We start from the raw sequence: 57671 nt of genomic DNA on the forward strand, positions 1-57671 counted from the left end.
CCGCGAGCGTACGGACGTCAGCCAGGACATCTCGCGGTCGAGCCAGCCGCTCATCACCCTGCGGCCCCGGTCGCGAAGCTGGCGCACGAGCGTGAGCTGCTCGCCGACGTCGGGCACGACCTTCTTGGCGGCGTCGGTCGGCGTGGAGGCGCGCACGTCGGCGACCAGGTCGAGCAGCGGGCTGTCCTGCTCGTGGCCGATCGCGCTCACCACCGGTGTACGGCAGGCGGCCACCGCTCGCACGAGCGTCTCGTCGGAGAAGGGCAGCAGGTCCTCAAGGGAGCCGCCGCCGCGGGCGACGACGATGACGTCGACCGAGGAGTCGGCGTCGAGCTTGCGCAGCGCCTCCGTCACCTCGGTCACCGCGTACGGGCCCTGGACGGCCACTTCCTCGACCTTGAACCGGACGGCCGGCCAGCGGCGCCGGGAGTTCTCCAGCACGTCGCGCTCGGCCGCCGAGTCGCGGCCGCAGATGAGCCCGATCGTGCCCGGCAGGAACGGCAGCCGCCGCTTCCTGTCGGCGTTGAACAGCCCTTCGGCGGCCAGCAACTGCCTGAGCCGCTCCAGCCTGACCAGCATCTCGCCCACGCCCACCGGGCGCATCTCCAGCGCGGTGAACGCGAACGAGCCTCGGTTGACCCAGAAGTCGGGCTTGACGTGCAGGACCACCCTGGCGCCGTTCGACGGGCGGGGCACCGTCGCCTCGTAGACGCCGCGTGGGGCGGTGACCCTGGCCGACACGTTGGCGACCGGGTCGCGCAGGGTCAGGAACACCGTGCCGCCACGCGCGCTCAGGTCGGTGATCTCTCCTTCGACCCAGACCGTGCCGAGTCTGCCGATCCAGCCGCCCACCATCTGCAGGACCGTGCGGATCGGCAGGGGAGACTCAGGCGTGGTCTTCGAGGTCATGGCGGAAGACTACGCGGTGGGGGTGACCTATTCGCCGGCCTGCAGCTTGGCGAGACGGTTCTCGAACATCTTGATGACGTCGGGACGTGCGGTCGTCGCCTGCTCGTACGCGAGGAAGTCGCCGATCTGCTCGGCCGTCTTGCCGCGCATCCTGGCGCGCAGGGAGGCGACGGTCAGGCTGGGCCAGCCGGGCAGCGGCTCGGCCAGGTTCACGCCGGCGGGGGCCACGGCCGGCTCGGACGCGGCGGCCGGCTCGGGCGCGACCGCGGGGTCGAGGGCCGCGGCGGGCTCGGCGGTGGCGGCGGCGGGCTCCGGCGCGGTGGCGGGCTCGGCGGGCTTCGTGGCCTTGGACGCCCTGGTGGTCTTCGCGGTCTTGGCGGCGGGCTTGGGCCCAGTCTCCGGCCCGGTCTCCGGCCCGGTCTTCGGCTCGGCCTTGGGCTTCCTGGCGGCCTTCGGCTTGGCGGCGGGCTCCTCCACGGCGGGCTCTTCCACAGCCTTGGGGGCGGCGGGAGCGACCTGCGCCTCCTCGGCGGCCTGCGGCTCGGCGGGGGCGGCCTCGGGCTCGGCGATGGTGTCGGTGGCGGCCTTGCTCTCGGTGGCGGTCTCGGCGGCGACCTCGGGCTCGGCGGCCTTGGGCTCGGCGGCCTTGGGGGCGGTCTCAGGCTCGGCAGCCTTGGCGGCCGGCTCCGGCGCGGGCTCCGGGGCGGGCTCCGACTTGGCGGGCGTGAAGATGACGGGGTCGGGCTTGGTCTTGGCCACGCCGTTCGGCTCGGCGGGCTTCGACCGCGGCGCGAAGATGACCGGCTCCTTGCGCGCCGGCTTCTCCTCCGCCTTGTCCTCGGCGGTCTCGGAGGGAGCGGCGGGAGCGGCGGCGACCTGCTCGGCGGCGGTGGGACGGGAGTCGTACTCCTCCTCGCGCTCCTCCTTGCCGCCGAGCCCCTTGATGGAGTTCTTCACCCGGTCGACGACGAGCAGGGCCTGCCCGGCGGCGCTGAGCGTGGTCTGGACGACGAGCAGCGGCAGGTCCTTCGCCTTCTCCTTGAGCTCGTCCTTGTTGGTGACGGTTCTTGCGATGTTGCGTATCACGTCGCTGAGGGACATGAACGTCTCCCTGGGAGGTCAGTATGGGACGGCTAGTCTGGCAAACCGTGGGCAACCACGCACGCGCGGGCCAGATGGCCGCTCCACGTAGCATAAGAAGTATGGAGCCCCAGACCCCCTCTTCCCGCCGAGTCCTCGTGGCCAAGCCGCGGGGCTACTGTGCCGGAGTCGATCGAGCCGTGGTTGCGGTCGAGAAGGCCCTGGAGCAGTACGGCGCCCCCATCTACGTCCGTAAGCAGATCGTCCACAACACGCACGTCGTGAAGACGCTCGAGGCCAGGGGCGCCATTTTCGTCGACGAGACCGAGGAGGTGCCGGAGGGGGAGATCGTGGTCTTCTCCGCCCACGGTGTCTCGCCTGCGGTGCACGAGGAGGCCAGGCAGCGCGGCCTGCGTACCATCGACGCCACCTGCCCGCTGGTGACGAAGGTACACAACGAGGCCAAGAGATTCGCGGCGAACGACTACGACATCCTGCTGATCGGGCACGAGGGCCACGAGGAGGTGGAGGGCACCTCCGGTGAGGCGCCCGACCACATCCAGCTCGTCGACGGGCTCGACTCGGTCGACAAGGTGCAGGTGAAGGACCCGAGCAAGCTGGTGTGGCTGTCGCAGACCACGCTGTCGGTCGACGAGACGACCGAGACCGTGGCCCGGCTCAAGGAGCGCTTCCCGACGCTGATCGACCCGCCGAGCGACGACATCTGCTACGCCACACAAAACCGGCAGACGGCGGTCAAGGAGATCGCGGCCGAGTCGCAGCTCGTCATCGTCGTCGGGTCCGAGAACTCCTCCAATTCCAAGCGCCTGGTCGAGGTGGCGAAGGACTACGGCGCGCAGGCGTCGTACCTCGTGGACAACGCCGACTTCATCCGCGACGAGTGGTTCGAGGGCGTCACCACGGTCGGCGTCACCAGCGGCGCCTCGGTGCCGGAGGAGCTGGTGGAGGAGGTGCTGGCGAAGCTGGCCGCGCACGGGTTCGGCGACGTGACGGAGGTCGAGCCGGTGCAGGAGAGCATGCGCTTCGCCCTGCCCCACGAGCTGCGCAAGGACCTGCGCGCGTCCTGATCCTGCGCGCGCCTCCTGAAAATCAGTCCTCGCCGCGCGGGGTCCCGTACACCTTGGGCTCGAAGTACCCTTCGGGCTCCGGCACGAACGGCTGGCGCGGGCGCGACACCTCCGCGCCCGCCTTCAGCTCCTCGCGCAGCTCCCGTACGTTGTCGCGCAGCCCGCGCCGCCACGCGACGCCCAGCACCAGCGCCGAGCCCGCGAACAGCCACGGCGCCCCGCGCGTCATCGACGTGTAGAGGCCGAGCGCGAGCGACTGCACGATCGACACCGAGCCGAACGCCCGCCCGAGCTCCACGAACAGCGTCGCGCAGAAGAACACCAGCGGCGGCGTCACGACCAGCGACAGCAGCTCGCGCCGGTTGACCAGCACCACCCCGAGCACGCTGGCCAGCACGAACGCGGCCCCGACGATCTGCTCCACGCCGAACACGGCCGCCAGCACGTAGCCCGCCAGGGTGGCGACCAGGGCGAGCGCGATGGCGCCGCGCGCCGTCAGCCTGACCGCCGAGCGCCTGCCCTTCTCACCCACCACTGCCCCACCCCCATTTACTGCGACCCGCCTGCCAACTTACCGTTCGCGTGGGTTATCAGAGATGAGGTTTCGAGCAGTTCGGGGGAGGCCAGCGGCCTGGGCAGCCCTTCGAGCATGTCGGGCGCGTCGAGGTCGCCGTCGACGACGCCGAGATCGTGCAGCTTGCGCGCCGTGACCAGCACGCGGCTTTCGAGCGATCCGACCGACTTGTTGTACGCCTCCACGGCCCGGGTCAGCGCCTTGCCCAGCGATTCGACGTTCCTGCCGAGGGACGACAGCCGCTCGTACAGCTCCTTGCCCAGCTCGAACACGGCCCGCGCGTTCTCGCTGAGCGCGGCCTGCTGCCAGGCGTAGTGCGCGGTGCGCAGCATCGTGATGAGGGTGGTGGGGGTGGCGATGTGCACGCGCCGCGTCATGGCGTACTCCAGCAGCCCGGGGTCGCGTTCGAGCGCGGGCGCGAGGAACGCCTCCCCGGGGATGAACAGCACCACGAACTCGGGCGACGGGTTGAACCCCTGCCAGTACGACTTGGCCGCCAGGCGGTCGATGTGCTCGCGTACGTGCCGGGCGTGCGCGTCGAGGCGGACGGTCGCCAGCGACTCGTCGGACGCCTCCGCGGCCTCCAGGTAGGCCGCCAGCGAGACTTTGGAGTCGACCACGATGTTCTTGCCGCCGGCGAGCCTGACGACCATGTCGGGCCGCATGGAGCCCTCGGTGACCTGCTCGTCGAAGTCGCAGTAGCGCTGCATGCCGGCGATCTCGGCGACCCTGCGCAGCTGCAGCTCGCCCCACCGGCCGCGCGCCTCGGGCCGCTGCAGGGCCCGCACGAGGGCGGTGGTCTGGGCGCGCAGCTGCTCGTGGCTCTGGCGGACGAACTCCATCTGCTGGGCCAGCTCCGCCCGCGCCGCCCGCTGCCCCGACTCGGTGTCGCGCAGCTGCGACTCGACCCGGGCCAGCGCGTCCTTCAGCGGCTCGACCAGGTGCTCGACGGCCTGCTTGCGCTGCTCCAGGTCGCCGGCGGCCTCCGCGCGGCTGGCCGCGAGCCGGGTCTCGGCCAGCTCCAGGAAGCGGATGTTGTTGACGTCGAGCGCCCGCGTGGACAGCGCCTGGAACCGCTCGGCCAGCTGCTCCTCGACGTAGACCAGCTTCTCGGCGGCGGACCTGGCCCGCGCGTCGGCCTCGGCCACGCGCACCGCCGCCCGCGTCCTGGCCACCAGGAACCCCACGAGCAGGCCGACGGCGAGACCGATGAGAAGCGACACCACGTCCACTCCAACGATGATCGCAGGATGCCGGGCGCGATTCTTCCCGACACGCTTGGGCGTTCCGCTTGTGCGCCATGTCACCAGTCACGCACAGTACGGGGATGGATACGGTACCGAAGCTCGCCGCCGCGGGTCTGGCCGTGACGGCGGCCCTGGTCGCGCTGGCCGGCGCGGTCATCGCGGGCTCGGGGAAGGCGACGCAGCCCCGCCCGGTGCTGCGCTGGACGCCCGGCGCGTGCGTCACCGGCGAGCTGGCCCTGACCGCGTGCAACGGCGGCGACTCCGAGGTGCTGGCCCTGGCCTCCGACCCGCCGGGGCCCGGCGAGTGCCCGGCCGACACCGACGCCGTCCTGCGGGTCGGGGCGGGCCGCACGGCGTGCGTGCGCAACTTCCTGGAGCCGCATCCGGGCGATCCCGGCCGTGGCGGTGGCGTGCTGCGGCCGGGCGACTGCGTCACGCTCGACGGCCGCGAGCGGGCCTGCTCGCGCCCCGGATGGTACGGCAGGGCGCTCGCCCTCGCCGCCGAGCCGGCCGGCTGCCCCGACGGCACCCTCGACACCCTCGACGGCGAGTCCCAGGTCGTCTGCCTCGGACGCGGCGGCCAGGTGCTCGACCGCGGCTCGTGCGTGGCCGAGCCCGCCACCGACGTGATCGCCCGCTCCGCCGTCACGCGCGTGCCCTGCGACTCCCCGCACGCGTGGGCGAGGGTCCTGTCGTTCGAGGTCGCGCCCGCCCGCTGCCCGCCGAGCTCGCGCCGCTACCTGCGCGCCGACGAGGGCTACCGTCCCGTGACCTGTCTGGACGTGCTCAGCAAGTAAACTCGCTGTCCGTGAGTCTCAGCATTGGCATCGTCGGCCTGCCCAACGTCGGTAAGTCCACGCTCTTCAACGCGCTGACCAAGACCGGCAACGCGCTCGCGGCGAACTACCCGTTCGCCACCATCGAGCCCAACGTGGGCATCGTCGGCGTGCCCGACGACCGGCTGCCCGTGCTGGCCGAGATCTTCGGCTCGGCCCGCATCCTGCCCGCCAAGGTCGAGTTCGTCGACATCGCGGGCCTGGTCAAGGGCGCCTCGGAGGGGCAGGGGAGGGGCAACCAGTTCCTCGCCAACATCCGCGACACCGACGCGATCTGCCAGGTCATCCGCGTCTTCAGCGACCCCGACGTGACGCACGTCGACGGTGAGATCTCGCCGAAGCGCGACATCGAGACGATCAACACCGAGCTGATCATGGCCGACCTGCAGACGGTCGAGAAGGCCGTACCGCGCCTGCAGAAGGAGGCGCGCAACAACAAGGACAAGAAGGCCGCCCTGGAGGCCGCCGAGGCCGCCCTGGCCGTCCTGGAGACCGGCAAGACCATCTTCGAGAGCGGCCTCGACCGCGACGAGCTGCGCGAGCTGCACCTGCTGACGGCCAAGCCGTTCCTGTACGTGTTCAACCTCGACGCCGACGAGCTGACCGACACCGCGCTCAGGGAGCAGCTCTCGACGCTGGTGGCCCCGGCCGAGGCCGTGTTCCTCGACGCCAAGATCGAGTCGGAGCTGGTGGAGCTCGACGAGGAGGAGGCGCTGGAGCTGCTGCAGTCGGTGGGCCAGGAGGAGTCGGGCCTGCGCCAGCTCGCCCGGGTCGGCTTCGAGACGCTGGGCCTGCAGACGTACCTGACGGCCGGGCCGAAGGAGACCAGGGCCTGGACGATCCGCAAGGGCGCCACCGCGCCCGAGGCGGCCGGCGTCATCCACACCGACTTCCAGCGCGGCTTCATCAAGGCCGAGGTCGTCTCCTTCGACGACCTGGTGGAGGCCGGCTCGATCGCCAACGCCCGCTCGGCGGGCAAGGCGCGCATCGAGGGCAAGGACTACGTGATGCGTGACGGCGACGTCGTGGAGTTCCGCTTCAACGTCTGACCGCGCCTCAGGGCGGCTGCCGGGGGGCGACGCGGGAGCCCGCCGTTCGTCCAATCACGTAGCGCGAGTCTTCGCTACGGTAGGTTACCGACGGCGGACGGCGGCGAAGCCCGCTGAGACGTCTGACTCCCCGGGAGTGACTGAACGTTTGCTGCCGGGACAGCTGATGCGTCAACCACTTTGGGCCCCCGCGCGTCGAATCGTCACGGCGTTCACGCTGACTCGGGAGGCCCTCATGTTCCGTCGCATCATCAGGAAGCGGCGCTCGTCGCCCACGCTCGCGGGCATCAGCCTTGAGGAGGAGCTGGCCCTGATCAGGGTCGAGCTCATGTACGGCCTGCGGGTCAACCGCGAGGCGTACCTCCGCAGGAAGGTGGACGAGCGCATCGAGATGGCGACGCGCATGCGTGAGCGCGAGCCCGCCGAGATGCTGGCCGACCTCCGCGGCTCGCTGGAGCGATCGGTGCGGCCGACCGTCGTCGACCTCCACAGCAGGCGCCCGGCGCGCCCGACCCAGGATCCCGAGCCGGCCTGACGAACCTCCGATGATTCGACCCGTGCCGATCCCATGCCGATTCCGCAGGTCGAGACAGGTCCATGCCTGTTTTGGACAGGAATCCGTGGCTGCCGAGCTATGCGATTTTAGGCGTCTGGCCTGGTCAAAAGCCGATTGCAACGGGGACTGATAGGAATCGGCACTGTGGCCTGTCATGCGGGCCCGGTTTGCCGGTGGGGAGGGTCATGCCGCAGCATGGGCGTGGCTTTCTCGGAACAATGGCGGAGACCGGATAGGGTGACTACTTCACCGCGGATGATGGGGATCGGCAACGGACGACACCGCGCCAGCCGGGGGGATCGGCGCGAGCGGAGGCGTGATGGCTCGTAGGTCTACCGTCCAGCACGATCCTCGGATCGCTGACGGGCCCGGGCTTTCCGCAACCCTTGACACGGCTGACTTCGAGGCGCCGCCGCCCCGCCGGCCGCGGCGCGGCGGCTGGTCGGGTGGCGGCGGCCGGTGGCTGGTGTGGACCGGCCGCGTCATTCTCTGGGCGCTTATTGTGGTTATCGTGGTGAATGGGATTCGTGCCCCATTTGAGCGGTTTACGCAGCAAGAGCCTGCTTCGTCCAATGTCGCCGCCCAGGCCGACAAGGGATTCCCCACGGACCGGGGCATGGCTTTCGCCGCCCAGTTCGCGGGGGTCTATCTGAATTTCAGTCCAGAAGACGCGGCCAGCAGGTCCAACAAGCTCGCGGCGTTCCTGGCCGAGGGCATGGACCCGCAGATGGGCTGGGACGGCTACGGCAAGCTGGCCGCCGTCGCCATCCAGCCGTACGACATCGAGCCCAGCGACGCCCACAACGCCGTGGTCAGCGTGGCGTTCCAGTCAGGCCCGCGCCGGATGCTGCTGTCGGTGCCGATCTACTACTCCGGCGACGACGCCGGCCGCCGCTTCGTCGTGGCGGGCCGCCCGGCGATCCTGCCCGCCCCGGCCCCGGCCGACCTCCCCCAGGTGGCCGCGCCCGAGACCGACGACGCGGCCGCCGCCGAGCTCAAGCCCCAGCTCGAAGGGTTCTTCAAGGAGTACGCGTCCGGAGACGCCAACGCGCTGCAACGCTACGTCGCCGCCGGCAAGAGCCTGCCCAGCTTCGGCGGCGCCTTCACCTTCTCGCAGCTCAAAGAGATCGTGGTGCCTGTGGGGGGTGCCACCAGAGAGATCCAGGCGGTCGTGGTGTGGGCCGTGAACAACGGCGACGCACCGGCCACTCCCAACGCCACCGACCCGGCTGCGGTCGGCGGCACGCTGGAGCAGGTCTACCGCCTGACCGTGGAAAAGCAGGGCGACAAGTGGTTCGTCGCCGACATCCGCGGTGGCGGCCGCGTCGCCGGATAGAGGCACGGCCGCGCCGCCGCAAGGTACCCCCCGGGAGGACAAGAAGTGACCTTGAAGACCGTAGTGCTCACCTTGATCGAGATGTCGCCGACACCGACCCCGGTGTCGACCGGCATCGACACCGGAGGGCTCGCCAACTTCCTGCGCGCCTTCTTCGCCCCCTTGTTCCTCGTTGTCGTCTCCGTGGTCGCGCTCTTCTTCCTCTTCACCCGCGAGATCACGCGTTTCGTGCAGTTTCTGATATTGGCCGTGGCCATCGGAGTGATCTTCTACGTTCCCAACATCATCGAGGTGACAGCGCGGGCCATCGCGGGCGCACTGGGCATCAAATAAGGGTTGAGACCGCTTCGCGGTGGTCATGAACGAGCGGGTGGAGAGGAGGACCGTGTGGACCTGCCCACGTATACGAACATCTGGCGGATAGAGAAGCGGCTGTACAAGCTGTACGACCTACGGCTCCCGATGCCGCTGCCCATCGTCTGGATCGGCGTGTTCGTCGGGGTGTTCGTCCCGTGGTCGCTCCTGCTGGTCCTGGTGGGCGTGCCGGTGCAGATGCCCTGGCACGTGCTGTTCCTGGTGCCGCCGGGCATCGTGACGTGGTTGTCCACCCGTCCCGTCATCGAGGGCAAGCGACTCACCGAGCTGCTGGAGTCCCAGCTTCGCTACCTGGGCCAGCCCAAGGCGTGGTACCGCCTGGCGCCCAGCTCCGAGCCCGAGACCGTCACGTTCTCCGGGCGCGTGTGGCGCACCGGGCCCGCCCGCGCCAAGACCAAGACCAAGACGCACCGCAAGGCCCGCCAGCCGCAGCGCAAGCGCGACAGCCAGCGGCTCACCGGGCCCCGCCAGGTCCGCCCCGCGGTCGCCGCCGCCGCAGCCGCCGCCGCCCAGGCCCCCGTCGCCGAGCCGCCGTCCCGCACCGGCTGGGGCACCCGCTGCGGCACCGCCCCCGCCCTCAAGGGCCGGGTACGCCAAGGCGCCCCCGCACCGTCGACGTGGCTAGAGGAAGGGGGTGCCGGGCGGCCGGTGTCCCTTCTGGACGAAGCGGTCGGCACCGCCCACGGATCGTCCGGCACGCAGTACGTCGAGGCGGATCTCGTCGAGCGGGACGACCGCGTCGCGGAGGCCCCCGATGAGAGCGCCGTTGACACAAGCGAAACGGCTGCCGAGGACACAGGCGTCGGAGACACGGTCACCGGGCAGGAGCCCGACGCGGACCCCTTGGGCGCTCATGAGGAGCTGAGCGCGGAGACGGTGGCCGCGCGCGAGGCCGGCGTGCCCATCACGACCGCGGAGAGCCGCAAGCCCGCGGCCGGCAAGCCCATCGACACCGAGGCGCTGCGCCGGCTGCGCCGCCTCGCGGCCAGCGCCGACGCCCCACCAGAAACCGCCGCCGAGCCTGAGGCGCGCAGAAGGCCGGGGCGGGGCGAGGACGAGGTCGCCAGGGACCAGCACAGAAAGGGCCAGCCACCCCGGCTGCCCCAGACGGGCCTGGTGCTTCCGGGGGCGTCGCAACGCGTCTGGCCCCCACTCAACCCGAACGCCAAGCCGCTGCCCCGACCCGCCACGCGGGGGGCGGCAGAGCAACGCGAACCCACCGCCGAGACGCCGTCGCGCCCGGCTCCGGACGACGTGGCGCACGACCAGTCGCAGGCCGCCGCACCGGAGGCGCCCGCCGAGGCCCTGACCATCCCCGAAGCGATCGGCGAGGCCCAGGAGCCGGAACCGGCCACGGAAGACAGCAGCGCCGCACCAGCGGCGGACGCCGACGTAGCGCCGACGACCGCCGAGCCCGAGGCTGGGCCGTCTGCCGTGGTCGAGCGTGAGGGGGCTCACGAGGCCACGCGCCCGGCTGACGAGCGTGAGGCGGCGAGCGTCCAGAGCGCGGAGGCGCCCGCCGATGACGTGCCCCAGGAGCGGCGTGAGGCGGCGAGCCTTCGCGACGTCGGCAGGCCCGATGCCCGGGTAACCCGCGAGGCGCGCGGGCCGGCGCCGGAGCGGGCCGGTGCCACATCGATGCGTGCCGGCACGGAACCCGGACCGACCGATGCGGAACCCGAAGCGACCGCTGTGGCGTCTGCGCCGACCGGAGTAGCGGCCGGGCGGGCCGATGTGGCGCCCGAACCGAATGGCGTGGCGGCCGGGCGGGCCGATGCGGCGCCCGAACCGAATGCCGTGGCGGCCGGGCGGGCCGATGCGGCGCCCGAACCGAATGCCGTGGCGGCCGAGCGGGCCGATGCGCCGCCCGAGCGGGCAGACGTGGCGCACGAGCCGACCAACACAGGGCATGAGCCGGCCAGCACCGCGCACGAGCCGACCGGCGCGGGGCGGGGTGGGCAGGCCGGGGATGTGGTTGCGCCCGTGCCGGGGCCCAGGCCCGGTGAGGGGAAGGTGCGCAGGGTCGAGTCCGTCGTGGGGCGGGATTCCGGCGGGTGGCGGAGGATCGCGCAGGTCGTCGTGGGGGGCGGCGGGGTGCGGACCGACGGGTCGGAGGTCGACGAGGCGCGGGCCAGGGGCGTGTTCAGCGGCGGCCGGCGGGTCGTCGTGCTGGGGTGTACCGGCGGGGCCGGGCAGACGACGACGGCGCTGATGCTGGGGCACACCCTCGCCCAGGTGCGTGACGACAGGATCGTGGCCGTCGACGCCAACACCGGCGGCGGCTCGCTGACCAGCAAGATCCAGCCGGAGACCCCCGAGACCCTGACGTCGTTGCTGTCGGGGCTCGACCGGGTCAGCGGCTATCTCACGATGCGGGGTTACACCACGCGGACCGCCTCCGGCCTGGAGGTGGTCAGCGCGGACACCGACGCGGGCGCGGAGCAGCGGCTCGCGGATCGGTCCTTCTTCTCCGACCACCGGCTCGGCGAATCCATGCGCCTGCTCGACCGCCACTACAAGCTGGCCGTCATCGACCCGGCCGCCGCCCTGGCGGCCCGGTTGTTGCCGTACGCGGACCAGCTCGTCCTGGTGGTTCCGGCGAGCGAGGAGGCGCCGGAGGCGGTGGCGATGACGTACGAGTGGCTCGACGGGCACGGCTGCGCGGAGCTGCGCAGGCGGGCGGTGATGGTGGTCAACGGCGTGAGCAGGCGTTCGATGACCGACGTCGAGCAGGCGGAGTCGGTGGCCAGAGGCCGGTGCCGGGCCATCGTCAGGGTCCCCTGGGAGGACGATCTGGCGCCTGGCGGCGCCGAGGTGGTCGATCCCGGGCAGTTGCGCGCGGCCGGGCGGCGGGCCTATCTGGCCCTCGCCGGGGTCGTGGTCGCGGGCTTCGCGGCGCAGACCGTACGGACGAGCGAAGAGGAGTTGGCGAGTGACCCCCCGGGCACGAGAATCGGTGAGCGTTAAGTGAACAAGCGAGCAGGTCTGGCCCGTTCGTGCGCCGAGGGGGCGGCATGAGCAGGGCGTCCCGAGCGCACCAGCGCCTCGCGGTCCGCTACTTCGACGACCGCATCCTGCTCACGGACACCTGCGCATGGGCGTATTTCCGGCTCCCGACGGTCAGCTACGAGTTCGTCACGCCGGAGGAGCGCGAGGCGCTGGCCACCAACATCACGATCGCGCTGGCGGCGATCAGGATGCCCGACGCGGAGGTCCACCTGAGGGTGGCGCACCGCACGTATCCGGCCGCGGAGTGGGCGATGGCGCTGAACGCCACGTCCGACGAGGGGCCCGGCTGGCGCGACTACCTGGAGGAGATGTACCGGCACGTCTGGGCGAAGGACTTCTGGACGAAGGAGGTCTACCTGGGCGTGCGGCTCGGCCCGCGCGGCAAGCAGCTCGGCAGCGGCGTGTTGTCGCAGCTCTTCGGCTTCTACCAGAAGACGGAGCGGGTGCTCGGCATGGAGGACGACCACGTGCCCGACAGCGAGATCGGACGGTGGACGGAGCAGGCCGAGCGGCTCGGCCGGGCGCTCGCGTCGAGCGCCTTGTACGCCCGTCACGCCACCTCCGTCGAGGTGGCGTGGTTGTTCCAGCACGCGGCGGCCGGGGCGGTGGGTGATCCGCCGCCGTCGGCGAGCCCGCGCCGGCGCTGGGGCAGGGGCGAGATCGAGTCGCTGGTGGAGGGGGAGATCCACAACGGCAGGTCGTTGCTGCGGATCGTGCAGCCGCAGGGCGACTCGTACGTGGCGTACCTGTCGTTCGCGAGGTTCCCCGACCTGATGCCGTTCCCCGACGGTGAGCCGTGGATGCACTTCGCGGACCAGTTGCCGTTCCCGGTGGAGATCTCCTCGCGGATGCGGCTGATCCCGCCGGTGAAGGCGTCCAAGGACGTGGCGCGCAAGCTCGCGCACGCCCGCGACATGGACCACCACATCCGGGAGGCGGGCGCGGAGGCGCCGCTGGCGCTGGCGGAGCAGATCGACGCGGCCCGCATGCTGGAGCACGGCATCACGAAGGAGCGGCTGCCTTTCGTGTACGGCTGGCACCGCCTGATCGTCTCGGCCCCGACCGAGGACATCTGCGTGCAGCGGGTGGAGGCGGTGGTGGAGCACTACCGCGACATGGGCATCGACGTGGTGAACTCGACCGGCGACCAGTTCTCGCTGTTCTGCGAGTCGTTGCCGGGCGAGAAGGTGCGCCTGAACGCCTACGCCCAGCGGCAGCCGTTGCGCACGATCGCGGGCGGCATGGCGACGGCCACGGTCGATCTGGGTGATCGGCTGGGTGAGGGCAGCGAGGGCTGGCTGGGCCCGTACATCGGGGAGACGGTCGGCAGGGCGCGCAGCATCGTGCACTTCGACCCGCTGGTGGCGGCGACCCGCAACCGGCCGACGGCCATCGCGATCACCGGGGAGCCGGGCGGCGGCAAGACCACGCTCGCGCTGCTGATGATCTACCAGATGGCGTTGCGCGGCGTGACGGTGGCGGTGATCGACCCGAAGGGCGACGCGGAGTCGCTGGTACGGCTGCTGGAGAAGCGGGGCCGCAAGGCGCGGGTGATCCCGCTGGGCTCGGCGGCGCCGGGGCTGCTCGACCCGTTCTCGTTCGGCGACGACATCGCGGCGAAGAAGACGATGGCGACGGAGACGCTGCGGCTGCTGCTGCCCCGCATGTCGGAGGAGCGCGAGTCGGCGATGATCCAGGCGGTGGCGGCGGTCTCGAACGGCGAGGACCCGTCGCTGGGCAAGGTCGTGGACTTCCTGGAGCAGGCCGACGACCCGGCGTCGAAGAACCTGGGCGCGGTGCTGCGCTCGATGTCGGAGATGCACCTGGCCCGGCTGTGCTTCGACCCGTCGGGAGGTGATCAGATCGACACCGAGGGCTGGACGACCGTGTTCACGCTGGGCGGCCTGACGCTGCCCGACGTGGCCACGAGCAGGGAGGACTACTCCTACGAGCAGCGGCTGTCGGTGGCGCTGCTCTACCTGGTCTCCCAGTTCGCGCGCAGGCTGATGAACGGCCTCGACCGGCGCGCACCCAAGGCGATCTTCCTGGACGAGGCGTGGGCGATCACCTCCACGCCCGAGGGCGCCAAGCTGGTGCCCGAGGTGAGCCGGATGGGCCGCTCCCGCAACACCGCTCTCGTGCTGGTCTCGCAGAACGCGGGAGACCTGCTCAACGAACAGGTGACCAACTGCCTGTCGTCCGTCTTCGCGTTCAGGTCCACGGAACGGGTGGAAGTGGACCACGTCATGTCCCTGCTCGGGGTGGAGCCGTCGGAAGAGCACAAGGCCGTGCTGCGCTCGCTGGGAAACGGCGAATGCGTATTCCGCGATCTGGATGGCAGGGCGGGCCGGATCGGAGTAGACCTGATCTCCGAGGAGCTGCTCCGCTGGCTCGACACGAATCCAACGCACGACAAACCCGATGGCACCGGGCATGATCTTCAAGGGGGCGTGGGCAGGGCGCAGGAGGTACGGTCATGAAGGTCCGGCTATCCCGACGGCTGGCGCTGGTTCTCGCGCTGATCGGCGTTGTCCTGGTGGTGCCGCTGGTCCTGGGCGCCACCTCCACCCCCGCCGCGGCGGCTCCCTGCGACCTGTCGGGCCCGCTCTACCCTGAGCCGGTCGGCAGCGGCGTCGACGGCCTCATCCAGCCGCCGGTCGTCGAGAGCGGCCCGCAGCCGGCGACCACGAACTACGACCAGTTCGGCATGAGCGGCCAGTTCTGGCACACGCACGAGCTGAGCTGCTCCGACTACGTGGCCGTGCTCGGCAACATGTGGGCCAACGGCATCTTCACCGCGGCCAAGGCGGTCGACCGGCTGACGATCACCACGTACCAGGCGGCGGCGACGGAAGGGCCGCTGCAGTCCATCAAGGACGTGGTCGACGACATCGTCACGAACCTGTCCAACGCCATGTACTGGCCGTACCTGCGCCCGATCGTCATCCTCGGCGCCATCTGGCTGGCCTGGTACGGCCTGATCCGCAAGCGCGCCACCACCACCGCCGAAGGCGTGATCTGGATGGTGCTGGCGGTCACGGTGGCGGTGTGGTTCTTCAGCCGTCCCGGCGACTTCACCGGCCTGGGCAAGGTCGTCACCGACAAGACCGGCGAGGTGGTCAACTCCGCGTTCTCCGGCCTGCCGGGCGCGGGCGGCGCGTCCTGCCTGCCGCCGCCTGGCAACGCCAACCCGCAGGTCAAGGCGGGCGGGTACGCCCAGAGCGGCACGCCGGGCGTGGACCAGAACGCCGACGCGCTGTGGTCGACGCTGGTCTGCAAGCCGTGGCTGGTGGGCCTGTTCGGCACCGCCGACCCGCAGCAGCCCGTCGTGCGCGACTGGGGCCGCAAGGTGCTGGAGATGCAGTCGATCCCGCAGCCCGTGGCCGGCCAGCCGGCCCCCGACGTGGGGGCGAGGCAGTCGGAGTACGCCTCGCTCGCCGACAAGCTGAGGAACGATCCCCGCTACGCCACCTTCTCCGGCCGTGACTGGTCGAACCGGCTCGGCGTCGCCGTCGGGGCGTTCATCGCGGCCATCGTGGCGGGCCTGCTCATCTTCCTCGTGGCGGTCTCGCTGCTGGTGCTGAAGGTGGGCTTCCTGCTGCTGCTCATCCTGGGGCCGATCTTCCTGCTCATCGGCGTGCATCCCGGCAGCGGCCGGATCATCGCCATGCGCTGGGTGGAGATGCTGGTCGGCACGCTGCTGCGGCAGGCGGTGCTGACGATCGTGCTCAGCGTCCTCGTGTACGGGTACGCGCTGATCATCTCGACGGCCATGCCGTGGGGCATGCAGGTGCTGTTCATGGCGTTGCTGACGATCGCGGTGTTCTTCTACCGCCGGCCGTTCCAGCACCTGTTCGCCTCGATGAGCGGCCACACGGTCACCACCCGCATGCTGGGCGAGGCCGCGAGCTCGTCCGTGCTCGAACGCTCGGCGGGCGCGCTGCCGCCGGTCGCCTCGGCCAGGATCGGCCGGTGGGGGCTGCGCAAGGCCGAGCCGCTCATCAGGGCGGCCGCGGCGGGCAACCCGGTGGGCGCGGCGACCACGGCGGCGGCCGGGCAGCTGCGGGCGCGCGGCGAGGAAGGGGAGGGCGTCTCGGCGGGCACCCGGATCCCGGCCACGGCCGCGCCGCTCGACACCGACCAGCAGGGCGGCAAGGCGGCCGGGCGCGCCACGCTCGAACCTCGCAGGGGCACCGCGCCGCCGCTCAACCTGGGCGGCACCCCGGCCCGCACGCGCGGCGGGGCGGCGGGCGGCCCCAGAGCCGCCTCCTCCGGCACGGGCGGCCTGGCCTCGGGCGGCTCCGGCTCGGGCGGCGGTTCGGCTTCCGGCGGCTCGGGTGGCGGCTCCGCCTCGGCGGGCGGCTGGTTCGGCGGGGCGTCCGGCGGCGGCTGGGCGCGCCGCGGCGGCTCCGGCGGCTCGGCGGGCGGCTCGCGGAGCACGGGAGCGCGCACCTCGCGCTTCGGCGGCTCCACGAGCTCGGGCGGCTCACGTTCCGGCGGGTCGGGAGGCTCACGTACGGGCGGGACGCGCTCGCGCGGCGGCTCGGGCGGCGGGCTGTTCGGCGGCGGCTCGGGCTCCGGCGGCTCCGGCGGCCTCTTCGGCGGCGGGAACGGATCGCGCAGGTCAGAAAGCTCGAACGGCTCTCGTGGCGGCATTTTCGGCGGCGGCAACGGGAGCTCCAGGTCTGGCGGTGCGTCGTCCGGCCCCCGGATCTTCGGCTCGGATGAGCCGTCGTCCCGCACCTCCGAGGCGCCTCCGCTCTGGCTGCGCAGCAGCCGCGACGGTGGCGGCTCCGGAGGTGACAGCCCCGACGTGCCCTTCTGGCTCAAGCCGAACAACTCGGACAAGGACTGAACATGGCGCAGCCGGGTGACAGGCGAGGGGTGGCCTTCGCCGCCCTCGTCGTGGTCATCGCAGCGGTCGGCATCTACCTGACGATGTGGCCCGACTCGTCCGAGCAGGCCGCGCCGGAGCCGGCGGCGAGCGTCGCCACCAGCTCCGCCGTGGCGTCGAGCACGCCGCTGGCGACCGCGAGCGCGGCGCCGTTCGACATCTACTCGTACCTGCCGATGAAGAAGGAGCAGCTGGCCGCGGCGGCGGACCTCGCCGAGCGGTTCACCGCCGCGTACGGCACCTTCCGCTACGACGAGGATCCGGCGGCGTACGCGCAGCGGCTGAAGGTCTTCACCACGCCCGAGCTGGCCGGCACCCTCACCAGGACGGTCACCTCGGCGGGCTTCGTCGAGCAGAACCGGAGCGACCAGACCGTCTCGACGGCCACGGCCCACCTGAAGGAGATCAGGCAGGTCGAGAAGTCCTCCATCGTGTTCGTGGTGGCCGCGAACCGGCAGGTCACCGCCAAGAGCGGCAACAAGCTGGCCACGGAGGAGTACGCGGTCACCGTGAGCCAGCTCGGCGCCGACTGGCGCATCTACGACATCCTGCCGTCCGACGAGGGCCAGGAGGGTGACCAGTGAAGCTCTCCAAAGCCCGGCTCGCGCTGATCATCGGCGCGGCGGGCCTGCTGCTCCTGGTGGCGGTCGTCGTGTCGCCGCTGCTGCTGATGTCGATGCCGTCGTTCCTGTCCGGCGGGGGCACGAGCGTCGACTGTGACGACCAGACGCAGGTGGAGGAGGTCTCCGACTCGGCCGCCTCCGACATCCCCACCGAGTACCTGGAGCTGTACAAGGAGTACGGCAAGAAGATCGGCGTCCAGTGGAACATCCTGGCCGCCGTCGGCAAGCGCGAGACCGACCACGGCCGCTCCACCCTGCCCGGCGTTCAGAGCGGCACCAACGCGGCCGGCGCGGCCGGGCCGATGCAGTTCCTCATCTCCACGTGGGGCGGCAAGGCCAGGATCGCGACGTCGTCCACGGTCAACGGGTACGCCTCCGACGGCGACGGCGACGGCGTGGCCGACATCTACAACCCGGCCGACGCCATCCTCGGCGCCGCCAAGATGCTCAAGCGCAACGGCGCCCCCGAGAACGTCCGGCAGGCGCTGTTCGTCTACAACCGGGCCTGGTGGTACGTCGACCAGGTCGAGGAGATCGCCAGGAGGTACGCCAAGTCCGGCGACGTCAAGGTGCCGCCGCAGGCGTCGGAGGAGTGCGACGAGCCGCTGGTCGAGGCCGCGCCGAGCGACCTCGTGGCCAAGATCCTGCAGTTCGCGCTGGCGCAGCGCGGCAAGCCGTACCTGTGGGGCGGCACGGGGCCGGACGCGTTCGACTGCTCGGGCGTCATCTACGCGGCCTACAAGGCCGCGGGGCTGAAGATCCCGCGCACCACGTTCACGCAGTGGCCGTTCGGGGTGAAGGTGTTAGAGGGTGAGGAACAGCCGGGGGACCTGGTGTTCTTCAACGCCGGGCCGGGCACCTCGCCCGACAGCCCCGGCCACGTGGGGCTCGTCGTCTCGAAGGGCAAGATGCTGGAGGCCAGGTGCCGGCTGTGCGGGCCCATCAAGGTCACCAGCTACCAGGCCCGGGGCAACCGCGTGGGCTTCACCCGTCCCCTGCAGAACCCCGACGTCCTCGAACAGATCAAGAAGCTGCAGAATCCAACCCTATGAGCGTTGTGGTCGTTGCCGCGGTGATCGTCGCCGACGGCGGGCGGGTGCTGGCCGCCCAGCGTGCCCAGCCCGCCGCGCTGGCCGGCGGCTGGGAGTTCCCCGGCGGGAAGGTGGACCCGGGGGAGAGCGAGGCGGCGGCGCTCGTCCGGGAGTGCCGGGAGGAGCTCGGTGTCGAGGTCTCCGTCGGCGCGCGCGTCGGCGGTGACTGGCCGCTCGCCGAGGGGTACGTCATGCGCGTCTGGCTCTGCACCCTGGCGTCCGGCGAGCCCGAGGCGCGCGAGCATCTGGCGCTGCGCTGGCTCGGGCCAGGGGAGTACTACGACGTCGAATGGCTGGGCGCCGACCTGCCCATCATGAAGACCGTGGAGAATCTGCTCCTCCGTGATTAGGACATCCCTCTCTGTGACACAATGATTACTGTGCGTAATTTGTCGCGGCGGGGGAGTGGGGAGCCATGCGGAGGAGCTGGGTCGTCGCGGGGGTGCTGATCCTGGCGGCGGTGCCCTCCGTGCCCGTGGCGGCGGCCGGGGTGTCGCTGGTGCTGGAACGGGTGAACGGGGCCGAAGGGATCGGCAAGTGGGTCAGGACCGGGGACACGCAGCGGTTCCGGGTCCGGCTCAACGGGATGGCGCGGGGGGCGCGGGTCGCGGTCGCGGCCAGCCCCGTCGAGGCGCTGCAGGAGGTGTCCTGCCTCCCGGCCTCCACCCCTGCGGCTTCCCCAGTCGGTACGACCCCCGTCACCGGCGCGGCGCCGACGGGCGGAGCGACCTCCGACCTCGGCATGGCGGGGACGCTGACCATGCGGGCACTGGCCGTCGTCGGCCGGCCGGCGACCAAAGGGGCGCCGCCGCCCGGGACGCGGATGTGCGCACTGGGCAAGGTCTCCGGCGAGCGCGCCGTGGACGTCACCCTCAGGACGCCCGCGGGGGCGCGCGAAGTGGTGCTCGCGGCGGTGGCCCGGGTGCGTGACGTCGAGAGCGGCGGGCTGACCACCATGAGCCGCACCGCCGCCGTTCGGGACGGGGAGGTGGTCACGGGCGAGACGACGACCATCCCGGCCCCGGCCCCGGGTGCGGCCTTGTCGCAAGCCGCGCCCGCACATGTGCCCGCCCACGCGCACGCCCGGCCCGCGCGCACGGAGGCGGCGCCTGGACGGGCGCAAGCGGTGCCCCTGCCTGCTGGGGCCGTGCCCGGACGCGCGCAGGCGGCACCAGTACGCACGCCGGCCGCGCCAGTACGCACGCCGGCCGCGCCGGTGCGCACGGCGGCCGCGCCCGCGCACATCGCACCCGGACGCGCGGGAGCCGCGCAGCCGCACGCCGGGCAGTCGCACGCCGGGCAGTCGCACGCCGCGCCGGTGCAGGCCGGAGCCGGGCGGCCGCAAGCCGCGCCCGCGCGCACGCAGGGTGCCCTGGTGCGCGCCGGAAGGGCGACCCCACGGGCGCAGGTGGGGCCGCACCGCCGCTCGCCGGGTCCTGGCGCCGCAGGCCCTAGCGGCGTGAGGGGCGGGCTGTGGACACTGCCGCAGGTTGCGCCGCGACGCACCCAAGCCGCGTCGCAACGCGCCCGAGCCGTGCCGCGGCGCGCCCACGCGGCGGCTGCGCCGGTGCCGGTGCCCGGGGTCGGTGGGGGGCTCGTCATTCCGAGCGCGATCCCCAGCGTGGTGCCGAGCGCGGCGGCGCAGGGGGCCGCTACGGGCGGGACGTTGAATGCGGTCCCAGGCACTTCCACGAGCGCCGCCCCACAAACGAGCGGTGCCGTGCCGCAGGTCACCCCTGGTGTGCCGCAGGTGGCCGAGGGGCAGGCGCAGGTGCCCGGCGCGGGAGCGCCGCTGCCTGTCGCCACCGGAAGCTCCCCAGGTCAGGCCGGGGCGGTTGACTCGTTCCAGGCGGAGGGTGGCGGTGGGAAGGCGCCGTTGCCGTGGGGGATGGCGGTGTCCATGAGGCCCGTTGAGCGGGTGCGATGGGCCAGCCCGATCGACGGTCCGGGGGCGTTGCCCATGGTGGTCGTGGGTATCGGAGTACTGATGGCGGCCCTTTCGGCCGTTGTCACGGTACAACGCGGACGTAACCGGAGAAAGGTGTTGTAATTCCGTCTTTACTGTTACTTTTACCCGGCTAGTATTCCCTTGACCATGGTTACGGGACCACGCGGAGGGCACCGGTGGCACGCACACGGGCGACGGCCGTGTCCGCGATCGTCTTAGCGCTCGGGCTCACGGCTGTCGGAGCGACGCCGTTCATCGTGCAGAGCGCGAGCGCCTCCGTGTTACTCGACCCCGTCGAGCCGTGCGACCCCGACGTGACGCTGTGCGGCGACGTCACCCCTGAGACCACCATCACGGTGACCGTCACCGACGGCTCGCCGACCCCGACCACGCCGGACGAGGCGCCGGAGACGACGGTCACCAAGACGGTCACGGCGAGCCCGCCGAAGGCCAGCAAGACCCCCAAGGCGCCGAAGCCCAGCAAGACGACGTCCGCCCCCGCGCCGACGCCGACGCTCACGCAGACGCCGCCGCCACAGAACCCGCAGCCGCTGCCCACGCAGAGCGTCGAGGTGCCGCCGGTGACCTCCACGACGCCCACGCCGGAGCAGTCGGTCGAGATGCCGGCCATCGCGCCGTCCGACACGCCGACGACGAACACGCTGCCGAGCGAGACGCAGGTCGCCTCCAGCGAGGAGGTGCCGCTGGAGCTGCGCAGGGCGGCGCCGGAGTTCGACCAGACCGAGCTGACGCGCAAGCTCAGCATCCCGGCGCTGGTGCTGGTGCTGCTGGCGCTGTTCGCGGTGCTGATCTTCGAGGGCAGGCTGCGCCGGATGGCGCACGCGGCGGCGGTACGCAAGGCGGGCCCGCAGGCGATGACCACCCCTATGACGAGCCCGATGCCGGGGCCCGACCCCTACGCGGCCGGTGGTGGTTACCCGGCGGGGCCTGGTTACGCGGCCACCGCGGGGGGCTTCCCGGCGCCGGCGCCGTCCTATCCGGGCGGCACCGCGTACGCGCCGATCATCAGCTTCGTGCCGGTGCAGACCTATCCGAGCGGCCCGCCCCAGTACGGCTACCAGGAGCCGCACCCGTACCCGCCGCAGGGCTACACGCAGGAGCCTCCTCCTGCGGAGCCCGAGCCGGTGGTGCTGCACCCCGACGAGTTCGACTCCTACAGCGAGCCGCCGAAGCCGCGCGAGCGCGACCTGTTCGAGCCGCTGGTGCCGCCCGCTGCGGTGCCGCAGGACATCCCGCCGGGCGGCGCGGCCCCGTTCGACGGAGGTGTGGACCAGCCTCTCGGCCCGGCATCGGCGGCCGAGGCGGGCGACTCGGAGCCGTGGGGGCAGGAGCGGCCGGGCTCGCTGTTCCAGCCGGCCCGCGACCGGACGCCGGGCGACACCTACGAGCCGCCACCTGGCCGGACGCCGGGCGACACCTACGAGCAGCCCTCCAGCCGGGCACCGGGCGACGACTACGAGCCCCCGCCGTACCGGCCCTCGGACGACCGTGAACCGCCGTCCGGCCGGGTGCCGGGCGACGACTACGAGCCGCCGCCCTACCTGGCCCCCGACGCGGACGTGACGGCCGTGCAGCCGCTGCCGCCGCCGTCCGCGCCGCAGGAGCCGACGAAGGAGATGCCGGACGAGACGCGCAGGCGGTTCGGCCGGCGGAAGAAGAAGTAGCGACCAACGAAAAAGCGGGGGCCGGTGAGAGAACCGGCCCCCGCTTTCGCGTGCTACTTGCGCCTGAAGATCTTGTTGCCCAGCCACACCAGCGGGTCGTACTTGCGGTCCACCACGCGCTCCTTCATGGGGATCAGCGCGTTATCGGTGATCTTGATGTGCTCGGGGCAGACCTCGGTGCAGCACTTGGTGATGTTGCAGTAGCCGAGCCCGTGCTCCTCCTGGGCCGCCTCCTGCCGGTCGGCCACGTCGTACGGGTGCATGTCCAGCTCGGCGATCCGCATGAGGAAGCGGGGACCGGAGAAGTTGGTCTTGTTCTCCTCGTGGTCGCGGATCACGTGGCAGACGTTGTTGCACATGAAGCACTCGATGCACTTGCGGAACTCCTGCGAGCGCTCCACGTCGATCTGCTGCATGCGGTACTCGCCCGGCTGGACCCCGCTCGGCGGCGTGAAGGAGGGGACCTCGCGGGCCTTCTGGTAGTTGTAGGAGACGTCGGTGACGAGGTCCTTGATGACGGGGAAGGTCCGCATCGGCGTGACCGTGATGGTCTCGTCCTCGGAGAAGGTGGACATCCGGGTCATGCAGCCGAGCCGCGGCTTGCCGTTGATCTCCATGCTGCACGAGCCGCACTTGCCGGCCTTGCAGTTCCAGCGCACCGCGAGGTCGGGGGCCTGGGTGGCCTGGAGGCGGTGGATGATGTCGAGGACGACCTCGCCCTCGTTCACCTCCACCGTGAAGTCCTCGAGCCTGCCCTCGCCGCCCTCACCGCGCCAGACCTTGAACTTTGCCTTGTAGCTCATGACTTCGCTATCCCGTCGAACTCGGCCATCTCTTCGTCGGTGAGGTACTTCTTCAGCTCGTCCCGGTCGAACAGGGTGATGAGGTCGTCGCGCATGGGCGGCTGCACCCTCTCCTCGACCTTGACGGTGGAGCCGTCCTCGGTGGAGCAGACGAGCAGCTTGCGGCGCCATTCCGGGTTCATGCCGGGGAAGTCGTCGCGGGTGTGCCCGCCGCGGCTCTCCTCGCGCATGAGCGCGGCGCGGGCCACGCACTCCGACACCAGCACCATGTTGCGCAGGTCGATCGCGAGGTGCCAGCCGGGGTTGTAGATGCGGGAGCCGCCGGCGCCGACCATGCGCACGCGCTCCTTGAGCTTCTCCACGACGCCGAGCGCCTCGGTGATCTCCTCGGCCTTGCGGATGATGCCGACCAGGTCGTTCATGGTGCGCTGGAGCTCGTGGTGCACCTCGTACGGGTTCTCGCCGGTGCGGCCCAGCGGCGCCAGCGCCTCTTCCCTGGCGGCGTCCACCTGCTCGGGCAGCACCTTGGGCCGGGCCTTGAGTGCGTCCACGTACGTGGCCGCGCCCGCGCCCGCCCGGCGCCCGAACACGAGCAGGTCCGACAGCGAGTTGCCGCCGAGCCGGTTGGAGCCGTGCATGCCGCCGGACACCTCGCCGGCCGCGAACAGCCCCGGCACGGCCGCCGCGCCGGTGTCGGCGTCCACCTCGACGCCGCCCATGATGTAGTGGCAGGTCGGGCCCACCTGCATGGGCTCGGCGGTGATGTCGACGTCGGCCAGCTCCTTGAACTGGTGGTGCATCGACGGCAGCCGCTTCTTGATCTCCTCGGCGGGCAGCCGGGTGGAGACGTCGAGGAACACGCCGCCCTGGGGTGAGCCGCGCCCGGCCTTCACCTCGGCGTTGATCGCGCGGGCCACCTCGTCACGGGGCAGCAGCTCCGGCGGGCGCCGGTTGTTGGCCTGGTCGGTGTACCAGCGGTCGCCCTCCTCCTCCGTGGTCGCGTACTTGTCCTTGAAGACCTCGGGGATGTAGTCGAACATGAAGCGCTTGCCCTCGGAGTTGCGCAGCACGCCGCCGTCGCCGCGGACGGACTCGGTGACGAGGATGCCGCGCACGGAGGGCGGCCAGACCATCCCGGTGGGGTGGAACTGGATGAACTCCATGTTGATCAGGTTCGCGCCGGCGAGCAGGGCCAGGGCGTGGCCGTCGCCGGTGTACTCCCAGGAGTTGGAGGTCACCACGTACGACTTGCCGATGCCGCCGGTCGCGAGCACCACGGCGGGGGCGTCGAAGAGCACGAAGTTGCCGGTCTCGCGCCAGTAGCCGAACGCGCCGGAGATGGCGTCGCCGTCCTTGAGCAGCCGGGTGACCGTGCACTCGGCGAAGACCTTGATGTAGGCCTCGTAGTCGCCGTAGTTCTCGTAGTCCTCCTGCTGGAGGGCGACGACGCGCTGCTGCAGGGTGCGGATCAGCTCCAGGCCGGTACGGTCGCCCACGTGTGCGAGCCGTGGGTACTCGTGCCCGCCGAAGTTCCGCTGGCTGATCTTGCCGTCCTTGGTGCGGTCGAACAGCGCGCCCCACGCCTCCAGCTCCCACACGCGGTCGGGAGCCTCCTTGGCGTGCAGCTCGGCCATGCGCCAGTTGTTGAGGAACTTGCCGCCCCGCATGGTGTCACGGAAGTGCACCATCCAGTTGTCGTCGGGGTTGACGTTGCCCATCGCGGCGGCGGCGCCGCCCTCGGCCATGACCGTGTGCGCCTTGCCGAACAGCGACTTGCAGACGATCGCCGTCCTCTTGCCCTGCTGGCGGGCCTCGATGGCGGCGCGCAGCCCGGCGCCACCCGCGCCGATGACGACGACGTCGTACTCGTGGCGCTCTGTGTTGTGCGTGTTTTCCACTGGAAGCTGTCCTTACGCGTACGGGAAGGCGATGATGCCCTTGGCGACCAGGCGGACGTAGAGGTCGGCGCCCATGACGGAGAACATCGAGGCCCACGCGAGGGGTTGGTGCTTGGCGTTGAGCTTGGAGACGAACGTCCAGGCCCGGTACCGGAGCGGGTGGCGGGAGAAGTGGTTGAGCCTGCCCGCCGTGATGTGCCGGCAGGAGTGGCACGACAGCGTGTAGGCGTTGATGAGGACGGCGTTGACGACCAGGATCCAGGTGCCCAGGCCCGTCGGCTTGTGGACGAGCGCGAGGACGGCGTCGTAGGCCAGGATCAGGCCGATGACGATGGCCGCGTAGAAGAAGTAGCGGTGGATGTTCTGGATGATGAGCGGGAAGCGCCGCTCGCCGGTGTACTTGCCGTGCGGCTCCTGCACGGCGCACGCGGGCGGCGACAGCCAGAACGAGCGGTAGTAGGACTTGCGGTAGTAGTAGCAGGTCAGCCGGAATCCGCCGGGCAGGCCGAGGATCAGCAGGCCGGGGGGCAGGGCGTACCAGTCGCCGAACGGCGCCCAGCCGAACAGCCGCGCGCCCTCAGGGCAGGACGTGGCCAGGCAGGGCGATGCGAAGGGCGCTATGTAGGGATCGACGAAGTAGCTGTTGTCGATGATCGCCCATATACCGTAGACGAGGAACGAGCTGAGCCCGAGGAATGTCAGGAGCGGGACCAGCCACCATCTGTCTGTGCGCAGAGTGCGCACTTTGACTTGCGCACGCTGCCGTCGGACCGGAGCGTCGGGCGTCGTCTGGGTCATCGCGGACCTCTCCACCTCCCGCGGACCCTTCTGCGCAGGGGGTCCGTGGTTTCGTTTCGCTGGGCGCGCTCGCGCGGCGGCATCCGCCTCGGCGCGCGTTGGTGGGGGATACGTTACGACGACAGGATCGAAATTTGTGAGCGGGGTCACTCACTTTTTCGATGACTGACTGTGATTCCTGTCACGTACGCGCGTCAGACCGCTACCCCTGCACCGGCAACTTCACCACAGTGACGAAAAAATCATCGATTTGCCGGACAACTCGGATAAATTGCTCGAAATCCACCGGTTTTGAGACATATGCGTTGGCGTGCAGCCGGTAGCTGTGCAAGATGTCCTCCTCCGCCTCCGACGTCGTCAGGATCACCACCGGGATCGTGCGGAGCATGACGTCCGCCTTCACCTCCCGCAGCACCTCCATCCCGCTCATCCGCGGCAGGTTCAGATCGAGCAGGATCAGGTCGGGGCGCGGCGCGTCGGCGAAACCCTCCTCCTGGCGCAGGAACGCCATCGCCTGCTCGCCGTCGTTGACCACGTTCAGCCGGTTGCGCACCTTGTTGAGATCGAACGCCTCCTTGGTGAGCAGGATGTCCCCCTGGTCGTCCTCGACCAGGAGCACCTCGATGGGGCGCCAGCCGTTCATCCCTCGCCTCCCGCCATGGGCAGCGTCCAGCGGAACGTGGCGCCGTCGCCACCATCACCGTCGAGCCAGAGCTGTCCCCCGTGATACTCGACGATCTTCCGGCAGAGGGCCAGCCCGATCCCCGTTCCCGGATAGACGTCGCGGGGATGCAGGCGCTGGAAGATGAGGAAGATGCGGTCGGCGTACTTCGGCTCGACCCCGATGCCGTTGTCGGAGCAGCTGAACTCCCACATGTCACCGTCGCGCCGCACCCCGATGTGCACCCGCGGCGGCGCCTCCGAGCGGAACTTCACGGCGTTCTCGATCAGGTTCTGGAAGAGCTGGGTGAGCTGCAGCTCGTTGCCGCTGACCCGGGGCAGCTCGTCGCGGGTCACGGTCGCCTCCGCGTCCTCGATCGTGGCCGAGAGGTTCTCCAGGGCCCGGTCAAGAGCCGCGCCCGAGTCGACGACGCTCCTCTCGCCGGTCACCCGGCCCACCCTGGAGAAGTCGAGCAGGTCGTTGATCAGCAGCTGCATGCGCTTGGCGCCGTCGACCGCGAAGTGGATGTACTGCCTGGCCCGCTCGTCGAGCTGCGGGCCGTAACGCTGCTCCAGCATCTGCGTGAAGCTGGCCACCTTGCGCAGCGGCTCCTGGAGGTCGTGGCTGGCCACGTACGCGAACTGCTCCAGCTCCCCGTTCGACCTGCGCAGCTCCTCGGCCTGGTCGGTGGCCACCCGCCAGGCCGAGACGATGCGGGCCCGCATCGAGTCGATGTGGCTGGACAGCTCCGCCAGCTCCGCCGGGCGGTCCACGTGCAGGTCGTGGTCGAAGTCGCCGCCCGCGACCGTACGGACCTGCGCGGTGAGCTGGTCGATGGGCTTCAGCACCGCGTAGCGCACCGTCGCCACCAGCCCCACGCCCAGCCCCAGCAACAGGGCGAACACCACGATGAGGGCCGCGTTCAGCCGCCCGAGATGGGCGGCCAGGTCGGGGCTCGGGTTGAGCGCCGCGGCCTGGGTGCTCATCGTCAGGACGATCACGCCCCCCGCGACGAACGTGACGGCCGCCAGCACCCCGAGCAGCACGAACCACTGGGCGACCGGCAGCCTGCCCAGCCCTGTGGGAGCTTTCGGCGGAGGCAACGGGTGAATGCTCATTCTCTTCTCCTCCGCAGCATGACCACCGCCAGGTCGTCGCTCAGCGTGCCGACCCGGGTGATGAGCCGGTCGAGGTCGATGGAGCCGTGCTCGCGTACCAGGCCGACCAGGCCGTCCACGCCCAGCAGCCGGGCCGGCTCGCCCACGGCCGCCTCGATCAGGCCGTCGGTGTAGAGCATCATCGACCAGTCCTTGCCGAGCGGGACGTCGAGCACCGACCAGGCCGCGTCCTGGAAGATGCCCAGCGGCGGGCCCGACGGCGTGCCCTGCACCACCTCGACCACGCCGTCACGCACCAGCACGGGCGGCGGGTGCCCGACCACGCGCATGCCGGCGGAGGTCAGGTCGGGGCTGATCGTGGCCATGCACAGCGTCGTGAAGATCTCCGGCGCCTTGCGCTCGGCCCGCAGCAGCGTGTCGAGCGTCCGCAGCAGCGGGTCGCCCGTCTGCCCCGCCAGCACCAGCGTGCGCCAGGCGATGCGCAGCGCCACCCCCAGCGCCGCCTCGTCGGGGCCGTGCCCGCACACGTCGCCCACCACGACGTGCACCGCGCCGTCGGGCGTCTGCACGGTGTCGAAGAAGTCGCCGGCCAGCGTGCCGCCGCTGCCCGGCAGGTAGCGGGTCACGTGCTCGATCGCGGACGTGCGCAGCAGCGGATCGGGCAGCAGGGCGCCCTCCAGCCGGGCGTTCTCCTTGGCCGTCAGCTCCGCCTGGACGAGCTTGAGCTGGGCCAGGTCGGCGCGCTTGCGTTCCATCGCGTACCGGATGGAGCGGGCCAGCAGGCGCGCGTCCACATCGCCCTTGACCAGGTAGTCCTGAGCGCCGGACTGCACGGCCGAGACGCCGACGTGCACGTCCCTGAGCCCGGTGAGCACCAGCACCGCCGTGTGCGGCGACGCCACCGCCAGCACCTCGTCCAGCGCCTCCAGCCGGCTGGCGTCGGGCAGCGACAGGTCCACGAGCACGCACTGGATCTGGGGCGTCAGCTTCGCCCTGGCCTCCCTCAGGCTGCGCGCCCGATGGATCTTGGGGGGAGCCACGGCCTGCTTCAGCAACTCCTCGACGAGGAAGGCGTCTCCGTCGTCGTCCTCGATGAGGAGCAGCGTCAGCGTTTCCGAGAGGTTCGCCGTCAAAACACCCCTTCGGGGAGTCGGACCCTTGCTGCTCATTCTGCGATGAGCGCCACCCCTTGTGGAAGCGTGCCCTCATGACCGGCCTCGACGACGAAGGCCAGCAGCGTCTCCCTGAACGCCTGCGCGGCCCTGGTCGGCTCGACGTCCTTGCGGTGGGCCAGCGCGATCGTCCGGCTCAGCCCCGGCGGCGCCAGCGGCGTGCCCAGCAGGCCGGGCCGCCCGTCGAGCACCATCGACGGCACCACCGCCACCCCCAGCCCCGCCTCCACGAACCGCAGCACCGCGTCCATCTCGCCGCCCTGCACCGCGAACCGCGGCTCGAACCCGGCGTGCCGGCACGCCGCCAGCGTCGCCTCCCGCAGGTCGTAGCCGCGCCTGAACATCACCATCGGCCGGCCGCGCAGCTCCTCGATGCGCAGGTACGGGCCCTTGATCTGCTCGTGCGACGGCGAGACCACCACGAGGTTCTCGCGCAGGATCTCCTCCGTCACCAGCGCCGGGTCGTCGCTCTGCAACGGCATGATGATCAGCGACAGGTCGAGCTGCCCCCTGGCCAGCGCCCTGACCAGGTCACGCGAGCCGCCCTCCTCCACCAGCAGCTCGATGCCCGGGTACGCGCGGTGGAAGCGGGCCAGCGCGTCGGCCAGCAGCCCCGCGCACAGCGACGGCGTCGCCCCCAGGCGCACCCGGCCCCGGCGCAGCCCCGCGAGCTGCGCCACCTCCTGCCGGGCGGTGTCGGCGTCGGCCAGGATGCGGCGGGCCAGCGGCAGCAGCGCCTCACCGGCGGCCGTCAGCGTGACGTTGCCGCGCGCCCGCGAGAACAGCCGCGCGCCGAGATCGTCCTCTAGCGCCTTGATCTGCTTGCTGAGCGACGGCTGCGCGACCCGCATCCGCTCGGCCGCCTGGGTGAAATGCCGGGTCTCCGCCACCGCCACGAAGTACGCGAGCTGCTGAAACTGCATGTGATTTTCCTCGCACCCGCGCCGCGTAAGCGGCCTGTAAAAGCCGCGCCTACCCACATCATAGCCAGGGGCTATCGAAACCAAGCCCATCATGACTTGGACGGATCATCGCTGGATACCTAGCGTTTAAACGTGACTGCCACGATAGAGCGCGGCTCCGCCACCGCGCCTGTTAACACCCCTGCCTCCAAGAAGACTCCAACGCCGAAGAAGCAGGGCGGGTTCCTGACCTCGTCCAACGGCAAGAAAGTCGTCATGGCCGTCACGGGCGCCGTGATGGTGAGCTTCCTCGTGCTCCACATGCTGGGCAACCTGAAGATCTTCTTCGGCCGCGAGTCCTTCAACGAGTATGCCCACTGGCTGCGCACCCTCCTTGAGCCGTTCGTGCCGTACCGCACGGTGCTGACCATCCTGGAGATCGGCCTCGTCGTCTCGGTCGTCCTGCACATGTGGGCGGCGATCTCGCTGTCCCGCCGCGCGGGCAAGGCCAGGCCGGTCAAGTACGTGGCCAAGAAGTCGCAGGCGAACGGCTACGCCACGCACATCATGCGCTGGGGCGGCGTCACGATCGCGCTCTTCGTGATCTGGCACCTGCTCGACCTCACCTTCGGCGTCGTCAACCCCGCGGGCTACGACTCGTCCCCGGCCGACCGGATGATCGACGGCTTCGACCCGTCCCGCTGGTGGGTCACCCTCGTCTACGTCGTCGCCGTCGTCATGGTCGGCCTGCACCTGCGCCACGGCGTGTGGAGCGCCTTCCAGACCCTCGGCTGGGCCAACAAGGACCGCAACAAGGCCCTGCGCGCGACCGCCGGCCTGCTCTCCATCGTCCTGGTGATCGGCTTCCTCGTCCCGCCCCTCGCGATCACGTTCGGAGTTGTCAAGTGAAGTACACCGAAGGCCCCGAGATCAGGGACACCAAGGCGCCCTCCGGGCCCATCGAGGACCGCTGGGAGAAGCGCAAGTTCAGCGCCAAGCTGGTCAACCCGGCCAACAAGCGCAAGCTCAACGTGATCGTCGTCGGCACCGGCCTGGCGGGCGGCTCCGCCGCGGCGACCCTGGGCGAGCTGGGCTACAACGTCAAGTCCTTCTGCTACCAGGACTCCCCGCGCCGCGCCCACTCCATCGCCGCCCAGGGCGGCATCAACGCCGCCAAGAACTACCGCGGCGACGGCGACTCGATCTACCGCCTCTTCTACGACACCGTCAAGGGCGGCGACTTCCGCGCCCGCGAGTCGAACGTCTACCGCCTCGCCCAGGTCTCCGTGAACATCATCGACCAGGCCGTCGCCCAGGGCGTGCCGTTCGCCCGTGAGTACGGCGGCCTGCTCGACACCCGCTCCTTCGGCGGCGCCCAGGTCTCCCGCACCTTCTACGCCCGCGGCCAGACGGGGCAGCAGCTCCTGCTCGGCGCGTACCAGGCGCTGGAGCGGCAGGTCGCGGCCGGGACCGTCGAGATGCACACCCGGCACGAGATGCTCGACCTGATCGTCTCCGACGGGCGGGCCCGCGGCATCATCGTGCGCGACATGGTCACCGGCGAGATCGAGCGCCACCTCGCCGACGCCGTCGTGCTCGCCACCGGCGGCTACGGCAACGTGTTCTTCCTGTCCACGAACGCCAAGGGCTGCAACACCACCGCCATCTGGCGCGCCCACGAGCGCGGCGCGTACTTCGCCAACCCCTGCTACACGCAGATCCACCCGACCTGCATCCCGGTCTCCGGCGAGTACCAGTCGAAGCTCACGCTGATGTCGGAGTCGCTGCGCAACGACGGCCGCGTCTGGGTGCCGCTGCGCAAGAACGACGACCGCGCCCCCGGCGACATCCCCGAGGAAGAGCGCGACTACTACCTCGAGCGCATCTACCCGAGCTTCGGCAACCTGGTGCCGCGCGACATCGCCTCCCGCGCCGCCAAGAACGTCTGCGACGAGGGCCGCGGCGTCGGCCCCGGCGGCCTCGGCGTCTACCTCGACTTCCGCGACGCGATCAACCGCCTCGGGCGCGACGCCGTCGAGAAGAAGTACGGCAACCTCTTCGAGATGTACGAGCGCATCACCGGCGAGAACCCGTACGACGTGCCCATGCGCATCTACCCCGCCGTGCACTACACGATGGGCGGCCTCTGGGTCGACTACGACCTGCAGTCCACCATCCCCGGCCTGTTCGTCATCGGCGAGGCCAACTTCTCCGACCACGGCGCCAACCGGCTCGGCGCGTCCGCGCTCATGCAGGGCCTGGCCGACGGCTACTTCGTGCTGCCCACCACCATCGGCGACTACCTCGCGAACGGCCCGTACGGGGACGTGGACGAGGAGGCCGTGGCCGAAGCCGAGATCAAGGTCCGCACCAAGATCGACCGGCTGCTCGCCGTCAACGGCACCCGCACCCCCGACTCCTTCCACCGCGAGCTCGGCAAGCTCATGTGGGACTACTGCGGCATGGAACGCACCGAGGAGTCGCTGCGCAAGGCCCTCGAGCGCATCCCCGAGCTGCGCGAGGAGTTCTGGCAGAACGTCAAGGTGTCCGGCACCGCCGAAGAGCTCAACCAGGTGCTGGAGAAGGCCGGCCGCGTCGCCGACTTCTTCGACCTCGCCGAGCTCATGTGCCTCGACGCCCTCGTCCGCACCGAATCCTGCGGCGGCCACTTCCGCGCCGAATCCCAGGACGCCGACGGCGAAGCCCTGCGCGACGACGAGAACTTCGCGCACGTCTCAGCCTGGGAACACTCCCCGGACGGGCCGATCCTGCACAAGGAACCGCTCGAATACGAGTACGTCAAGATGACCCAGCGGAGCTACAAGTGAACCTGACCCTGCGCGTTTGGCGTCAGAGCGGCCCGACGGACAAGGGCCGCATGGTGACGTACAAGGTGGAGGACGTCTCCCCGGACATGTCGTTCCTGGAGATGCTCGACGTCCTCAACGAGAAGCTCATCCTCGAAGGCGACGACCCCATCGCCTTCGACCACGACTGCCGCGAAGGCATCTGCGGCATGTGCGGCATGGTCATCAACGGCGTCGCCCACGGCGAACAACGCGCCACCACCACCTGCCAGCTCCACATGCGCCACTTCGAGGACGGCGCCGAGATCACCATCGAGCCGTGGCGCGCCGCCCCCTTCCCGGTCGTCAAGGACCTGGTCGTCGACCGCAGCGCGTTCGACCGCATCATCCAGGCGGGCGGCTTCGTCTCCGTCCCGGCCGGCTCCGCCCCCGACGCCCACAGCGTCCCCGTCCGCAAGGAGGACGCCGACGCGGCGTTCGACGCCGCCACCTGCATCGGCTGCGGCGCCTGCGTCGCCGCCTGCCCCAACGGCTCCGCCTCCCTCTTCACCGCCGCCAAGATCACCCACCTCAGCCTCCTCCCACAGGGCCAGCCCGAACGCCTCTCCCGCGCCAAGGCCATGGTCGACCAGATGGACGCGGAAGGGTTCGGCGGCTGCACGAACACGGGCGAATGCACGGCCGTGTGCCCGAAGGGGATCCCGCTGGACACGATCGCCCGCATGAACAGCGACTACCTCAAGGCCAACGCCAAGTAGCCCCACCCACCCACCCGTTGCCCATCTGGGTGGTAGACCGTCTGATGCCCGCCCCGCCCGAAAGGGCTTCGCTCATGGAAGCGCTTCGCGCGGGCGGGCTCAGGCTGTTCCTGTTCTTTGGCGCCTGACGGCGCACCCCCATGCCTTCGGCACTCGTCCCCACCCCTTACCCGAGTAGGCGGTGGGCCGTGAATGCCCACCCCGACCATGGAGGCAGCGGGCCGTGGAGCCGTTCCTGCTACCCGAGGTCGTGGGCCGAGCTCCGGCGTGGAGCCTTACCGCGCGATCAGGCTCGAGACGAGCGAGGCCACGCTGAGCACGAAGTACACGGCCCATGGGCCCATCCGCAGGGGCCGCGCCCGCACCTCAGGGATGAACGCGACAGTGAAATAGGCGACGAGGCAGGCGGCGGCCACCGTTCCGAGCACCGGCATGGCCAGCCCCACCAGCAGCCCGACGGCCCCGGCCCCGAGCACGAACCCGAGCGGGACCTGCCAGGAGACCGGAACACCTTGCCTTTCGGCCTGAGCCCGCCCGTAGGAATGCCGGGCGAGGTTCGCGACGGCGGCCAGGCCGACGAGCGTGGCCGTCAGCAGCGTGATGACGACATACATGCTGCAAGGACGATCCGTCGCGCCCTGTCGTGACAGGCCGTCTGTCGTGCAGGGCTCTTATGCACCGTGGTTCGCGGACAGACGAAGCCGACCAGGAATGATAGCTGCAGCTATAATAGTTCCAGCTATCATTCTTGAGAGGCGCCGCCCCTTGTTCGACAAACCACCACGCCTGTACGGCCGGGACGCCGAGTGGGAAGAGCTCACCGACTTCGTCGGGTCCAGCTCGAACGGCGCCACCCTGGGCCTCGTCCACGGTCGCCGCCGCCAGGGAAAAACCCTCATGCTCGAACTCCTCGCCCAGGAGACCGGCGGCCTGATCTTCGCCGCCACCCAGCAGACCGAAGCCCAGAACCTGGCCGACCTCGGCGCCGCCTACGCCCGCCATCTCGGCCTCCGGCGCCCGGTGTCGTTCGCCAACTGGCGGGAGGGACTGGATGAGCTGCTCCGCCTCGGTGAGCAGCGCGCGGTGCCGGTCATCATCGACGAGTTCCCCTACCTGGTATCGGCCACCCCGGCGTTGCCGTCGTACCTCCAGCAGGCGCTCAACCCGACGGGATACGCCAAGGAGCACACCCGCACCCGCCTGATCCTCTGCGGCAGCGCCCTGACGACGATGGCGCAACTGCTCGGCGGAGGCGCGCCCCTGCGCGGGCGGGCGGTCCTCGAACTCGTCGTCCGGCCCTTCGGGTTTCGTGACGCGAGCGCGTTCTGGGGGCTGTCGGAGGACCCTGAGCTGGCGTTCCGGGTGAACGCGCTCGTCGGTGGTACGCCCGCGTACCTGGAGATGTCGGGCGGATCAGGGCCGGCCGGCATCGACGACTTCGACCGATGGGTGCAGCGGCGGCTGCTGAACCCGGGCTCGGCCATGTTCCGCGAGGGCGGGCTGTTGTTGCGGGAGGAGCCGTCGATCTCCGATCCCACCTCGTACGCCGCCGTGCTGGCCGCCATCAGCGCGGGCAACCACCGCCGCTCCGAGATCGCCGCCGCCCTCGGACGACCCGTCAGCGCGCTCGGCCACCTGCTCGCCGCCCTGCAGAGCATCGGGCTCGTCGAGCATATGGAGGACGCGCTGCGGCAGAAACGCAGCGTCTACAAGATCACCGAGCCGATCGTCCGGCTCCACCAGCTCATCATCCAGCGGCGCGAGCCGGAACTGGTCGCCGGCCGGGCCGCCCGCGTCTGGGACGCCAACGCCGACACGGTGGCCTCGAAGATCTACGGCCCGCACTTCGAGGACCTCGCCCGCGCATGGTGTTTCCTGCACGCCTCCAGCGACACCCTCGGCGGGTACGCAAGCGCCGTACGTCCCAGCGAGCTCTCTTGCCGCGCCCACCGCCAAGGGCACGAGCTCGACATCGTCGTGTCGGAGACGAACGCGTCCGCCCCGGACCGGATCATCGCGATCGGCGAGGCCAAAGGCACCCTGTCACCCATGGACGTCGCGCAACTGCAGCGGCTGGAACACCTGCGCGCACTCCTGCCCGACACCCAGGTGGAGGCACCGCCGAAGCTGCTGCTGTTCGCCCGCGCCGGATTCAGCGATGAGCTGGCGCGGGTGGCGCGTGGTCGTGCCGATGTGGAGCTGGTGGACCTGCACCGGCTCTACACAGGCGACTGATCCACCCAGCGGGGTAGGTGGGCCTCGCTCCCACACCGTTGGGTCAAGAAAGCTCGTCCGCGGCGGTCGCCGCTCTCCGGTTACTCAGCCTGCGGAGCCGCCGCCCGCTCGACTTCCATCTCCCTGCGCTCTTCGGGCGTGGTCACGAAACTCCCCATCCCGGGTCCGTACGGATCAGCCTGTCCCGGCGAAGGGCGCGCGCAGCTCGACGGTGGCTACCAAGCGCACGAGACGGCGCCGATGTCGATCAACGACGCGTGGACGCTCTGGGCGGCCCTGCTCGACGGGAACGTCCGGTAACGACCTGAACCCAGCTTTCGGATCCTGCGAGAGTACGTCCGCGACGCCAAGCGGCACGGACGCCGGTGCCGGCAAGCCCCTGGAACCGGCGGCATATTCCCAACGGACGATCACCCGTTTAGGCTGAATGCCTCTGCTATCTTCACTCACGGAGTGGGCGGGATGGCCAAAGGGGCGACAAACGCCAGGCCGATCGGGCGCGATGCCGAGCTGACCCTCCTGGCGGACGCCGTGTCAGGCGCGGCGGACGGAGCGCTACGGGCCGTCGCGGTGCGGGGCGATCCGGGGATGGGGAAGACCCGGTTGCTCGCCGAACTGGCCGGGCTGGCCCGGGCTCGTGGGTTCGCCGTTCATCATGGTCAGGCGACCGAGTTCGAGCGGGACGTCCCGTTCGGGGTCTACATCGCCGCCTTCGAACCGCAGCCGGGCGACCCGAGCCGGGACGCGCAGCGGGCGCTGACCGAGCTGCTGCTGGACGCCACCGGGCCGTCCGAGGCGCGGCGCGCGGGGCTCGACCGCTACCGGCTCTTCCAGCGGGCGCGCCGGCTCATCGAGGACCAAGGAGCGGCCGGGCCGGTCGCCATCGTGCTGGACGACCTGCACTGGGCGGACCAGTCGTCCGTGGAGCTGACCGAATACCTGCTGCGCCGCCCGCCACGCGCGCCGCTGCTGCTCGCCACCGCCTACCGGACGGCTCAGGTGCCGGCGGGGATCGCCCGGGCCGTCGCCCAGCTCGGCGACGCGACCGTGGACATCGGCCTGTCCCCGCTGGGGGAGAGCGACGTGGCGGCGCTGCTGCCCGAGGCGGACCGGGGCCGGAGGCGGCTGCTCTATCGCACCACGCGCGGGAATCCGCTCTACCTTCAGGTGCTCGCCAACGCCGGTGTGGAGACGCTCACTGCGCTGGCCGAAGCGGGAGCGGGGGCTGGGGTGGATACGAGAGCTGGGGCGGGAGCCGGGGTCGGGGTCGATACGAGAGCCGGAGGGGAAGCCAGGGCTGAGGTGGGGGGCGGGGATGCGGCGGCCGGGGTGCCTGAGCGGGCGCTCCTGGACGTGCTCAGCACCGAGCTGACCGCTCTGACGCCCCAGGTCCGCCAGGTCGCCTGCGCCGCCGCGGTGGCCGGCGAGCCGATCTCGCTGGACCTCGTCGCGTCCATCACCGAGCTGCCCGAGCCCGCCCTCGACGACGCCATCGACCACCTCGTCGGGGTGGGGCTCGTGGTGGAGGCCGACGCCTCCTTCCGGTTCCGCCACCCGCTGGTGCGGGCCGCGGCGTACTGGATGGCGGGGGCCGCCTGGAGGTTGCGGGCGCACGACCGGGCGGCGGAGCAGCTGCGCGGCAGCGGCGGGCCGCTGCAACTGCTGGCCCACCACACCGCCCGCTCGGCGCAACACGGTGACGTGCGGGCGGTGCGGACGCTGGAGGCGGCGGCCGCGGCCGCTTCGGGTGCCGCGCCGTCCACCGCCGTCCGGCTGTTACGCACGGCGCTCCGCTTGCTGCCGGACGAGACGGATCCGGTGCTGCCGGACGGGACGGACCTGTCGTCGCCTGACGGGACGGACCTGGCGTCGTGGCGGGTCCAGCTGCAATGGGCGCTGGGCCGTGCCCTCGGCGTGACCGGCGAGCTGGCGGCCAGCCGGCAGATCCTGCAAGAGGTGATGCGGGCGCCGGGGCCGTTGCGGCTCGCGGCCGTGAGCTTCTCCTCGATGATCTACCGGTTGCTCGGCGACCTCGACGAGGCGAAGGCGCTGCTCACCACCGAGCTGACCCGGCCGCACGCGCGCGACCGGTCCACCAGCCTGGCCCAGGTGGGGCTGGCCGCGGTCGAGCTGATGGGCAGCGATCCGGGAAAGGCCCGGCGCGCGGCCGCCGTCGCGATCCGGTCCCTGACGGGTGCGGGTGGTGAGGCGCTGGGAGGGGGCAGGGCTTCGAGGGACGCGGCGGATCAGGCGATGGAGGCGGCCGCTCGTACCATCCACGCGCTGGCCAGCCTGCGTGACGGCCGCGTGGCGGAGAGCCGGGCCGAGACCGACCGGGCGGCGTGGCTGACGGACGGCATGACCGACGACGTGCTCGCGCCGCACCTGGAGATGGTCGCGCCGCTGGCCTGGGTGGAGCTGCACCTGCGGCGCCACGACGACGCCTCGCGGCATCTGCGCCGCGGGCTCGACATCGCCTACCGTGCCGGGCGCAGCCACAGCGTGCCGTACCTGCTCATCGCCCTGTCCGCGCTGAACGAGCGGCAGGGCCGGCTGTCCGAGGCGATCACGGCCGCGGAGGAGGCGCGCGAGGCGTCCCGGCTGATTCACAGCCGCGAGACCCTGGCGATGTCCAGCATCCTGCTGCTGCGTCCGCTTCTGTGGCGGGACGGGCCGCGGGCCGCCCTGGAGCTGGCCGAACGGGTCTCCGGGACACGGCCCAGGTCGGGATGGTGGTCGGGGCTGGCGCGGCTCGACCTCGCGCTGGTCCACGCGGAGGCGGGGCAGCCGGACCACGCTCTCGCCGTCCTTACCTCTGAGGACCCGGCCGACGAGCCGGGCAGGACGTACGGCCTGGCCCTCCAGGCGATCGCCACAGCCGCGGCGGCAGCTCCAACCGCTGCGAGTGCCTGGTCCGAGGCCGGCACGCTCGCGGAGCAGGCCCTGGCCCGGGCGACCGAGTCGGGCCTGCCGCACCAGCTGGGCTTCGCGCATCGGGCGCGGGCGAAGGTGCTCATGCTCGCCGGCCAGGACGAGGAGGCGGTCGTGCACGCGGCGCGGGGCGCCGACCAGTTCGCCGCCGCCGGTGCGCCGGTGGAGGAGGGGCTGGCCCGGCAGCTCGCCGCCGAGCTGTATGCCGCTCTGGGGTCGGTCGCGCAGGCTCGGGGGGAGCTGGGCCGGGCCGAGGTCCTGGTCGGGCAGGCCCGGGAGGAGCTGGGCCGGGCCAAGGTCCTGTACGCCGCCGCCGGGGCGACCTGGTTGTCCACCGCGCTGGCGCGTGACGAGCGCCGGCTGGCCGCCCGGGTGCCCCGGGGACAGCGGCGGGCGGCCGGCCCGCTCTCCTCCCTCACCACGAGGGAGCGGCAGATCGCCGACCTGGCCGTGGGCGGGCTGACGAACCAGCAGATCGCGGAGCGGCTGTACCTGAGCCCGAAGACGGTGGAGGCGCACCTGTCCCGCACGTTCGCCAAGCTCGGCGTGCAGTCGCGCGTCACACTCACCCAGCACCTCACCTCGGACGCCCGGGCCACCCACGACGACTGAGCGGTCACTCACGACGGCTGAGCGGCCCACGACGACTGACCGGCCACCCACGACGACTGAGCAGGCCGCCGCCCAGGACGACTGAGCAGGCAGGACGCGCAATGTAGGGGGTCAGGTAGGGGAACCGCCCGATGCTAGCGCCGGCCGCCGTGGCGCATGCTGCTGCCGCAAGCCACGCGATCAGCGAGGCACGCGATCAGCGAGGGAGGTTCGCATGTCACCCTTACGTGGGGAAAGACCTGCCCGGGCACGGGTCGTAGTGACGGCGTTGTGCGTCGCGCTGGGGCTGGTCCTGCCGGCCGTTCCGGCAGGCGCCGATCCGGTACCGGTACCGCTGCCGCCCCGTCCCACCCTGCAACCGCCGGGGCCGGTGACGCCGGTTCCGGGTGTCCCGTTGCCGACGCTGCCGCCGCGGCCGGTGCCGCTGCCGTGCCCGCCGACGTGCCTGACGGATCCGGATCCGTACGACGCCGTCGTCTACGGCGACAGCTACACCAGCGGCGAGGGCGCGAGCCACGATCACAAGTATGTGACGAAGGCCGACGGGACGGAGGACTTCAGGCACAGGTCGGGCCTGGCCCCCTTCTACGTGGCGTGGGCGGCCCTGGAGATGGGCCGCAACCCGTTGCGCAGGATGACGCTCACCTCGGACACCATGGAGTCGGTGATCGGCCGCGACCGGCTCTTCTTCCAGGCGTCGTCGGGCGCGTGGATCAAGCATCTCGACGAGGAGCAGAAGGAGAAGAAGGGCGGGACGGTCGTCCGGAACCCGCCGCAGGCCCAGGACGTTCCGACAATGGCCAAGCTGGTGTATTTCGGGCTCGGCGGCAACGACGCCGGTTTCGCGGACCTGGTCAGCACCGCCGCCACGGCCTACCTGTTCCGGCCGAACGGCGCTCTCATGGGCTCGCTGACGTGGCCGGACGACCAGGAGAGGTCCGTCGCCCTTGAGATGGGCCGGCTGCAGCCGCGGGTCGCCGAGCTGAAGGACAAGGTCGCCCGCGGGTTGTGGAGCGTCAGGGAGACCCACCCGGTGGCCGAGATCGTGGTGGCGCTCTACCCGCTGGGGGTCAAGGCGTCGGGCAACACCGGCATCGAGGAGATCACCGGCCGCACCATGGACCTGATGTATCCCTTCGCGGTGCAGGTGAACCAGGCCATCCGGGACGGGGTCGCGAAGTTCCAGGCCGACTACCCGCAAACCAAGGTGCACATCTTCGACCCGAACACGGCCGGGCCGAACGGCACCAGCGTGGTCGCCGGGCACGAGCTCGGCCAGCCCGACTCGTACTTCCAGGGCCTCGTCCACCGCCCGAACCTGCTGCTCAGCAAGCCGTTCCAGTCCTACCAGGAGAGCTTCCACCCGAACGAGCCCGGCGCGGTGGCGCTCGGCAAGGCGCTGGCCACGTTCCTGGCGGGCAAGTTCCCCGCCCTCTTCCCGAACGGGCCGAAGTTCAGCGCCCTGACGATGAACCCGCAGCCGCTCGCGCAGACGCAGGAGGACATGCAGGCGGTCCTGGACTGGGCGGTCACGAACGGGCCGCAGCTCTGCGAGGACACCGACCCCGACAGCGTGTGCCGCGCCATCACCCCGGACGGCATCGTCCTGTCGAAGGACCTCTGGTTTGATCCCGGCAAGGTCCGGCCGTTCCCCGGCTCGCCGACCCCGGGCGGCCCCGACACGGGCACACCCGGCGGCGGAGGCGGTGGCGGCGGCGGTGGCGGGTCGACGTGGATCCCGGCCGACTACATCCCCAAGGATCCGTGCGACATCTTCCGCCCGGTCCGCTACGAGTACTACGCGGGCGTGAAGGTGCAGGGCGGTCCGTTGCAGACGCCGATCACCATCGACGGCCTCGTCATGGCGCCCAAGAAGCCCAAGTGCGTCCCGGGCGTGGGACTGATCTTCGAGTGATCGCCGCCCGGCCACGGTGACGAGCCGCCGCCCCGGCCGGTGATCACCGGGGCGGCGGTTCAGTTCAGGGGCCAGGCGTATTCGAGCTCGGCCAGCTCGAACCCCTGAGGGAAGCGGCACATCCGCTCGTCCGCGCGGCGGGCGCCGTGCCGTTGGCGTGCAGCATCCCATCACGCCACCGCGGAGCTCCGGCGCGGGCGGTAGGCGATTCGCCACAGGGCCACCACCAGCAGCAACGCGACCACGACCCAGGCCGGCAGCAGCCCCGACACCGCGGCCACCCCCAAGGGCGCGATCACCGACGGGACGCCCCACAACCACACCCACCGCCGCTCGGCGCCGGCCGTCGCGCCGAGGACGGTGGAGGCGGCGAAGTAGGCGGCCAGGCCCGCTCCGAGCACCCAGCCGATGCCGCCGTGCAGGTGCGCGTCGGGCTCGTGCGCGACCACGCCCAGCCCGGCCGCCGTCGCGGTGATGCCCGCCGTCATGACGAAGTGCGTGGGCAACGCCACGTACGCCCGGAGCTCGCGTTCGCGGGCGGCGACGACCGTGCTGATGCCGTACTGGAGGGTGAGCCACCACAACGCGACGATCAGCCCGAACCCGGCCAGCGCCGCCAGCGCGAGCTGACCGTCCCACTCCTTGCCCGAGGAGGACAGGACGACCTGCGCGACCGCCTCCCCGAGCACGATGATCACGAACAGGCCGAGCCGTTCCCCGAGGTGGGCCGGGTCGAGCACGGCGGCGGCCACTTCGCGAGGCGGGCGGGGCGGCCGGCCGGGGCGTTGGCGGCGCCGCTCGCGCTCGTCGTGCCGGCGGGCCTGCCGCTGCAACCCCTCGATCAGGCTCTCCGGACGTCGGCTCTGCAGGATGGAGAACACCATGTCCAGCACCAGGCCGACGCCCCACAGCGCGTACCGCCAGGGCGCGTCGGCCCAGATGGAGGCGAACCAGGGCAGCAGGCCCGCGCCGAGCTGCGCCGCCGGCCACGCCGTCATGATCGTGCCCGACTGCTGCAACGTCTGCGAGGCGCTGATGCGGCACGTGATGTAGGCCGCGATGAACCAGCCCTCGTGCAGGCCGCCGTCGTGGGCGACGTCCGGGACGGCGGCCGCCATGACGGCGATCCCGAACATGCCGATGAGCATGCTGCGGGTACGGGTGCGCTCGGCGTGGACGTTCGAGTAGAGCGTGAGCGTCGTCCAGATGCTCCACACCGCGTAATACAGCAGCACGAACAGGCCCACGCCGGCCCACGTCGGATGCTCCAGCCGGTGCGCGAGCTGGGCCACCGCCACGACCACCACCAGGTCGAAGAACAGCTCCAGCCAGCTCGCATGACGCTCTGCCGCTCCAGTCACGGCTAACGAGAATAGGGCCAGGCCGATCTCTGCCGTAGGTCAGGTGGCCTCGGCGCTGAGCGTGCGCGCGACGGGACGGCGTGCGGCGAGGCGGGCGGGCAGGGCGGTGAGCGCCGCCGTGGCGAGGACGGTCGCGAGTGCCGCGCCCAGCAGCCACGGGACGGGGGCGTCCGCCGCGTTCCCGGCGGTGAGGAGCCAGTGCAGGCCCAGGTGCAGCAGGACGCCCAAGGCGGCCCCCGGTGCGGCGGGCAGGAGCTGGGCGGCGGACAGGCCGGCCGTGACCTGCCCCGGGGTGGCGCCGAGGGCGCGGGCGATGGCCACGTTCGTGCGGGCCTCGATGGCCATCGTCCAGGTGAAGGTGATGGCGTTCACGAGGGCGAGGACGATCAGCAGCGCGGTGACGGCGAGCAGCAGGCGGCGGTCGTGCGCGTCGCGCAGGTTGGGCAGGGCCGAGGAGCCGTTGAGGCCGTAGCCCCGCACCGGCTCGGCGAACAGAGCCAGCAGCGTGGCGATCGCGAACACCGTGGTGGCGATGGAGCCCGCCTGCAGCACCGCACGGCCCGGATGGCGGACGGTCAGGCGCAGCCCGAGCAGGAGCGGCGTGGGCAGCAGCGCGGACAGCGCGGTGAGCCACGGACGGCGGCGCGGCTGGTGCGCGGCGGCGGACAGGGCCGTGACGGTCGCCGTGCGCAGGGCGCGCAGCGTGGGACGCAGGGCGGACAGGACCGCCACCACCAGGGCCAGGACGGTCGTGGCGATGACGGTGCCGGTGCCCGGCCCGCCGAGGTCGCCGATGCGGCTGGCGGTGGGGCTGGCCAGGGCGGGCATGGCCAGGCGCGCGATCGCCAGGCCCAGCACTTCACCGGCCAGGGCCAGCGTCAGGTACTCGGTGAGCAGGACGGTGGCGATCAGGGCCGGGGTGGCGCCGACGGCCTTGAGCAGCCCGGCGCGGCGGGTCTGTTCGATGGCCCGGCCGGTGGCCAGCGCCGCGACGCCGGTGATGGCCAGGAAGGCGAGCAGCCAGCTGCCGACGATCAGGATCGGCTCGCTGTTGCGCAGGATGCGGGCGTCCTGCTCGGCGTTGAACTGCCAGGAGTGCAGGTTGACCCTGGGCGCGGGGAAACGGTGGGCCTCCCGGAACGCCTCCGTCGCGCCGGGGTCCTTCAGCTTGAGGTCGATCGCGGTGGTGACCGGCAGGTCGTGGGTGGTGGCCAGCTCGCGGGCGTCCGCCCGGGTCATCCACGCCAGGCCGGTGTAGTTGCTCGGTCCGCCGCCGGGGCCGATCTGCGCCGCCCAGGGGTAGATGGAGGTGGCGGCGGTGACGGCGATGCCGAGAACGGGGTACGAGTGGCCCTCGATGGTGACCCGGTCGCCGACCTTGACGCCGAGCTCGGTGGCGAAGCCGCGCTCCAGGACGGTGCCGCCGGGGCGGATCCACCGTCCCGACGTCAGCAGCGGCCGGTTGATCGCGGCCGGCCGCTCGTCGAAGCCGTGCACCACCACCGGGGACGTCGCGGAACCGCGCGTGGTGAGGTCGGCATAGACGATCTGGTACGGGCCGTGGTGCGCGACCACCTCCGGATCGGCGGCCAGCCCGGTCAGGGCCGAGGTGACGGCACGCCCGGTGTCACCGGACAGGGCCACCACGTCGGGGCCGGCGGTGGCGGCGCGGGTCTGGACATACAGGGCGTCGCTCGCCCCCCGCAACGACAGCCCCATGGCCAGGGTGGCGGTGGCCACGGTGACGGCCAGCAGCAGCATGGCCGCCTGCGTCCGATGCCGCCGGACATCGGCCAGCACGAGACGCACGACAAGCAGGAGAGAGCCCACCACCGTGTCAGCCGTCCAGGTTGAGCAGGTCGCCGAGGCCGCGCGGGGTGGCGCCGGCCAGGCGGGTGTCATCGACGAACATGCCGTCCCGCATCGAGATCAGCCGATCCGCACCGGCCGCCACCCGCTCGTCATGCGTCACGATCACCAATGTCTGCCCCGCCGCCCGCAACTCCTCGAAGATCCGCAACACCTCCAGCGACGCCGCACTGTCCAGATTGCCCGTCGGCTCATCGGCCAGCACCACCAGCGGCTCATTGACCAGCGCCCTGGCGATCGCCACCCGCTGCCGCTGCCCACCGGACAACTGCGACGGCAGATGCCGGGCGCGCGCCGCCAGCCCCACCCGCTCCAGCAGCACTCCCGCCCGCCGCCGCGCCTGCCGGGGCGAACCGCCGGCCAGCAACGCGGGCAACTCCACGTTCTCCGCCGCCGACAACTCCTCCACCAGGTGAAACGCCTGGAAGACGAACCCCACGGACCGCCGCCGCAACCGCGCCAGCGCCCGCTCGCTCAACCCGTCGATCCGCCGCCCCGCCACCCACACCTCACCCCGGGTGGGCCGCTCCAGACCACCCAGCAGGTGCAGCAACGTCGACTTCCCGCACCCGCTCGGCCCCATCACGGCGAGCATCTCCCCTTGGGGCACCGCCAGGTCGACCTCGTCGACCGCCCGCACCCGGCTCTCACCCTGACCGTGCTCCTTCACCAGGCCACGCACCTGGATCACGGCGCTCGACTCGCTCACACACCCTCGACTCTGTCGTCGCCCCCAGCACTGGTGGACCAGGCCCGCTCGCAGACCTCCAGCCACCGCAGATCCGCCTGCAACCGCAGCACGACCCCTTCCAGCAGCAGAACAGCCTTCGACCCCGCCATCTCGGCCAGGATCGCGTGCTGCGCCTCCCGCAGCCGACGCAGCAACTCCCGCCGCTGCGCCCCGACCAGCTCGACCGGATCGGCGAGCCGCGCCGCCGAGGCGGCGACGAGCTTGAGATGGAACTCCGCGAGATCCGGCTTCGGCCACCCCACCTCGGCCAGCCACGCCGCAACCCGCTGCTGCCCGGCAGGCGTCAGCGCGTAGATCTTGCGATCGGGCCGCTCGGGCAGCCCGTCCGCCCGCTCGGACACGACCAGCCCGGCCTTCTCCAGCCGCGCCAGCGTCACGTAGATCTGCCCGGGATTCATCGACTCGCCCAGCGGGCCGAGGCTCTGGCGCAGGCGTGCGCGCAGGCCGTACCCGTGCGACGGCTCCTTGGCGAGCATCGCCAGCACCGCGTCCTGCACGACATCCCCCTAACGGTTAGCTAATAGCTAGCGGTTAGCCGTACGTGCTGTCAAATGCTGACGACCGGGTCAGGGGCGATGCTTCGCGAGGGCGGCCACAACAGCATGACGCTTCACTCCGACGCGATCCAGATCCACGATGACAAGCCGATCGATGCCGGGCACGAAGGAGGACATGCCGGGGCCGCCGGTCAGCAGGCTCGACCGGGGAAGAGGGCGGGCCAGCAGGCAGCCGGCGAAGGCCACCGCTTCCGCGTGGTCACCTTGCCAGTCATCGCCCAGCCCGATGCGGACGTCCTGCACTTCGGACCAGGGCACGATCAGGGCGCGTCGTCCCCACCGGAAGAGCCCGATCCGAACGTCGCTCACCTCCAGCCTGCCGCCCCAGAACCGCAGCGTCGTCTTGGCGGCTTCGTCCGGCGAGGCGCTGTGGGGCGCCTGCAGGTCCAGATAAGTCCGGAACGCGACCAGGACGGCCAGCACGACGAGCACGGCCCACAACCAGGCATCGAACTGATGAGGTATCCGGAGGGAGTTCGTCGCCAGATTGCCGGCAAGGGGGAAGATGACCAGTACCAGGGCCCAAAAGACGAAGAGGCGGCGCCGCACGGATCCTCCCGGAAGTCTTCCGTCATCCCACGCCTGGCGAGCGTGGCTCAGAAGGGCCACACGGAGCGGGGAACCATCGCGGCCACACCGAAGATCAGCCCAGTGACCAGCAGGACAAGAGCGAGGTGAGCAGGACTGGGCAACCCGTTACGTTCCAGTCTTTTGACTCCATAGGCGAACCAGACGGGAATGATCAACCCGGTCAACGTCGCCGCACGAAGAGCGATCTGGTCGAAGACCAAGGGAAACATCAGGCCGAGGTAGGCCGGAAGGGCATAGACCGTCAACGGCCCGATGGACCACCCGATGACGCCACCCCAGCGCTCCTTCCGGTTGTCGATGTAATGCTTGAAGTTCTGCGGCAGCTCGAGGTCTTGATAGCCGATGATGCCGCCCATGGTGACAAGCTGCGGCAGGGCCTTCTTCAGTGCGTTTTCCAGTTCCTCGCACTTTTTCTTGGCCTGAGCCTTGCCGTCGCGCGCTGTGACGAGCTCCGCCTTCAGCCCTTCGATCTGGGCCTCGTATTCAGTCTGAGTACGTACCAGATCTTTCTTTCTGGTTTCGGCCTCTTGCCGTGCTGACGCGGTGATGGCCTTCAGCGTCGGCGATCGTTCCAGCTCACGACTCTCTCGCTGCACTCGTTCGATCTTGTTCTCGAGGCTCGATATCTTGTTCTCGAGGGAGCGCAGTCTCTGGTCGGCCTGCTCTCGGCGAGCCTTCGCGATTTCGAACTGGGCGCGGAGATCCTCCACTTCGTACTTGGCCTTGGCGGTCGCCTGCAGTGCCTCCAGTCGCAGCTGTTGCGCCCGTTCGATCTCCTCCACCGGCACCTTGTTGCCTTGGGAGGCCCCGACGTCCTTCAACAGGTCGGAGACGAAGGTCGGCGGCGGAATCCGCTGCCCCCGCAGGAACGAAGAAAGGTCTCTGGCGGTGAAATCCTTCTCCTGGGCATAACCCCGCCTCGTTTTCCCCAACCGATCGAAGCAGGAGCTGAGAAACTCGGCGAGTTTCCGCACTTCCGGGAGGAGATCCTCCGGGCAGGGCTTGGACCGACTGGTGGGCATGACCTACTGTGGCACGACCCGTCCACGCCTTCCAGTGGCGTGGCACGAATCGGTCTCGAGTGGTCGGCCTCGGCGATCATCCACGCCAAAGGGTGCCACCCCAGAAGAGTGACACCCTCAACGACCAGCGTCGATCTGGTCGGGACGACAGGATTTGAACCTGCGACCCCTTGACCCCCAGTCAAGTGCGCTACCAAGCTGCGCTACGTCCCGGTCATCTCGGACGCGGCCGGTACGGGACCGGCGCTCCGAACGGCCACCACCTTACAGGAGAAGCCGGACTTCTCGCGTGCGGGCGGGCGCGAGTAAGGCGGCCAGGGCCCGCATCGTCCATGTGACCCAGACGTCAGAGTTGTTGCCCGTGGAAGGATGCCCTGACAGATCGAACGAAGACCCTGGCCGCCGTCACCCGGCGTGACATTGCCGCTACTGATGTTAGTGGAGCGGGCGGCTGACATGCAGCCCTTTTGGTGACCGGAAGCTGGAGGGGTTTTGGTGCTTCGCAAGGGACACGGCCGTCTTGCTGGTGCTTGATTAGTATGCTTTCAAGCATACTAATTAGGGGGCGTCAGATGGAGAAGCCGCAGCGGGTGCTGTCCCGGGACGCTGAGTGGGAGGCTCTGGTCCGGTTCATCCGGCATCCGGATCCTCACCTTCGGCTGGGGGTCGTGTCCGGGCGGCGGAGGGTGGGCAAGAGCTTCCTCCTTCGTGCGCTCGCCGAGGCCACGGACGGTCTTTACGTCACGGCCGTTGCCGAGGAGGGTTCGGTGGCGGCGCGGCGCAGGCTGGCGGCGGAGGTGGCGCGGTATGCGGGGGTTCCGGCCGAGCTGATGGCCGATGGGGGGTGGGAGCTGCTTCTCTCCGCGGCGGTCGAGCTCACCTGGCGCCGTGGGGGAGTGCTCGTCATCGACGAGCTGCCGTACTGGATGGGGCACTCTCCTGAGGTGCCCGGGCTGCTTCAGCTGCTCTACGACGAGTCGCAGGCGGGGCACGGCGTGCCGGGCGGGCGGGTGATCGTGTGCGGTTCCGCGATGTCGGTGATGAACGAGCTGCTCTCCGGGACGAAGGCGCTGCGGGGCCGGGCGGCGCTCGATCTCTGCCTGCGGCCGTTCGACCTGACCACCTCGGCCAGGCACTGGGAGATCGAGGATCCGGGAGCGGCGCTGCGGGTGCACGCGATCCTCGGCGGCTCTCCCGGCTACCGGAACCTGGCCGGCGTTCCGTCCCCGCGCGACGTCGCCGACGTGGACGAGTGGGTGGCCGGGACCGTCCTGGACCCGCGGCAGGCGCTGTTTTCAGGCAGTGAGGCGGAGTACCTGTTGCGGGAGGATCCCAAGTTCACGGGCAGCGCGCTGCACTACGCGATCATCAACGCGGTCGCGAACGGGGCCAGTAGCCCGGCGAAGATCGGCGGGCTGCTGGAGCAGCCGCGCACGTCGCTGACGCGGCCCATCGAGGCGCTGGTGAGCGCCGGGTATCTGCGGTACGACAGCGACCCCCTCTGGGAACGGCGCCCGGTGATCACCGTCGCCGATCCCATCGTGCGCTTCCACAACCTGATCACCGTGCCGCAGCGCGATCTCGTCGACACGGGCCAGTCGGTGGAGGCCTGGCGTCGCTCGCGGCCGGTCTTCGTCGCTGGCGTCCTGGGGCCGCACTTCGAGCTGTGCGCGCGGGAGTGGCTCCGGGGGCAGGCCGATCCGGCGTTGCGGGGGAGCGCGGGCACGGTCGCGGCGACCGTGGTCAACGACAGGAAGGGGCAGGCCAAGCACGAGATCGACGTCATCGCCCTGGACAAGAGGGCCGGGCGGGCGGTCGTCAGCGTCGTGGGGGAGGCCAAGGCGACCGTCACCCGGCGGAGCGTCGCCGACCTCGAACGGCTGGAGCGGCTCAAGGGGGCGCTGGCCGAGCAGGGGCATGACACCGGGTCGGCCGTGCTGGCGTTGTTCTCGATGGAGGGGTTCCAGAGAGACCTCGTCGAGGTGGCGCGGCGCAGGGGAGATGTGCTGCTGGTCGGCCTGCCTGCTCTCATGGGGAGGGAGGAGCCGGTCGTAGCGCCTCGTACGTAGAAATTTCCGGCGATGCGTAACAACGGGAGGGCCCGGACCACTTCCTGGTGTCAGAAGAACGACGCATCCCGAACGAAGGGGCTGGGCGGTGACGGATGATGCGCACCGGTTCACCGGCATGTACGACGAATGCCGGCAACGCGTGTGGGCCTACGTGGTCAGCCGTGCCGGGCGGCAGGTGGCCGACGAGGTGGTGAGCGAGACGTTCGCCATCGCCTGGCGGCGGCTGGACGACGTGCCGGAGCCGGCGCTGCCGTGGCTGCTCGGGGTCGCCAGGAACGTGCTGCGTGACAACGTGCGTGCCGAGTTGCGGCGGGAGGCGATGGCGGGCGAGCTGCGGGCCTGGGTCGAGGGGGACGTGGCCGATCAGGTGACCGAGCGCATGGGGGTGCTGCGGGCCCTGGCCGCATTGCATGAGGACGATCGGGAGATCCTCGTCCTCGTCGCCTGGCACGGGCTGAGGCCCAAGGAGGCGGCCAAGGTCATCGGGTGCTCGTCGGCGGCGTACCGCGTACGGCTGCATCGGGCGCGCAAGCGGCTCAGGCAGGCGATGGAGGCGGCGGGGGAGTCGCCCCATGAGCCGGCCGCGGAGCGGCCCAAGTCCCGCGTACGGAACCTCAGCGAGGAGTGGTCATGAATCCCATGGACGAGCTTCGGGCGGCCAGGCCCGCGCACCTCGGCGATCGGCCGGTGGATGAGGAGACGAGGGCCGTGGAGCTGGCCCGCGCCATGTCGGGGCCGAGGGGGCGAACGGTGCGGCGGCGCGGGTCCGTCGTGCGGCCGGCTTGGGGGTTGGGGCTGGCCGGGGCGGCGGCTGCTGCTGTGACGGCGGTGGCGGTGGTCGTTTCGGGCAGCGGGGCGGTGCCGGCGCCCGGCAGCGGGCAGGTGGTGGCGGGCGCGGGGCAAGGCACCGCGACGAGTGCAGGGCAAGGCACCTCGACGAGTGCGGCGGCGCCGCGGGTGACGTTGTCGGCGCGGGAGGTGCTGCTGGCCGCCGCCGAGAAGGCCGACCGGCAGGCCGAGGGGAGCGGCGACTGGTGGCGCAGCGTGACGGTGAGCAGGAACCTGTACGTGGCCAAGGCCGGCGGCTACCTGGTCATGGACCGTTCGCGCAATGAAGGGTGGACGCCCGCCGCCACCGGTGGCGAGCAGTGGGGCGGCGGGCAGCGGCTCGGCGCGGAGCCCGCCACCGAGGCGGACAGGAAGGCGTGGGAGCAGGCGGGGGCGCCGTCCGAGATCGAGGTGCTCGTGCCGGGCAAGGGCAGGGGGAAGGGGAAGTACGGGGCGCTGACCCTGTCCATGTCGGAGGGGAAGGCGAGCATGAGCCACACCCCGCTGGTGGACGGCGACAAGGTGTTCTGGCTCGGGAAGAACGTCACGATGAAGGATCTGCGCGGGCTGCCGGACGATCCGCGCGCGCTGAAGAAGTGGCTGATGGCCTCCTACGCGGGGCACGGGACAGAGTCGAGCAGCGAGGAGATGTCGGGTGACGCGTGGCTGTTCAAGGTCAGCGTGGGGCTGATCATGGACATGCCGGTGACGCCCGAGGTGCGCGGGGCGGCGTTCCGGATGCTGGCCGACCTCGACGGCGTGCGGGTCACCGAGAACGTGACGGACGCCGAGGGGCGGCAGGGCACGGCCGTGTCGGTGGAGGAGCGTTACGAGTCGGGCGGGGTGTCGGAGAACCGGCTGGTCTTCGACGAGACGACCGGGCGGGCGCTGGCCAACGAGTACGTGGTGGTCGAGCCGGGCGGGCTGCAGGCGGGCTTCGCGCCGGGCGCCGTCTGGAGCTCCACCGCGTTGATCGAGGCGGGCTGGACGGACGACAAGCCCGCCTCCTGATCCGAGCGAGGCGGGCTGGACGGACGACAAGCCCGCCTCGTGATGCCCTGATCCCCTGATCCGCGCGAGGCCCGTCAGCCGCTCTGGCGGGCCTCGTCGTTGGCGTTCGTGCGGATCTGCTGGATGCGTTGCTTGGTCAGCCCGAGCAGCTCCCCGATGTCGCTGTCGGACAGCCCCAGCTCGTGCATGTGCTTGACCCGCTTCTTCAGCGTCCGCGTGTAGTCCTCGGCGATGGCGGCGGCCTGGCGCTGGAGGGCGGCGAAGTCGTCGAGGTCCTGCTCGGACAGGCCGGGCAGGGTGTAGTGGAAGATCGGGGACGGCGGGCGCTCGCGGTCACCGAACAGGAACGGGAGCCCTTCGGCGACGTCGGCGTGCAGCTCCCTGAGCGTGCGCGCGGACATGCCGCCGGCCACGCCGTCGACCTGCGCCAGCCACAGGTTGCCGGCCATGGTGACGTGGACGTCGACGCGGTCTGCGGTCATGGGCGCTCCAGTCAGTCTTTCAGCCAGCCTTCGCCGAACACGTGCGCCAGCCCTCGTTCGAGGGAGTCCACCAGGTGCGGTGTCTCCCCTGGGTAGAGCGGGACGATCGCGCGGGCGGCGACCCGGCCCTCGGCGTCCCACAGCAGCAGGAAGCGCTGGCGCCTGGTCGTCTCGGCCCAGTCGCAGCGCAGGCCGTGGAGGTGGGAGAGCCCGATGATCCGATCGCGGATGGCCGCGTAGTCGTCTCGTTCTACCACACGCGGCAGACTATATCCCTTGGCTACCATCGACAATGGGTCTTGTCGGCATGATTTCGCCATGCGTGTTGGTTAGGCGGCGGCCGTCCCCCAGGCGCGGACGAACGCGTCCACGGCGACGCCGGCCATCGTGCGCAGCTCGGCGTCCGGCAGTTCGCGGGTGCCGAGCCGGGTGCGGGCCTCCAGCGGGCCGAGGAGCAGGGCCAGGAACTGCTCGGCGGCCAGGTCGGGGTCCGCGGCGCGCAGGCGGCCGGCCAGGGCGAGGCGGGCCAGGCGGTCGGCGAGTGCCTGGGTGAGCCGGTCGGGGCCGCTCTCCTTGACGATGTCGAGGATGTCGGGGAAGTGGTTGATCTCCGAGTAGAGGAGCCGGCGCAGCGCGCACGAGCGGCCGTCGGTGTGCAGGCGGAGCAGGGTGTGCGCGACCTCTTCCAACGTGGCGCGCAGGTCGTCGCCGGGGGCGGCGAGCGGCTCCAGGGCGGCGACGCGTTCCTCCAGGATCCGGCGGGCGGCGGCTTCCAGGGCGTGCCTGAACAGCGTGGCCTTGTCGGTCATGTGGTTGTAGACGGTGGGTTTGGCGACGCCGGCCTCGCGAGCGATCTCCTGCACGCACGCCTGCGCGTAGCCCTCCCGGGCGAACACGGTGAACGCGCCCTCCAGGATGGCCTGCCGCTTGTCGATGCGTCCGCGCGTGGTAGTCGTCATGCCGTCGATTGTACTCATGGGTTCAATTTCGTGGACGAGCTGGTTGCGTACGAACGGATCAGGTCATTATGTTGAACCCATGAGTTCAAAAGAGGTCGGCGCGATCGCCGTGATCCTGCTCGGCGGGCTGCTGGGCATTCTCAACAGCACGATGGCCGCGGTCGCCACCGGCACCCTGGCCGACGCCTTCGGCACCTCGCTGAGCACGGTCGGCTGGGCGTCCACCGGGTTCCTGCTGGCGGTGACCGCCACGATCCCGTTCACGACGTGGGCCGTCGACCGGTACGGCGGCAAGCGGCTGTGGGTGGCCGGGCTGGTGCTGTTCCTGGCGGGCTCGCTGGCCGCCGGGCTGGCCTGGAACGTGGGCAGCCTGATCGCGTTCCGCGTGGTGCAGGGGGTCGGGGCGGGGCTGCTCGATCCGCTCGTGCTGATCCTGCTCGCCAGGACGGCGGGGCCGCAGCGCGCCGGGCGGGTGATGGGCCTGATGGGGGTGGTGCTGTCGCTCGGGCCCGTGTTCGGGCCGATCGCGGGCGGGGCGATACTCGGGGCGCTGTCGTGGCGGGCGATGTTCCTGGTCAGCGTGGTCGTGGGGGCGGTGGCGCTGGTGCTGGCGCTCCGGGTGATCCCCGCCGACTCATCCGAGCCCGGCGCGGGCGCGCCGTCGCGGCTGGACGTCGTGGGGCTGGCGCTGCTCGGGCCCGGGTTCGCCGCCGTCGTGCTGGCGCTCTCGCAGACGGCCTTCGCGCTGTGGCAGGTGCTCGCGCCGCTCGGGCTCGGGGTCGCGCTGCTGATCGGGTACGGCGCCCACGCCGCCCGCGCCGCGTCCCCGTTGATCGACCTGGGCCTGTTCCGCAGCCGGAGCTTCAGCGCCAGCGTCACGATCATGGGGCTCGGCGGGATGGGCCTGTTCGCCGGGCTGTTCGCGCTGCCCCTGTACTACCAGCAGGCTCACGGGCACGGCGTGCTGGCGGCCGGGCTGCTCATGGCCCCGCTCGGGCTCGGCGGCGCCATCGCGATGCCGCTGGCCGGGCGGCTGTCGGACCGGCTCGGCGCGCGCGGCCTGGCCTTCGGCGGCGCGGTGGTCGCCGTGCTGAGCGTGCTCGCGCTCACCCGGATCGGGCCCGGCACGCCGGAGGTGTGGCCGGCGCTGGCGGCGCTCACGTTCGGGCTGGGCAGCGGCTGCTTCAGCGCCCCGACGATGGGCTCCCTCTATCGGACGCTGCCCGGCCCCATGGTGGCGCAGGGCAGCTCGGTGCTCTACATGCTCAACCAGCTCGGCGCCGCGCTCGGCGTGGCCCTGGTGACGCTCGTCGTCCAGACCGCGGGCAGCACGCTCGCGGGGCTGCGCGGCGTCTTCTGGCTGGCCGTGGTCTCGTGCCTGGTCGTGCTGGCCCTCATCCCGCTCCTGCCGGGCAAGGCCGGCGCGACGGAGCCCGTACGAGAAGGAGTGCGCGCATGAAGACGCTGGTCATCACCGGCGGCACCGACGGGATGGGGCGGGCGCTGGCCCGCACCTACCTGGAGCGCGGCGACACGGTCGTCGTCGTGGGGCGGGACGCGGCCAAGGTGCCGCCAGGGGCCGTGTTCATCCAGGCGGACCTGAGCCTCATCAGCGCGAACCAGCGGGTGATCGAGGAGGTCAACGCGCGCTTCCCCGACGTGGACGCGCTCGTGCTGTGCGCGCGGTTCTTCCGTACGCACCGGTTCGTGACGGAGGAGGGGCTGGAGGGCACGTTCGCCCTCGACTACCTGAGCCGCTTCCTGCTCAGCCACGGCCTGACCGCGCCCCGGCTGATCGTGAACGTGTCGGGCCCCGGCCAGCCGGACGGCCGCATCCACTGGGATGACCTCATGCTGGAACGCTCCTACGACGGCGTGACCGCCCAGTTCCAGGCCGGGAAGGCGAACGACCTGCTCGGGGTCGCGTTCGCGGCCCGGCACGGCGCCCGTACCCGCTATGTCCTGATCCACCCGGGGGCGGTCTCGACGAGCGTCGCCGGCGAGTACGACGCGGCGACCGCCGCGCACGTGGCGGCACTCAAACGCTACGGCGCGCCGGTGGAGGAGGGCATCAAGCCGATCGTCGCCCGCATCGACCACCCGCCCGCCGAGCCGCTCACCGCGTTCCTGCGCCACACGCCTCTCGGCCTGGACCTGCCGTCGTTCGACCCGGAGGCGGCGGAGCGGCTGCACGCGCGCACCCTGGAGCTGATTGGTCCGAGAAGCGGACCAATTTAGCCCAGTTGGCTCTGTGACCAGGCCGGACGCGGCGCTTTGATGGAACCCCACGCAGGAGGTAATGATCATGACTGTCGACGTCAGCGCCGTGTCGATCCCCGAGGCCATCGGGACGCTGCCGGGCCCCTTCCAGCAGCGGCACCTCGCCCAGGTGAACGACACCGTGGTCCGGCTGGCCCAGCTTCACGGCGAGTTCCCCTGGCACTACCACGACGAGGACGAGCTGTTCCTGTGCTGGGACGGCACCTTCCGGCTGGAGCTGGAGGACCGCGAGCCGGTCGTCATGCGGCCAGGGGACGTCTTCGTCGTCCCGCGCGGCCTGCGGCACCGCCCCGTGGCGGACGAGCCCGCACACGTGCTCCTGGTGGAGAAGCCGGAGACCAAGCAGTACGGCAACTAAATCGGTTGCCGTGGGTATGGGGATTCTGGCCAGATGGATCGCGTTCGGAGTGTGACCGGGAGGAGGCGATACGAGATGACGTACAACGAGGTGACCGGAACGCGGCGGCCGCTGCGGATGTGGGCGGAGCCCGAGACGGTCGAGCCGCAGGCGATGCAGCAGCTGCGCAACGTCGCGGACCTGGAGTGGGTGCACGGTGTCGCCGTCATGCCGGACGTGCACCACGGCAAGGGCGCGACGGTGGGCTCGGTCATCGCGATGCGCGACGCCGTCTCGCCCGCGGCCGTCGGCGTGGACATCGGGTGCGGCATGACCGCCGTCAAGACGTCGTACCAGGCGGCGCGGCTGCCCGACAACCTCGCGTACCTGCGCGGCCGGCTGGAGCAGGCCGTGCCGGTCGGGTTCGGCCACCACAAGCGGCCGGTCGACCCCGCCCAGGTGCAGGGGATGAAGGCGGCCGGGTGGGCGGAGTTCTGGAAGGGGTTCGACGAGCTGGCGCCGGCGGTGAAGGCGCGGCGCGAGCGGGCCGAGGTGCAGATGGGCACGCTCGGCGGCGGCAACCACTTCCTGGAGGTGTGCGCGGACGACGAGGGCTGGGTGTGGGTCGTCCTGCACTCCGGGTCGCGCAACATCGGCAAGGAGCTGGCGGAGCACCACATCGGGGTGGCGCGCGGGCTCTCGCACAACCAGGGGCTGGTGGACCGGGACCTGGCGGTGTTCCTCGGCGGCACGCCCGAGATGCACGCCTACCGGCGCGACCTGTTCTGGGCGCAGGACTACGCGCGGCGCAACCGGGCGCTGATGATGGGGCTGGTGTGCGACGTGCTGCGCCGGCACCTGCCTGACATCACGTTCGAGCAGCCGATCTCCTGCCACCACAACTACGTGGCCGAGGAGCGGTACGACGGGGTGGACGTGCTCGTCACCCGCAAGGGCGCGATCCGGGCCGGCGCCGGCGAGCTGGGCATCATCCCGGGCTCGATGGCCACCGGCACCTACATCGTCAAGGGCCTCGGCAACGCGGCGGCGTTCAACTCGGCCTCGCACGGGGCGGGGCGCCGGATGAGCCGGAACAAGGCCAAGAAGACCTTCACCGTCAAGGACCTGGAGGAGCAGACGGCGGGGGTGGAGTGCCGCAAGGACTCCGGGGTGCTGGATGAGATTCCGGGGGCGTACAAGGACCTGGAGTCGGTGATGGCGGCGCAGACGGACCTCGTGCAGGTGGTCGCGCACCTGCGGCAGCTCATCTGCATCAAGGGCTGAGGACGTCGCTCTTCCCGGCCGGCAGCGTGCCGGCCGGGAGGAGGCGGTCAGCTGCCGGCCGGCGGGTACGCCTCCGGGTGCTTCTTCGGGTCGGGCAGCTCGTCCCAGGACGGGTCGTCGATGATGCGGCAGGGGGCGACCGGGCCGGTGACGAGGTAGCCGCTGAACTGCCACAGGGCTCGGGGCTTCTCGGGGCCGGAGGTCTGGTCGGCGTTCTCGGTGAACTCCATGACGGCCGTCTGGCCCCGCTTGATGTGGTGCGGGTCGATCCGGACCTCCCCGCGGCCGATCTTGAGCGCCTTGGCGTTGGGGGAGTTGTCGATCGCGTCCTTGATGCGCTTCCTGACCGCCGGGTCCTTGCTCTGCAGCTCTTCCTTGGTGAACGAGGGGCCGCTGTCGCTCTCGCCGCGGCCGGGGGCGCAGCGGGTGCCGGGCTTGACGTAGGAGACGTCGGCGGTCACGCCGAGATCCTTGAGGTCCTGCTCCACCTGGGCGGGGTCCCTGAACTCGTTGATCTTCAGGGTGATGGTGCCGTCGGTGTTCTTCGTGACGGCGTAGGCGGGCGTCTCCGATCCGGTCAGAAGCGGCGCCGCCACGGCCGCCACCGCCGCGAGGCCTGCCAGCGCGGCCCCCGTGAACAGGCGCCGCCTGACCCGCCGGCGGCGGGCCTCGTTGCGGGCCACGATCTCGGCTCTGAGCTCCATCAGCACGTGCTCCTTGAAATTCATCGCGTTCCTCCCAAGACGAAAGCAGCCATCTCCGGCACGTCCCTGAGCGTGCGGCGGGCGCGGTGCAGCCTGGCCCTGGCGGCCCCCTGCCGGATGCCGAGGGCGGCGGCCGCCTCGCTCACCGTGAGCTGGTCGATGACGACCAGCTCGAGCATCGCGCGATCACCGTCGGGTAATCCGGTCATGGCCTTGAGGGCCCGCCTGGCCAGGCTTTCCGCGTCGATCCTGGCTTCGAGCTCGGCGAGGTCGTCGGAGTCGAGCGGTCTGCGCCCGCCCACCTTCCCCGCCAGCCTCGTCTCCTTGAACGCCCGTCGCCGCTCGGCCGAGAGGGTGTTGCGGGCCACGCCGTACAGCCACGCGAGCTCGCTGCCGCGTCCCGGCCGGTAGGTGTGGGCGGAGTCGAGCACCGCGAGGAAGACCTCCGCCACCAGGTCGGCGACCGTGTGGGGGTCGGGGACGCGGCGGGCGAGGAACGAGGTGATCGCATCGACATGGCGCCGGTAGAACGCTTCGAAAGCGTCCGGGTCCGTAGCGATGTCCGCCTGTCTGCGACGCACCGGCCGTGCTCCTTTCGTCGATTACACCCCTTCTTGGTCATCGGCCGTCGCGACGTTATGCGGAAATTTCGG

General features: G+C 71.1%; 51 protein-coding genes and 1 tRNA gene (1 of these 52 running past the window's edge). 28 read left to right on the forward strand and 24 right to left on the reverse strand.

Going from position 1 to position 57671, the window contains the following annotated elements:
- Both xseA and HCN51_RS10045 read right to left on the reverse strand, forming a co-directional pair.
- Window positions 1-909, reverse strand: partial view of an exodeoxyribonuclease VII large subunit gene (xseA, locus tag HCN51_RS10040; protein WP_080045165.1) — the 5' portion only. The gene continues 303 nt to the left of window position 1, outside the view; 909 of the gene's 1212 nt are visible here — the first part of the coding sequence; the start codon lies at window positions 907-909; the stop codon falls past the left edge of the window.
- A 27-nt stretch (window positions 910-936) separates the two neighbouring features.
- Entirely contained in the window at window positions 937-2010 is a 1074-nt protein-coding gene (locus tag HCN51_RS10045; protein ID WP_168008973.1) for a DUF8129 domain-containing protein, read from the reverse strand.
- Between the two features lie 101 nt (window positions 2011-2111).
- Between HCN51_RS10045 and HCN51_RS10050 the strand changes: the two genes are divergently transcribed.
- Complete coding sequence (locus HCN51_RS10050; RefSeq protein ID WP_168008975.1) at window positions 2112-3077, forward strand: 4-hydroxy-3-methylbut-2-enyl diphosphate reductase; 966 nt, start codon at window positions 2112-2114, stop codon at window positions 3075-3077.
- 22 nt (window positions 3078-3099) lie between these two features.
- Here HCN51_RS10050 and HCN51_RS10055 read toward each other — a convergent pair whose 3' ends face one another.
- Both HCN51_RS10055 and HCN51_RS10060 read right to left on the reverse strand, forming a co-directional pair.
- Window positions 3100-3612: a DUF6542 domain-containing protein gene (locus tag HCN51_RS10055; protein WP_230465790.1), complete on the reverse strand. Its 513-nt coding sequence runs from the start codon at window positions 3610-3612 to the stop codon at window positions 3100-3102.
- A 14-nt stretch (window positions 3613-3626) separates the two neighbouring features.
- Window positions 3627-4883 carry a DNA recombination protein RmuC gene (locus HCN51_RS10060; protein WP_168008977.1) on the reverse strand — a complete coding sequence of 419 codons (1257 nt, stop codon included), beginning with the start codon at window positions 4881-4883 and terminating at the stop codon, window positions 3627-3629.
- Window positions 4884-4978: 95 nt separating this feature from the next.
- On the opposite strand from HCN51_RS10060, the gene HCN51_RS10065 reads away from it, so the two are divergent.
- The 13 genes from HCN51_RS10065 to HCN51_RS10125 all read left to right on the forward strand — a co-directional run bounded on the left by HCN51_RS10065 (window position 4979) and on the right by HCN51_RS10125 (window position 22300).
- The gene (locus tag HCN51_RS10065) at window positions 4979-5695 is read left to right on the forward strand and encodes a hypothetical protein (RefSeq protein ID WP_168008636.1); all 717 of its coding nucleotides are present in this window, start codon (window positions 4979-4981) and stop codon (window positions 5693-5695) included.
- 11 nt (window positions 5696-5706) lie between these two features.
- A complete protein-coding gene (gene ychF / locus HCN51_RS10070; protein WP_186404446.1) occupies window positions 5707-6783 on the forward strand; it encodes a redox-regulated ATPase YchF in 1077 nt (358 codons plus the stop codon).
- Window positions 6784-7018: 235 nt separating this feature from the next.
- Complete coding sequence (locus tag HCN51_RS10075; RefSeq protein WP_080045168.1) at window positions 7019-7318, forward strand: hypothetical protein; 300 nt, start codon at window positions 7019-7021, stop codon at window positions 7316-7318.
- Between the two features lie 637 nt (window positions 7319-7955).
- The gene (locus tag HCN51_RS10080) at window positions 7956-8675 is read left to right on the forward strand and encodes a conjugal transfer protein (protein ID WP_240972645.1); all 720 of its coding nucleotides are present in this window, start codon (window positions 7956-7958) and stop codon (window positions 8673-8675) included.
- Between the two features lie 81 nt (window positions 8676-8756).
- Complete coding sequence (locus HCN51_RS10085) at window positions 8757-9008, forward strand: hypothetical protein (protein ID WP_206066822.1); 252 nt, start codon at window positions 8757-8759, stop codon at window positions 9006-9008.
- A 54-nt stretch (window positions 9009-9062) separates the two neighbouring features.
- Complete coding sequence (locus tag HCN51_RS10090; RefSeq protein WP_168008983.1) at window positions 9063-12017, forward strand: TcpE family conjugal transfer membrane protein; 2955 nt, start codon at window positions 9063-9065, stop codon at window positions 12015-12017.
- Between the two features lie 47 nt (window positions 12018-12064).
- Window positions 12065-14539 carry an ATP-binding protein gene (locus HCN51_RS10095; RefSeq protein WP_168008985.1) on the forward strand — a complete coding sequence of 825 codons (2475 nt, stop codon included), beginning with the start codon at window positions 12065-12067 and terminating at the stop codon, window positions 14537-14539.
- Window positions 14536-16914: a type IV secretion system protein gene (locus HCN51_RS10100; protein ID WP_168008987.1), complete on the forward strand. Its 2379-nt coding sequence runs from the start codon at window positions 14536-14538 to the stop codon at window positions 16912-16914. Before HCN51_RS10095 ends, HCN51_RS10100 begins: the two co-directional genes overlap by 4 nt.
- 2 nt (window positions 16915-16916) lie before the next feature.
- Window positions 16917-17537 (forward strand): hypothetical protein, encoded by a 621-nt coding sequence (locus HCN51_RS10105; RefSeq protein ID WP_168008989.1) that lies wholly within the window; start codon window positions 16917-16919, stop codon window positions 17535-17537.
- Window positions 17534-18628 (forward strand): NlpC/P60 family protein, encoded by a 1095-nt coding sequence (locus HCN51_RS10110; protein ID WP_168008991.1) that lies wholly within the window; start codon window positions 17534-17536, stop codon window positions 18626-18628. The genes HCN51_RS10105 and HCN51_RS10110 overlap by 4 nt, the downstream gene beginning before the upstream one ends.
- Window positions 18625-19017 (forward strand): (deoxy)nucleoside triphosphate pyrophosphohydrolase, encoded by a 393-nt coding sequence (locus tag HCN51_RS10115; RefSeq protein WP_168008993.1) that lies wholly within the window; start codon window positions 18625-18627, stop codon window positions 19015-19017. Before HCN51_RS10110 ends, HCN51_RS10115 begins: the two co-directional genes overlap by 4 nt.
- A gap of 65 nt (window positions 19018-19082) precedes the next feature.
- The gene (locus HCN51_RS10120; RefSeq protein WP_168008995.1) at window positions 19083-20717 is read left to right on the forward strand and encodes a hypothetical protein; all 1635 of its coding nucleotides are present in this window, start codon (window positions 19083-19085) and stop codon (window positions 20715-20717) included.
- 74 nt (window positions 20718-20791) lie between these two features.
- A complete protein-coding gene (locus tag HCN51_RS10125; RefSeq protein ID WP_168008997.1) occupies window positions 20792-22300 on the forward strand; it encodes a hypothetical protein in 1509 nt (502 codons plus the stop codon).
- Window positions 22301-22353: 53 nt separating this feature from the next.
- Here HCN51_RS10125 and HCN51_RS10130 read toward each other — a convergent pair whose 3' ends face one another.
- The 7 genes from HCN51_RS10130 to HCN51_RS10160 form a co-directional block, all read right to left on the reverse strand.
- A complete protein-coding gene (locus HCN51_RS10130) occupies window positions 22354-23103 on the reverse strand; it encodes a succinate dehydrogenase/fumarate reductase iron-sulfur subunit (protein ID WP_080045180.1) in 750 nt (249 codons plus the stop codon).
- Window positions 23100-25001: a fumarate reductase/succinate dehydrogenase flavoprotein subunit gene (locus HCN51_RS10135; protein ID WP_168008999.1), complete on the reverse strand. Its 1902-nt coding sequence runs from the start codon at window positions 24999-25001 to the stop codon at window positions 23100-23102. The genes HCN51_RS10130 and HCN51_RS10135 overlap by 4 nt, the downstream gene beginning before the upstream one ends.
- 12 nt (window positions 25002-25013) lie before the next feature.
- The gene (locus HCN51_RS10140; RefSeq protein WP_168009001.1) at window positions 25014-25799 is read right to left on the reverse strand and encodes a hypothetical protein; all 786 of its coding nucleotides are present in this window, start codon (window positions 25797-25799) and stop codon (window positions 25014-25016) included.
- Between the two features lie 202 nt (window positions 25800-26001).
- Window positions 26002-26442, reverse strand: a complete 441-nt coding sequence (locus HCN51_RS10145; RefSeq protein ID WP_080045183.1) for a response regulator — start codon at window positions 26440-26442, stop codon at window positions 26002-26004.
- Window positions 26439-27578: a sensor histidine kinase gene (locus HCN51_RS10150; protein WP_168009003.1), complete on the reverse strand. Its 1140-nt coding sequence runs from the start codon at window positions 27576-27578 to the stop codon at window positions 26439-26441. Before HCN51_RS10150 ends, HCN51_RS10145 begins: the two co-directional genes overlap by 4 nt.
- Window positions 27575-28711, reverse strand: coding sequence for a PP2C family protein-serine/threonine phosphatase (locus HCN51_RS10155; RefSeq protein WP_168009005.1), 1137 nt, complete (start codon window positions 28709-28711; stop codon window positions 27575-27577). Before HCN51_RS10155 ends, HCN51_RS10150 begins: the two co-directional genes overlap by 4 nt.
- Window positions 28712-28743: 32 nt before the next feature.
- Window positions 28744-29673, reverse strand: a complete 930-nt coding sequence (locus HCN51_RS10160; protein ID WP_080045186.1) for a LysR family transcriptional regulator — start codon at window positions 29671-29673, stop codon at window positions 28744-28746.
- A gap of 132 nt (window positions 29674-29805) precedes the next feature.
- Between HCN51_RS10160 and HCN51_RS10165 the strand changes: the two genes are divergently transcribed.
- The 3 genes from HCN51_RS10165 to HCN51_RS10175 are packed head-to-tail and all read left to right on the forward strand — an operon-like array spanning window position 29806 to window position 33217.
- Window positions 29806-30561 (forward strand): succinate dehydrogenase/fumarate reductase transmembrane subunit, encoded by a 756-nt coding sequence (locus tag HCN51_RS10165; RefSeq protein ID WP_168009007.1) that lies wholly within the window; start codon window positions 29806-29808, stop codon window positions 30559-30561.
- Complete coding sequence (locus HCN51_RS10170; RefSeq protein WP_168009009.1) at window positions 30558-32480, forward strand: fumarate reductase/succinate dehydrogenase flavoprotein subunit; 1923 nt, start codon at window positions 30558-30560, stop codon at window positions 32478-32480. The genes HCN51_RS10165 and HCN51_RS10170 overlap by 4 nt, the downstream gene beginning before the upstream one ends.
- On the forward strand, window positions 32477-33217 hold the full coding sequence (locus HCN51_RS10175) for a succinate dehydrogenase/fumarate reductase iron-sulfur subunit (protein ID WP_080045189.1): 741 nt from the start codon (window positions 32477-32479) through the stop codon (window positions 33215-33217). Before HCN51_RS10170 ends, HCN51_RS10175 begins: the two co-directional genes overlap by 4 nt.
- A 275-nt stretch (window positions 33218-33492) precedes the next feature.
- Here HCN51_RS10175 and HCN51_RS10180 read toward each other — a convergent pair whose 3' ends face one another.
- Window positions 33493-33831, reverse strand: coding sequence for a DoxX family protein (locus HCN51_RS10180; RefSeq protein WP_168009011.1), 339 nt, complete (start codon window positions 33829-33831; stop codon window positions 33493-33495).
- A 151-nt stretch (window positions 33832-33982) separates the two neighbouring features.
- On the opposite strand from HCN51_RS10180, the gene HCN51_RS10185 reads away from it, so the two are divergent.
- From HCN51_RS10185 to HCN51_RS10200, 4 genes are all read left to right on the forward strand, one after another.
- Window positions 33983-35452, forward strand: a complete 1470-nt coding sequence (locus HCN51_RS10185; protein WP_168009013.1) for an AAA family ATPase — start codon at window positions 33983-33985, stop codon at window positions 35450-35452.
- Window positions 35453-35590: 138 nt separating this feature from the next.
- The gene (locus HCN51_RS10190) at window positions 35591-35752 is read left to right on the forward strand and encodes a hypothetical protein (RefSeq protein WP_168009015.1); all 162 of its coding nucleotides are present in this window, start codon (window positions 35591-35593) and stop codon (window positions 35750-35752) included.
- A 162-nt stretch (window positions 35753-35914) separates the two neighbouring features.
- A complete protein-coding gene (locus HCN51_RS10195; RefSeq protein WP_168009017.1) occupies window positions 35915-38995 on the forward strand; it encodes a helix-turn-helix transcriptional regulator in 3081 nt (1026 codons plus the stop codon).
- 394 nt (window positions 38996-39389) lie between these two features.
- A complete protein-coding gene (locus HCN51_RS10200) occupies window positions 39390-40910 on the forward strand; it encodes an SGNH/GDSL hydrolase family protein (protein ID WP_168009018.1) in 1521 nt (506 codons plus the stop codon).
- A gap of 170 nt (window positions 40911-41080) precedes the next feature.
- Here the strand turns inward: HCN51_RS10200 and HCN51_RS10205 are convergent, their stop codons facing one another.
- The 7 genes from HCN51_RS10205 to HCN51_RS10235 form a co-directional block, all read right to left on the reverse strand.
- Window positions 41081-42271 carry a low temperature requirement protein A gene (locus tag HCN51_RS10205; protein ID WP_168009020.1) on the reverse strand — a complete coding sequence of 397 codons (1191 nt, stop codon included), beginning with the start codon at window positions 42269-42271 and terminating at the stop codon, window positions 41081-41083.
- Between the two features lie 39 nt (window positions 42272-42310).
- Window positions 42311-44080 (reverse strand): ABC transporter permease, encoded by a 1770-nt coding sequence (locus HCN51_RS10210; RefSeq protein ID WP_346433594.1) that lies wholly within the window; start codon window positions 44078-44080, stop codon window positions 42311-42313.
- 28 nt (window positions 44081-44108) lie between these two features.
- The gene (locus tag HCN51_RS10215) at window positions 44109-44849 is read right to left on the reverse strand and encodes an ATP-binding cassette domain-containing protein (protein ID WP_168009022.1); all 741 of its coding nucleotides are present in this window, start codon (window positions 44847-44849) and stop codon (window positions 44109-44111) included.
- Complete coding sequence (locus HCN51_RS10220) at window positions 44846-45388, reverse strand: helix-turn-helix transcriptional regulator (RefSeq protein ID WP_168009024.1); 543 nt, start codon at window positions 45386-45388, stop codon at window positions 44846-44848. The genes HCN51_RS10215 and HCN51_RS10220 overlap by 4 nt, the downstream gene beginning before the upstream one ends.
- Window positions 45389-45457: 69 nt before the next feature.
- Entirely contained in the window at window positions 45458-45997 is a 540-nt protein-coding gene (locus HCN51_RS10225) for a hypothetical protein (RefSeq protein ID WP_168009026.1), read from the reverse strand.
- 47 nt (window positions 45998-46044) lie between these two features.
- The gene (locus HCN51_RS10230; protein WP_168009028.1) at window positions 46045-47013 is read right to left on the reverse strand and encodes a hypothetical protein; all 969 of its coding nucleotides are present in this window, start codon (window positions 47011-47013) and stop codon (window positions 46045-46047) included.
- A gap of 184 nt (window positions 47014-47197) precedes the next feature.
- A tRNA-Pro gene (locus HCN51_RS10235) sits at window positions 47198-47274 on the reverse strand.
- 359 nt (window positions 47275-47633) lie between these two features.
- Between HCN51_RS10235 and HCN51_RS10240 the strand changes: the two genes are divergently transcribed.
- From HCN51_RS10240 to HCN51_RS10250, 3 genes are all read left to right on the forward strand, one after another.
- Window positions 47634-49130: an AAA family ATPase gene (locus HCN51_RS10240; RefSeq protein ID WP_168009030.1), complete on the forward strand. Its 1497-nt coding sequence runs from the start codon at window positions 47634-47636 to the stop codon at window positions 49128-49130.
- Window positions 49131-49218: 88 nt separating this feature from the next.
- On the forward strand, window positions 49219-49767 hold the full coding sequence (locus tag HCN51_RS10245; RefSeq protein ID WP_346433595.1) for an RNA polymerase sigma factor: 549 nt from the start codon (window positions 49219-49221) through the stop codon (window positions 49765-49767).
- Entirely contained in the window at window positions 49764-50972 is a 1209-nt protein-coding gene (locus HCN51_RS10250; RefSeq protein ID WP_168009032.1) for a CU044_5270 family protein, read from the forward strand. The genes HCN51_RS10245 and HCN51_RS10250 overlap by 4 nt, the downstream gene beginning before the upstream one ends.
- A 74-nt stretch (window positions 50973-51046) precedes the next feature.
- On the opposite strand, the gene HCN51_RS10255 is transcribed toward HCN51_RS10250, so the two are convergent.
- The 3 genes from HCN51_RS10255 to HCN51_RS10265 form a co-directional block, all read right to left on the reverse strand.
- Window positions 51047-51454 (reverse strand): hypothetical protein, encoded by a 408-nt coding sequence (locus HCN51_RS10255; RefSeq protein WP_168009034.1) that lies wholly within the window; start codon window positions 51452-51454, stop codon window positions 51047-51049.
- A gap of 11 nt (window positions 51455-51465) precedes the next feature.
- Window positions 51466-51711: a hypothetical protein gene (locus tag HCN51_RS10260; protein ID WP_080045201.1), complete on the reverse strand. Its 246-nt coding sequence runs from the start codon at window positions 51709-51711 to the stop codon at window positions 51466-51468.
- A 72-nt stretch (window positions 51712-51783) separates the two neighbouring features.
- Window positions 51784-52413: a TetR/AcrR family transcriptional regulator gene (locus tag HCN51_RS10265; protein ID WP_168009036.1), complete on the reverse strand. Its 630-nt coding sequence runs from the start codon at window positions 52411-52413 to the stop codon at window positions 51784-51786.
- 79 nt (window positions 52414-52492) lie between these two features.
- On the opposite strand from HCN51_RS10265, the gene HCN51_RS10270 reads away from it, so the two are divergent.
- The 4 genes from HCN51_RS10270 to HCN51_RS10285 all read left to right on the forward strand — a co-directional run bounded on the left by HCN51_RS10270 (window position 52493) and on the right by HCN51_RS10285 (window position 56314).
- Window positions 52493-53872: a DHA2 family efflux MFS transporter permease subunit gene (locus HCN51_RS10270; protein ID WP_168009038.1), complete on the forward strand. Its 1380-nt coding sequence runs from the start codon at window positions 52493-52495 to the stop codon at window positions 53870-53872.
- Window positions 53869-54651, forward strand: coding sequence for an SDR family NAD(P)-dependent oxidoreductase (locus HCN51_RS10275; RefSeq protein ID WP_168009040.1), 783 nt, complete (start codon window positions 53869-53871; stop codon window positions 54649-54651). Before HCN51_RS10270 ends, HCN51_RS10275 begins: the two co-directional genes overlap by 4 nt.
- Window positions 54652-54718: 67 nt before the next feature.
- Entirely contained in the window at window positions 54719-55051 is a 333-nt protein-coding gene (locus tag HCN51_RS10280) for a cupin domain-containing protein (protein WP_240972646.1), read from the forward strand.
- A gap of 75 nt (window positions 55052-55126) precedes the next feature.
- On the forward strand, window positions 55127-56314 hold the full coding sequence (locus HCN51_RS10285) for an RtcB family protein (protein WP_168009044.1): 1188 nt from the start codon (window positions 55127-55129) through the stop codon (window positions 56312-56314).
- A gap of 47 nt (window positions 56315-56361) precedes the next feature.
- On the opposite strand, the gene HCN51_RS10290 is transcribed toward HCN51_RS10285, so the two are convergent.
- Both HCN51_RS10290 and HCN51_RS10295 read right to left on the reverse strand, forming a co-directional pair.
- A complete protein-coding gene (locus tag HCN51_RS10290) occupies window positions 56362-57042 on the reverse strand; it encodes a hypothetical protein (protein WP_168009046.1) in 681 nt (226 codons plus the stop codon).
- Window positions 57039-57599 carry a sigma-70 family RNA polymerase sigma factor gene (locus tag HCN51_RS10295; protein WP_168009048.1) on the reverse strand — a complete coding sequence of 187 codons (561 nt, stop codon included), beginning with the start codon at window positions 57597-57599 and terminating at the stop codon, window positions 57039-57041. The genes HCN51_RS10290 and HCN51_RS10295 overlap by 4 nt, the downstream gene beginning before the upstream one ends.
- Between the last annotated feature and the right edge of the window lie 72 nt (window positions 57600-57671).

Source organism: Nonomuraea composti (assembly GCF_012034275.1).
GTDB classification, from domain to species: domain Bacteria; phylum Actinomycetota; class Actinomycetes; order Streptosporangiales; family Streptosporangiaceae; genus Nonomuraea; species Nonomuraea composti.

Excerpts from the sequence above, each read along its gene's own strand:
- HCN51_RS10045 (WP_168008973.1), bottom strand. The coding sequence starts at position 2,010 with ATGTCCCTCAGCGACGTGATACGCAACATCGCAAGAACCGTCACCAAC.
- HCN51_RS10050 (WP_168008975.1), top strand. The coding sequence starts at position 2,112 with ATGGAGCCCCAGACCCCCTCTTCCCGCCGAGTCCTCGTGGCCAAGCCG.
- HCN51_RS10065 (WP_168008636.1), top strand. The coding sequence starts at position 4,979 with ATGGATACGGTACCGAAGCTCGCCGCCGCGGGTCTGGCCGTGACGGCG.
- HCN51_RS10075 (WP_080045168.1), top strand. The coding sequence starts at position 7,019 with ATGTTCCGTCGCATCATCAGGAAGCGGCGCTCGTCGCCCACGCTCGCG.
- HCN51_RS10080 (WP_240972645.1), top strand. The coding sequence starts at position 7,956 with ATGGCTTTCGCCGCCCAGTTCGCGGGGGTCTATCTGAATTTCAGTCCA.
- HCN51_RS10085 (WP_206066822.1), top strand. The coding sequence starts at position 8,757 with ATGTCGCCGACACCGACCCCGGTGTCGACCGGCATCGACACCGGAGGG.
- HCN51_RS10095 (WP_168008985.1), top strand. The coding sequence starts at position 12,065 with ATGAGCAGGGCGTCCCGAGCGCACCAGCGCCTCGCGGTCCGCTACTTC.
- HCN51_RS10100 (WP_168008987.1), top strand. The coding sequence starts at position 14,536 with ATGAAGGTCCGGCTATCCCGACGGCTGGCGCTGGTTCTCGCGCTGATC.
- HCN51_RS10105 (WP_168008989.1), top strand. The coding sequence starts at position 16,917 with ATGGCGCAGCCGGGTGACAGGCGAGGGGTGGCCTTCGCCGCCCTCGTC.
- HCN51_RS10115 (WP_168008993.1), top strand. The coding sequence starts at position 18,625 with ATGAGCGTTGTGGTCGTTGCCGCGGTGATCGTCGCCGACGGCGGGCGG.
- HCN51_RS10120 (WP_168008995.1), top strand. The coding sequence starts at position 19,083 with ATGCGGAGGAGCTGGGTCGTCGCGGGGGTGCTGATCCTGGCGGCGGTG.
- HCN51_RS10130 (WP_080045180.1), bottom strand. The coding sequence starts at position 23,103 with ATGAGCTACAAGGCAAAGTTCAAGGTCTGGCGCGGTGAGGGCGGCGAG.
- HCN51_RS10140 (WP_168009001.1), bottom strand. The coding sequence starts at position 25,799 with ATGACCCAGACGACGCCCGACGCTCCGGTCCGACGGCAGCGTGCGCAA.
- HCN51_RS10145 (WP_080045183.1), bottom strand. The coding sequence starts at position 26,442 with ATGAACGGCTGGCGCCCCATCGAGGTGCTCCTGGTCGAGGACGACCAG.
- HCN51_RS10150 (WP_168009003.1), bottom strand. The coding sequence starts at position 27,578 with ATGAGCATTCACCCGTTGCCTCCGCCGAAAGCTCCCACAGGGCTGGGC.
- HCN51_RS10160 (WP_080045186.1), bottom strand. The coding sequence starts at position 29,673 with ATGCAGTTTCAGCAGCTCGCGTACTTCGTGGCGGTGGCGGAGACCCGG.
- HCN51_RS10180 (WP_168009011.1), bottom strand. The coding sequence starts at position 33,831 with ATGTATGTCGTCATCACGCTGCTGACGGCCACGCTCGTCGGCCTGGCC.
- HCN51_RS10195 (WP_168009017.1), top strand. The coding sequence starts at position 35,915 with ATGGCCAAAGGGGCGACAAACGCCAGGCCGATCGGGCGCGATGCCGAG.
- HCN51_RS10240 (WP_168009030.1), top strand. The coding sequence starts at position 47,634 with ATGGAGAAGCCGCAGCGGGTGCTGTCCCGGGACGCTGAGTGGGAGGCT.
- HCN51_RS10250 (WP_168009032.1), top strand. The coding sequence starts at position 49,764 with ATGAATCCCATGGACGAGCTTCGGGCGGCCAGGCCCGCGCACCTCGGC.
- HCN51_RS10255 (WP_168009034.1), bottom strand. The coding sequence starts at position 51,454 with ATGACCGCAGACCGCGTCGACGTCCACGTCACCATGGCCGGCAACCTG.
- HCN51_RS10265 (WP_168009036.1), bottom strand. The coding sequence starts at position 52,413 with ATGACGACTACCACGCGCGGACGCATCGACAAGCGGCAGGCCATCCTG.
- HCN51_RS10270 (WP_168009038.1), top strand. The coding sequence starts at position 52,493 with ATGAGTTCAAAAGAGGTCGGCGCGATCGCCGTGATCCTGCTCGGCGGG.
- HCN51_RS10275 (WP_168009040.1), top strand. The coding sequence starts at position 53,869 with ATGAAGACGCTGGTCATCACCGGCGGCACCGACGGGATGGGGCGGGCG.
- HCN51_RS10280 (WP_240972646.1), top strand. The coding sequence starts at position 54,719 with ATGACTGTCGACGTCAGCGCCGTGTCGATCCCCGAGGCCATCGGGACG.
- HCN51_RS10285 (WP_168009044.1), top strand. The coding sequence starts at position 55,127 with ATGACGTACAACGAGGTGACCGGAACGCGGCGGCCGCTGCGGATGTGG.
- HCN51_RS10290 (WP_168009046.1), bottom strand. The coding sequence starts at position 57,042 with ATGAATTTCAAGGAGCACGTGCTGATGGAGCTCAGAGCCGAGATCGTG.